Below are 57,338 nucleotides of genomic sequence, written 5' to 3' on the forward strand. Positions count from 1 at the left end.
CTTCAACAACTTCAACCACTTGCGCTTCCGATCTCTCGTCAGCGGGAGGCGAATTCTACAGCGTTACACGCTGCTGTCAACACCTCTTTTTCAACTTCCTTTCGGGCTTCGATGAACTGAAGCCGCCTACTGCCGAAACTTACTTAACTCGTTGAATCTCAAGGAGTTTTCCGTTTCGACTGCGCCGGAAGTGGGGCGAATTATAGACATCTGAAATTCGCCGTCAACCTCTATTTTCATAAATCTGTCATATCAGTCAAAAAAACCCACAAACACAGAAGGCCGACCTCAACGAGGTCGGCCTTCTGTGTCACCGCCTCGCTACTTACAAGCTAGGGAAAGCGAATTGCGAAGCTTCATGGCTGGCACGCTGCGGCCAGCGCTGGGTGATTGCCTTGCGTCGCGTGTAGAAGCGCACGCCATCCGGACCGTAAGCGTGCAGGTCGCCAAACAGCGAACGCTTCCAGCCGCCGAAGCTGTGATAAGCCACCGGCACCGGCAGCGGCACGTTAACGCCAACCATGCCGACTTCGATCTCGTCGCAGAACAGACGCGCCGCTTCGCCATCACGGGTGAAGATACACGTGCCGTTGCCGTATTCGTGATCGTTGATCAGTTGCATGGCCTCTTCCAGGCTGTTCACCCGAACCACGCAAAGTACCGGCCCGAATATCTCTTCTTTATAGATGCGCATCTCCGGGGTTACGTTGTCGAACAGGCAGCCACCGAGGAAGAAGCCCTCTTCGTGACCGGCCACGCTCAGACCCCGACCATCGACGACCAACGTCGCGCCCGCCGCAACGCCATCATCTACATAACCGCTGACCTTGTCTCGCGCCTGACCAGTCACCAGAGGCCCCATGTCCAGACCACAGGAAGTGCCGGCACCGATTTTCAGCGCCTTGATCTGTGGCACCAGTTTGGCCACCAGCGCATCCGCCACTTGATCACCGACACACACGGCAACGGAGATCGCCATGCAGCGCTCACCGCAAGAACCGTACGCTGCGCCCATCAATGCGCTGACCGCGTTATCCAGATCGGCATCCGGCATCAGCACCGCGTGGTTCTTCGCGCCGCCGAGCGCCTGGACACGTTTGCCGCGCTTGGTGCCTTCGGCGTAGATGTACTCAGCAATCGGCGTCGAGCCGACAAAACTCAGCGCCTTGATTTCCGGCGCTTCGATCAACGCGTCCACCGCAGTCTTGTCACCGTGAACCACGCTCATCACGCCTTTCGGCAAACCGGCTTCCAGCAGTAGCTGAGCGATCAGCAGCGTCGAACTCGGATCGCGCTCCGACGGTTTGAGGATAAAGCAGTTGCCGCAGACGATCGCCAGTGGGTACATCCACAGCGGCACCATCGCCGGGAAGTTGAACGGAGTGATCCCGGCCACGATGCCCAGAGGCTGAAAGTCCGACCAGGCGTCGATGTTCGGGCCGACGTTGCGGCTGTACTCACCCTTGAGGATTTCCGGGGCGGCGCAGGCGAACTCAACGTTCTCGATGCCGCGCTTCAGTTCACCGGCGGCGTCTTCCAGGGTCTTGCCGTGTTCTTCGCTGATCAATTGCGAGATGCGCGCTTCGTTCTGCTCCAGCAGTTGCTTGAAGCGGAACATCACCTGCGCACGTTTGGCCGGTGGCGTGTTGCGCCACGCCGGGAACGCAGCCTTGGCGGCATCGATGGCTTTCTGGATGGTGGCCTGGCTGGCCAGTGGCAGTTTGTGAATGGCTTGACCGGTAGACGGGTTGAACACATCCACTGCACGACCGTTTTCGGTCACCAATTCGCCATTGATCAAATGCGGAATAACACTCATCGAAAACTCCTGAATTCTGGTGCGCAGACGCCCACAAGGAGCGCCTGCCATTAGTGCATCTATATAGAAGGAAAAATCAGTCGAGCTTGTTCAGCACTTCGCCGACCGCGTCGAACAGACGATCAAGGTCCTGCGGCTTGCTGTTGAAGGTTGGGCCGAACTGCAAGGTGTCGCCACCGAAGCGCACATAGAACCCGGCCTTCCACAGCGCCATGCCTGCTTCGAATGGACGCACGATGGCGTCACCGTCGCGGCCGGCAATCTGAATCGCGCCGGCCAGACCGTAGTTACGAATGTCGATGACGTTCTTCGCCCCTTTCAAACCGTGCAGCGCATTTTCGAAATGCGGTGCGACTTCGGCGACGCTCTGCACCAGGTTTTCCTTTTGCAGCAGATCGAGTGCGGCCAGGCCAGCGGCACACGCCACCGGGTGCGCCGAGTAGGTGTAGCCATGGGGGAATTCCACGGCGTATTCCGGGGTCGGCTGGTTCATGAAGGTCTGGTAGATCTCGGAGCTGGCAATCACTGCGCCCATCGGAATCGCGCCGTTGGTGACTTGCTTGGCGATGCACATCAGGTCCGGGGTCACGCCGAAGCTGTCGGCGCCGAACATCGAACCGGTGCGACCGAAGCCGGTGATCACTTCATCGAACACGAGCAGGATGTTGTGCTGATCGCAGATCTCGCGCAGGCGCTTGAGGTAACCCTGCGGCGGCACCAGTACGCCGGCGGAACCGGCCATCGGCTCGACGAAGACCGCAGCGATGTTTGACGCATCGTGCAACTCGATCAGCTTCAGCAGCTCGTCAGCCAAAGCGATCCCGCCCTGCTCCGGCATGCCACGGGAGAAGGCATTGCTCGCTAGCAAGGTGTGCGGCAGGTGATCGACATCCATCATCGACTGACCAAACAGCTTGCGGTTGCCGTTAACGCCGCCGAGGCTGGTGCCGGCGATGTTTACGCCGTGATAACCACGAGCACGGCCGATCATTTTGGTCTTGGTCGACTGGCCTTTCAGACGCCAGTAGGCGCGGACCATTTTCACCGCGGTGTCGGCGCACTCGGAACCGGAGTCGGTGAAGAACACATGGTTGAGGTTGCCCGGGGTCAGCTCGGTGATTTTCTCCGCCAGTTGAAACGACAGCGGATGGCCGTACTGAAAGCCCGGCGAGTAATCAAGGGTGCCCAGCTGTTTGGCCACTGCTTCCTGAATTTCCTTGCGGGTGTGCCCGGCGCCGCAGGTCCACAGACCGGACAGCGAGTCATAGATCTTGCGGCCCTTGTCATCGAACAGCCAACTGCCTTCGGCACCGACGATCAACCGCGGGTCGCGCTGAAAGTTGCGGTTGGCGGTGTACGGCATCCAGTGCGCGTCCAGCTTCAGCTGGCTGGCCAGTGGCGACGGCGCGTTTTCAGGCATGTTCATCGGGCAAAACCTCGCAGGGCATAAGCGGCAGGGAGATAAAAAGCGTTATTGCAGCTAAGTTGCCACGGCGATAAAGTCGGTGAAATCCAACTTTTCTAACCTTCAGTTAGAACACTGCTAAACAAAGAGCCCAATAAATGAGCAGCCGCCGCCCCGATCCGCTGGCCCAGGTCAGTGATTTTGATATTCGCTTGCTGCGGATTTTCCGCAGCGTGGTGGAGTGCGGCGGCTTCTCTGCAGCGGAAACCGTGCTGGGCATCGGCCGCTCGGCGATCAGCCAGCAAATGAGCGATCTGGAACAACGCCTCGGGTTGCGCCTGTGCCAACGCGGTCGCGCCGGATTTTCACTGACCGAAGAAGGCCGCGAGGTCTATCAATCGGCGCTGCAACTGCTGAGTGCGCTGGAAAGTTTTCGTACCGAGGTCAACGGCCTGCATCAACACTTGCGTGGCGAGTTGATCATCGGCCTGACCGACAACCTCGTCACCCTGCCCCACATGCGCATCACCCACGCTCTTGCGCAGCTGAAGGAACGTGGGCCGGACGTGCAGATCCAGATCCGCATGATCGCGCCCAATGAAGTCGAGCAAGGCGTCCTTGATGGCCGTCTGCACGTCGGCGTGGTGCCGCAGGCCAGCGCGCTGTCGGGGCTGGAATACCAGCCGCTGTACAGCGAGCGATCGCTGCTTTATTGCGCGGTCGGCCACCCGTTGTTTTATGTCGATGACAAACAACTCGATGACCAGCGCCTGAACAGTCAGGACGCCATCGCGCCGACGTTCCGTTTACCGGCGGACATCCAGGCGCATTATCAGGCGCTCAATTGCACTGCCAGCGCTTCGGACCGTGAGGGCATGGCGTTCCTGATCCTGACCGGGCGCTACATCGGTTACCTGCCGGATCATTACGCCAGCCTCTGGGTTCAACAGGGTCGTCTGCGTGCGCTGAAATCAACAACACGTTTTTATGACCTGAGCCTCGCATCGGTCACGCGCAAGGGCCGTCGCCCTCATTTGGTGCTGGAAAGTTTTCTCGAAAGCCTGGCGGCGACGCGCTGAAAATCCCCGCAAGTCCCGGCAGCGCTGGGCCCTACAGACTAAAAGACAGAATAACCTGAGCAAGTGGACAGCTTTTTGCAGAGCAGGATCAACCCGATCCCTGAACAAGAAGCCCAGCGCCATGCAGCCAGATTCCGAATCGTCCAGTGAACTGATCTACGGCCTCGACGACCGTCCAAAACCTCTCGCCGCGATCCTTGCCGCACTGCAACACGTGCTCGCCAGTTTCGTCGGCATCATCACCCCGCCGCTGGTGATCGGCTCGGCGCTCGGCCTGACCACGCACTTGCCATATCTCATCAGCATGGCGCTGATGGTCTCCGGCGTAGGTACCTTTATTCAGGCGCGGCGGCCGTTCGGCATTGGTGCCGGGATGATTTGCCTGCAGGGCACCAGTTTCGCCTTTCTCGGCGCGGTGCTGTCGGCCGGGTTTCTGGTCAAGCAGCGTGGCGGCAGTCCGGAAGACATTCTGGCGATGATTTTCGGCGTGTGTTTTTTCGGTGCGCTGGTGCAGATCGTGCTCAGCCGGTTCATCGGCCAGTTGCGCCGAGTCGTCACGCCGCTGGTGACCGGCATTGTCATCACCCTGATCGGTATCAGCCTGATCAAGGTCGGCATCACCGACCTGGGCGGTGGCTTCAATGCGCCGGACTTTGGTGCGCCGGGCAATCTGGCACTGGGCGTGTTTGTACTGCTGACGATCATTCTGCTCAACCGCTCAAACACGCCGTGGGTGCGCCTGTCGGCGATCATTATCGGCTTGCTGCTGGGTAGTCTGGCGGCGTGGTTCAGCGGGAAGTTGGTGCCGCAGCCGTTGCCTGAATTGCCGCTGGTGAGTTTTCCCACGCCGTTCAAGTTCGGTTTCAGCTTCGACTGGACAGCTTTCCTGCCGGTCGCGCTGATTTATCTGATCAGCACCATCGAAACCGTCGGCGACCTCACCGCCAATTGCATGCTCGCCCGCCAGCCGATCCGCGGTCCTTCTTATATAAGCCGTTTGCGCGGTGGCGTACTGGGCGACGGCGTGAGTTGCATGATCGCCGCGACGTTCAGCGCATTCCCCAACACCACCTTCGCGCAGAATAACGGCGTGATCCAGTTGACCGGTGTCGCCAGCCGTTATGTCGGCCTGTACATCGGCGCGATTCTGTTCTGCCTCGGCCTTTTCCCGATGATCGGCGCGGTGCTGCAGCAGATTCCGAAACCGGTGCTGGGTGGCGCGACGCTGGTGATGTTCGGCGCCGTTGCGGCGGCCGGGGTGCGCATACTTGCCCAGTCGCCGCTGGACCGGCGCAGCATGTTGATCATTGCGACTTCGTTCGGTGTCGGCCTGGGCATCGCTGCGCAACCGAACCTGCTGCACCTGATGCCGAAGCTGGTGCAAAACCTGTTCGACTCGGCGATTACCAGCGGCGGTTTGACCGCCATCGTCCTGTGCCTGCTGCTGCCGGAAAGCCAAACCGCGGCCACTGAAGTGCCGGCCACGCTGAACAAGATCGAACAGGCGTAACGGTTTTATCGCGCAAGGACTTGTCGGATGCCTGTGGGTGCGCTATCAACGCAATTGGTTGCACCCACAGACAAACCCGGAAGTGCCTATGACCTTTGAAGTCCCCGCTCACGGCGGCAAACCCGCCAGCCGCATTCGTCAGAAGAACGAAGAGACCATTCTCAAAGCCGCCGAAGACGAGTTCGCCCGTCACGGGTTCAAAGGCACCAGCATGAACACCATCGCGCAGAATGCCGGGTTGCCGAAAGCCAACCTGCATTACTACTTCACCAACAAACTCGGTTTGTACGTGGCGGTGCTGAGCAACATCATCGAGTTGTGGGACAGCACCTTCAACACCCTCACCGCCGAGGACGATCCGGCGGAGGCGCTGACCCGTTACATTCGCGCCAAGATGGAGTTCTCCCGGCGCCAGCCACAGGCTTCGCGAATCTTCGCGATGGAAGTGATCAGCGGCGGCGAATGCCTGACCGAATATTTCAATCAGGACTATCGCGCCTGGTTCCAGGGACGCGCGGCCGTGTTCCAGGCCTGGATCGACGCGGGCAAAATGGACCCGGTCGATCCGGTGCACCTGATCTTCCTGCTGTGGGGCAGCACCCAGCATTACGCCGACTTCGCCACGCAGATCTGCCGGGTCAGCGGGCGCAGCAAGTTGACCAAACAGGACATGGAAGACGCCGGCAATAACCTGATCCGCATTATCCTCAAGGGCTGCGGCCTCACTCCTTCTGTATAAGACGTTTTATGCCTTTTACCCTCAGCGGTTTTTGCGAATACCGCGAAGAGATTCGCAAAAGCCGCTTCATCACCCTGGCCGCGCCGATCGACAGCCCAAGCGATGCGCAGGTGTTTTTCGAGCAGCACAGCGATCTGAATGCCACGCACAATTGCTGGGCGTGGAAACTCGGTGCGCAATACCGCAGCAGCGATGACGGCGAGCCCGGCGGCACCGCCGGGCGGCCGATTCTGGCGGCCATCGAGGCGCAGGATTGCGATCAGGTCGCAGTGCTGGTGATCCGTTGGTACGGCGGTATTCAACTCGGCACTGGTGGATTGGCGCGGGCGTACGGCGGCGGCGCGAACAAATGCCTGCAAGCGGCGGACAAGATCGAACTGATCAGTCGCGTGCCGCTGAGTTGCGCCTGTGGATTTTCCGAACTCGCGCTGGTCAAGCTGCGCGTCGCCGATCTCGGTGGACTGGTGCTGGAAGAACATTTCACTGCCAACGGCGTCGAGTTGCGTCTGGCACTGGGGGCGGCCCACATCGATTTGCTGCAGAGCCAATTGGCCGATCTGAGCCGCGGACGGATTTTGCTGCAGCGCTAGAAAGCTGCGAGCTTTTAGGGCGCAGCCGTTTCCCCTTATTCCGCCAAGTTGCCCACATGCGCTGTGCACTCGACTGTGGATAACCTGAGTACATTCGCCTGCAACCCTTCTGTCACGCGGCTTTGCGCGGTTTGTTCACTTTTCGTTCAATTTCTCCGACGAAACGGAAATTCCAAGCCCAAACAATCAGTTAGCGATGTTTAGCACCATTAGAACAAAGCACCGCAGTGCTTATGCCGAGCTTTTTGGCTTGCGCACAATAACTGTGGAACAACCTGTGGATAACCCGTTCATGACCGGCGCAGTCGCAGGTTCTGCCTGCTTCGCAACGGTTTGCTCGTTTTTTGATCAGTTACCCATGAACAAAACTGGAGCCCGACCAATACCTTTGCGCTGAAATGGTGCTGCGATTCCGCCATTTTCAGTTCCCGAAGCTCTACATCAGGCGGCGCCGTACACGGCCCGCACGCGTTCCTGACTCAATGGCCAGGAAATTGCTTTATCCACAGGCACAACTCCAAGCAGTCGAGCCTGTCATGCCAATCGCTCCGCCCGTTCCGCGCCTGCAACTGCGCCATATCAGCAAACGCTACCCCGGTTGTCTGGCCAACGATGCCATCGATCTGAGCATCGCGCCCGGTGAAATCCACGCCCTGCTCGGGGAAAACGGTGCCGGCAAAAGCACCTTGATGAAGATCATTTACGGTGTCACCCAGGCCGATGCGGGCGAGGTGCTCTGGCAAGGTCAGCCGGTAAAAATCCGCAACCCGGCGCAGGCGCGGCAGTTGGGTATCGGCATGGTGTTCCAGCATTTCTCGCTGTTCGAAACGCTTAGCGTGGCGCAAAACATTGCCTTGGCAATGGGCGCGGCGGCTGGCACCCCGCAACAACTGGCACCGAAGATTGCTGAAGTGTCGCGGCGTTATGGCATGGCGCTGGAGCCAGAACGACTTGTCCACAGCCTGTCGATCGGCGAGCGCCAGCGCGTCGAGATAGTGCGCTGCCTGATGCAGGACATCCGGCTGTTGATCCTCGATGAACCCACGTCGGTGCTGACGCCGCAGGAGGCCGACGAACTGTTCGTCACGCTTCGCCGCCTCGCCGCCGAGGGTTGCAGCATTCTGTTTATCAGCCACAAGCTCGGTGAGGTTCGCGCCCTGTGCCATAGCGCCACGGTCTTGCGCGGCGGGCGAGTGGCCGGACATTGCCGGCCGGCCGAGTGCTCGGATCAGCAATTGGCGCAATTGATGGTTGGCGAAGCGGCGACGTTGATCGGCGACTATTCCAAGGTCAGCGGCGGCGCGGCGTTCTTGCAGGTGAACGGGCTGAGCTGGCACAACCCGGACCCATTCGGCTGCTCGTTGCGCGATATCGACTTGCAGGTACGCAGCGGAGAAATCGTCGGCATCGCCGGGGTGGCCGGCAATGGTCAGGATGAATTGCTGGCGCTGCTCAGTGGCGAACAGCGCTTGCCTCGAACAGACGCCGCCACCATTCGATTCGGCGCGCAAAACGTTGCCGATCTGCGCCCGGATGCGCGGCGCAAACTCGGTCTGGCGTTTGTCCCGGCCGAACGTCTGGGCCACGGCGCAGTGCCGGAGCTGAGCCTGGCCGATAACGCCCTGCTCACCGCTTTTCTGCAGGGACTGGTCAGCCGCGGCATGATCCAGCGCAGCAAACTCGAAACCTTCGCTGGGCAAATCATCCAGCGCTTCGGCGTAAAAACCCCGGACACGCAGACCGCCGCGCGCAGCCTGTCTGGCGGCAATCTGCAGAAATTCATCCTCGGCCGGGAAATTCTTCAGCAACCGAAACTGTTGATCGCCGCGCACCCGACCTGGGGCGTTGACGTTGGCGCTGCCGCGACCATCCACCGCGCATTGATTGCGCTGCGCGATGCCGGCGCGGCGATTCTGGTGATCTCCGAAGACCTCGACGAGCTGTTCCAGATCAGCGACCGCCTCGGCGCATTGTGCGGCGGGCGTCTGTCGCCGCTGCACGACACGGGCGAAACGCAGCTCAGCGACGTCGGCGGCTGGATGGCCGGGCAGTTCACGCACTCACCTTCATCGGCCACGGTTTAACGGAGTTTTCCTGACATGCTGCTTTCCCTCGAACCGCGCGGCCAGCAATCGCGCCTGATGCTCTGGTGTTCGCCGTTGTTGGCCGCCGTGCTGACCCTGGCGTGCGGCTCGCTGCTGTTCATCGCCCTCGGCCACGACCCGCTGCAAACCTTGCACACCCTGCTGATCGTGCCGGTCAGCGATCTGTACGGCGTCTCTGAATTGCTGGTCAAGGCGCTGCCGATTCTGCTCTGCGCACTCGGCCTGGCGGTGGCCTATCAGGCACGGATCTGGAACATCGGCGCCGAAGGTCAATTGCTCCTCGGCGCCCTCGCTGGCAGCGCCGTGGCGGTGCACATCATCGACTGGCAAAGCCGTTGGGCGCTGGCGCTGATTCTGCTCACCGGCATGCTCGCCGGCGCCGCCTGGGCCGGGCTGACGGCGTGGTTGCGCACGCGCTTCAACGCCAATGAAATTCTCACCAGCATCATGCTCAACTACATCGCACTGAACCTGCTGCTGTTCTGCGTGCACGGGCCACTGAAGGACCCGGCCGGGTTCAACTTTCCCGAGTCGGCGATGTTCGGCGACGCCAGCCGGTTGCCGCTGTTGCTCGAAGATGGTCGCGTGCATGCCGGGGTGTATTTCGCCCTGCTCGCGTTGGTCGCGGTGTGGGTGCTGCTGCAGAAAAGTTTTATCGGTTTCCAGATCAAAGTGCTCGGTCTGGACAAGCGTGCGGCGGGCTTCGTCGGCTTTCGCGAGAAGCGTTTGATCTGGCTCGCGCTGCTGATCAGCGGAGGACTGGCTGGGCTTGCCGGAGTCAGCGAAGTCACCGGGCCGATTGGCCAATTGGTCCCGCAGGTCTCGCCGGGATATGGCTACGCAGCAATTACCGTGGCGTTTCTCGGCCGGCTCAATCCGCTCGGCATTGTGTTTTCCAGTCTGTTGATGGCGCTGCTGTACCTCGGCGGCGAGAGCGCACAGATGACCCTTAATTTGCCGCAGGCGATCACCCAGCTGTTTCAAGGAATGATGCTGTTTTTCCTGCTCGCCTGTGACGTGCTGATCCTCTATCGGCCGCGCCTGAATCGGCGCTGGACCCGGCGCACGTCGACCACCACCGTAACCGCCGGAGCGCTGTGATGGATATCGATCTGTTGAGCAATATTTTCTACGCCATGGTGCGCTGCGGCACGCCGTTGTTGCTGGTGGCGCTGGGTGAGCTGATCTGCGAAAAGAGCGGCGTCCTTAACCTCGGCCAGGAAGGGATGATGCTGTTTGGCGCGGTGATCGGTTTTATCGTCGCGCTCAGCAGCGGCAACCTGTGGCTGGGCGTGCTGCTGGCGATGCTCGCGGGGATGCTGCTGTCGTCGCTGTTTGCTCTAGTCGCCTTGGTGTTCAACGCCAATCAGGTGGCGACCGGGCTGGCGCTGACGATTTTCGGCGTAGGACTGTCGACCTTTGTCGGCGCGGCCTGGGTGGGGAAACCGCTGGCCGGGTTTGAGCCGTTGGCGATTCCGTACCTGAGCGACATTCCGCTGCTCGGACGCATGCTGTTTGCCCAGGACCTGCTGGTGTACCTGTCGTTCGCGCTGTTTGCGCTGGTGGCGTGGGTGATCATCAAGAGTCGTGTCGGGCTGATCATTCAAGCGGTCGGCGAAAACCCCGATGCGGCCAGCGCGATGGGTTTGCCGGTGCTGACCGTGCGTACCCTGGCGGTGCTGTTTGGCGGGGCGATGGCCGGACTGGCCGGGGCCTATCTGTCGCTGGCGTACACGCCGATGTGGGCGGAAAACATGACCGCCGGGCGCGGCTGGATTGCCCTGGCGCTGGTGGTGTTTGCCAGTTGGCGGGTGTGGCGGTTGTTGCTCGGCGCGTATCTGTTCGGCCTCGCCAGCATCCTGCATCTGGTGGCGCAGGGCTTGGGGCTGGCGATTCCGTCGAGTCTGTTGGCGATGCTGCCGTATGTGGCGACGATTGTGGTGTTGGTGCTGTTGTCGCGAGATGCGGTGCGTACGCGGTTGTATGCGCCAGTGTCGTTGGGGCAGCCTTGGCAACCGGGGCATTGATGCGGTGAATTCAATGGCCCCATCGCGAGCAGGCTCACTCCCACAGGGTATTGAGTGAACCCGCTCAAATGTGGGAGCGAGCCTGCTCGCGAAAGCGTCCGCACAGGCAACACCTGAACCACATCAAACAATCCAGAGAACTTCAGGAAGCATGCGCGGCAAAGGCTGGGGTATGCTCGGGTCGCTGCCGCTTTTGCGCCGAACGCTCCAACTTCGGCACGGGCAGGCCTGTCCATTGAATCCTGAACGTTGACTCTCAAGGAACCCATCATGTCTCAGGCAAAAAACGCACTGATCATCGGTGCCTCTCGGGGCTTGGGCCTCGGGCTGGTGAAAACCCTGCTGGCCGACGGCTGGCAAGTCACCGCCACCGTGCGCAATCCGCAAAATGCCGAGGCGCTGCAAGCGCTGGGCAGCGTGCGGATCGAGAAGCTCGACATGGATGATCAGCAGGCGGTGATCGCCCTCAGCCAGCAACTGAAGGGCGAAACGTTCGACCTGCTGTTTGTCAATGCCGGGGTCAAGGGCCCGGATGTACAGACCCCGGGCGGCGCGACGCTGGCCGAAGTCGGCAAGCTGTTTTTCACCAACGCAGTGGCGCCGATCAATCTGGCCCAGCGCTTTGTCGGGCAGATACGCGATGGCAGCGGCGTGCTGGCGTTCATGAGCTCGGGGCTGGGCAGCGTGACGGTGCCGGACGCGCCGGAGCTGGCGCTGTACAAGGCGAGCAAGGCGGCGTTGAACTCGATGACCAACACCTTCGTCACGCAACTGGGCGAGCAGAAACTGACCGTGCTGTCGCTGCATCCGGGCTGGGTGAAAACCGACATGGGCGGTGATGGCGCTGACCTTGACGTGGAAACCAGTACTCGCGGGCTGATCGATCAGGTCAACGCGTTCAGCGGCAAGGGCGGGCATCACTTCGTCAATTACAAGGGTGAAACGATTCCCTGGTAAGCCCTGATAATCCCTTGTAGGAGCGAGCCTGCTCGCGAATGCGGTGTGTCAGATAATGGATGTTTCGACTGATACGGCGCCTTCGCGAGCAGGCTCGCTCCTACAGGGATAGTGCGGTGAATGGTCGGGGCGGGCTTGCCCGGCGCGGCGATTTGTTTGAAACTGCGCGCCTCGCCCGTCGCGGCGAACCTGGATCAGCAGACAGGGCAACACTGAGCTGGCAACCCTGAACCCAACTTTCAGAGGAGCCGGCGACCATGCCTGCGACCCGTATCTGGTTAAAAAATCCCCTCGCCATTTTCACGGCCAACGCGCTCGACGCGCGTGGTGGTCTGGTCCTGCAAGACGGTGTGATCGTCGAAGTGCTCGCCGCCGGCCAGCAGCCGTCGGTGCCGTGCAGCGAAGTGTTCGATGCCCGCGAGCATGTGATCCTGCCAGGACTGATCAACACCCATCACCATTTCTACCAAACCCTGACCCGCGCCTGGGCGCCGGTGGTCAATCAGCCGTTGTTCCCGTGGCTAAAAACGCTGTACCCGGTATGGGCACGTTTGACTCCGGAAAAACTCGCCCTCGCCACCAAAGTGGCATTGGCCGAGCTGTTGCTGTCGGGCTGCACCACCGCCGCTGACCATCACTACCTGTTCCCGGACGGTCTGGAAAACGCCATCGACGTGCAGGTCGAAACCGTGCGCGAACTGGGCATGCGCGCCATGCTCACCCGCGGTTCGATGAGCCTCGGCGAGAAGGACGGCGGCCTGCCACCGCAGCAGACCGTGCAGGAAGGCCAGGTGATTCTCGACGACAGTCAGCGCCTGATTCACGAGTACCACGAACGCGGCGACGGCGCGCAGATCCAGATCGCCCTCGCGCCGTGCTCGCCGTTCTCGGTGACCCCGGAAATCATGTCGGCCAGCGCTGAACTGGCGAACAAGCTCGACGTGCGCCTGCACACGCACCTGGCCGAAACGCTCGACGAAGAAGATTTTTGCCTGCAGCGTTTCGGCCTGCGCACCGTCGATTATCTGGACAGCGTCGGCTGGCTCGGCCCGCGCACCTGGCTGGCTCACGGCATTCATTTCAACCCGGACGAAATCGCCCGCCTCGGCCAGGCCGGCACCGGCATTTGCCATTGCCCGAGTTCGAACATGCGTCTGGCGTCGGGCATCTGCCCGAGTATCGACCTGACCGACGCCGGCGCGCTGTTTGGGCTGGGCGTTGACGGTTCGGCGTCCAATGACGCCTCGAACATGATCCTCGAAGCGCGTCAGGCGCTGTACATCCAACGCCTGCGTTATGGCGCCGAAAAGATCACCCCAGAACGCGTGCTGGGCTGGGCCACCAAGGGCTCGGCGAGTTTGCTGGGCCGCAGCGATATCGGTGAACTGGCGGTCGGCAAACAGGCGGACCTGGCGTTTTTCAAGCTCGACGAACTGCGCTTTTCCGGCAGCCACGACCCGATTTCGGCGCTGCTGCTGTGCGGCGCAGACCGTGCGGATCGGGTGATGATTGCTGGCAAGTGGCGGGTGGTGGATGGCCAGGTTGAAGGCTTGGATCTGAAAGGCCTGATCGCCGATCACAGCCAGGCCGCGCGCCAGCTGATCGCCGGGACCTGAGTCACCGCCGTTCAAAACTGTGGGAGCGAGCCTGCTCGCGAAGAGGGAGTGTCAGACAACATGTTTGGTGGATGACACACCGCTTTCGCGAGCAGGCTCGCTCCCACATTGGTTTCTGTCAGCCTCAGAGGCCCAGCAGGGACAGCATGATGAACGTTGCAAACAGCACAAAGTGAGTCATGCCTTCGATGGCGTTGGTCTCGCCGTCGTTGAGGTTGATCGCGCTGACGATCAGGGTGATGAAGATCATCACTGTCTGCACCGGGGTCATCGCCATCTGGAACGGCTGGCCGGTGTATAGCGCCATGGCTTCCATCACCGGCACGGTCAGGATCACCGTCGACAATGACGCGCCCATCGCAATGTTCACTACCGACTGCATGCGGTTGGCCAGTGCCGCGCGCAATGCCGTGAGAATTTCCGGCGCCGCCGAAATGGCCGCCACCAGAATCGCCGTGATCACCGGCGGCGCTCCCGTGCCTTTCAGGCCCAGCTCAAGCGTCTTGGACATCACCTCGGCGAGTGCACCAATCACCACCACCCCGCCGACCAGAATACCGATCGACAGGCCCAGGCTGAGCGGTTTCGGCTCTTGCTCGATGGGTTCTTTCTTGCGCCGTTTGTCCGGGTAGCTGTAGCTGAAGAAGTAGCTGTGTGGCCCGACCTGCATGCGCAGGAACAAGGTGTAAAGCACCACCATCGCGCCAATGGTGAATGCTGAATAGAGCTTCCAGTCGGCTGCGGGAATGAACTCCGGCACCACCATCGATACGCCCATGGCGGTGAGGATCATCACGCTGTAACTGCGCGCCGAATCGTCGTTATAGGACTGCTCGCCGTGCTTGATCCCACCCATCAGCGCGGCGAGGCCGAGGATGCCGTTGATGTCGAGCATTACCGCCGAATAGATCGTGTCGCGCACCAGCGTCGGCGAGGCTTCGTTGCTCATCATGATTGCCAGAATCACCACCTCCACCAGCACGGCGGCGAGGGTCAGGATCATCGTGCCGTAAGGGTCGCCGACTTTTTCCGCGAGCAGTTCGGCGTGATGGGCGACGCGCATCGACGCGGCGACGATGAAGCCGATCAACACCAGCCCACCGACCAGCGCGACGATCTGGCCGCTGTGCAGCAGCCAGTGTTCCAGCGGATAAGCGATGCACGCGGCAATGATTGCCAGCAGCAGAAAGCTTTCTTGTTTGAGGATCGAGAACATGGCGGGCCTTTTGCCGAAAGGAGCTGATGAAGCTACTGACTGCCGGGCGGCGCTAACGTTTCGTTACATCTTGACGCACCAAGCCATGGCAACCGTTTTGGCAGTTGCCCTTTTATTGCCCTTGCCGGCCTTTTCGCGAGCAGGCTCGCTCCCACCCTGAAATGCGATTGCCTGCTCGCGAAGGCCGCACCGCGGTTTCGAAAAAGTTTGTTGTCCTGTTGGTCAGCAATTTGCATTGGCCCTGGGCACACACAACAAAACGGAGCTCCACTTCATGCAAATACGTCCGCTGCACAAACTGCTGTGCGCCGCCATCGGCCTGGGCATCAGCCTGAGCGCCAGCGCTGCCGATCCACTGAAGGTCGGTTTCGTTTACATCGGCCCGATCGGTGACCACGGCTGGACGTATCAGCATGAACAGGGGCGCAAGGCGCTGGCGGAAAAGTTCGGCAGCCAGATCACCACCAACTATGTGGAAAACGTCGCCGAAGGCGCCGATGCCGAGCGGGTGATCCGCAACATGGCCAAGGACAAGTACGACCTGATCTTCACCACTTCCTTCGGCTACATGAACCCCACCGTTAAAGTCGCCAAACAGTTTCCCAAGGTGACCTTCGAACATGCCACTGGCTACAAGCAGGACAAGAACCTCGGCACCTATCTGGCGCGCACTTACGAGGGGCGTTACGTCGGCGGCTTCCTCGCGGCGAAGATGACCAAGAGCAAAAAGATCGGCTACGTCGCCTCGTTCCCGATTCCGGAAGTGATCCGCGACATCAACGCCATCCAGTTGGCCCTGAACAAATACAACCCCGGCACCGAGATCAAAGTGGTCTGGGTCAACTCCTGGTTCGATCCGGGCAAGGAAGCCGATGCAGCCAACGCGCTGATCGATCAAGGCGTCGACGTGGTGTTCCAGCACACCGACAGCCCAGCGCCGATTCAGGCCGCGGAACGCCGTGGCGTGTACGCAGTGGGCTACGCCTCGGACATGGCGCACTTCGGGCCGAAAGCGGTGCTGACGTCTATCGTCAACGACTGGGCGCCGCACTACATCCAGGCGACGCAGGGCGTGATCGATCACACCTGGAAACCGCAGGATTACTGGGGCGGACTGAAGGAAGGCACGGTTGAGTTGCCGATCAGCGATCTGGTGCCGGCGCCGGTGAAAGCCGAAGCCGAGCAGATCATTGCCGACATCAAGAGCGGTGCGCTGCAGCCGTTCACCGGGCCGATCAAGGATCAGGCCGGCGTCGAGAAAATCCCGGCGGGCGTGAGTGCGACCAATGCCGAACTGGCGTCGATGAATTACTACGTGGAAGGCATGAAGGCCGAAATGCCGAAGTAATCCACTTACCTCGATCGTTCCCACGCTCTGCGTGGGAATGCCGCCCGGGACGCTCCGCGTTCCTGCCGAAAGCGGACGCGGAGCGTCCATTGAGGCATTCCCACGCAGAGCGTGGGAACGATCACCACCTGTGAGAACGCAACATGGATCAGCTTCCGATCATCGACATCAGCCCGCTCTACGCCAACAACGAATCCGCCTGGCCCGCCGTCGCCGCTCAAATCGATCAGGCCTGCCGCGAATGGGGCTTCTTCTACATCAAGGGCCACCCGATATCAGCGCAACGCATCAGTGCCCTGCTCGATCACGCGCAACGTTTTTTCGCCCTGCCCGCTGCGCAAAAACTGCAGATCGACATCACCCAGACCCGCCATCATCGCGGCTACGGTGCTATCGCGACCGAGCAGCTTGACCCGGACAAACCCAGCGATCTGAAAGAAACCTTCGACATGGGTCTGCACCTGCCCGCTGACCATCCCGAGGTACTCGCCGAAAAACCGTTGCGCGGGCCCAACCGTCATCCGGCGCAGGCAGGCTGGGTTGAATTGATGGAGCAGCATTACCTCGACATGCAGGCGCTGGCGCAGACGCTGTTGCGGGCGATGACCGTGGCGCTGGGGATCGAACGCGATTTCTTCGACAGCCGTTTCGTCGACCCGGTCAGCGTGCTGCGCATGATCCACTATCCGCCGCGCCACACCGCCAGTTCTGCCGAGCAGCAAGGTGCCGGCGCGCACACCGATTACGGCTGCATCACCCTGCTCTATCAGGACAGCGCCGGCGGCTTGCAGGTCAAGAATGTCCAGGGCCAATGGATCGACGCGCCGCCGATTGACGGCACCTTCGTGGTCAACCTCGGCGACATGATGGCGCGCTGGAGCAACGACCGCTATCGCTCGACCCCGCACCGGGTGATCAGCCCGCTGGGCGTCGACCGCTATTCAATGCCGTTCTTCGCCGAGCCGCACCCGGACACCCGTATTGAATGCCTGCCCGGTTGCCAGGACGCACAGCACCCGGCGAAATATCCGACCACCACCTGCGCCGAATTCCTGCTGTCACGCTTCGCTGATACTTACGCTTACCGGCGCGAGCAAGCGGCGGTGTGATGGATCGCTTGGTCAGGTTTTGCCAATTGTTTCGGCGAGCATCTGTAGAATGCCGTCATTGCACCTGATGAGAAAAGACTATGTACGACTGGCTCAACGCCTTGCCGAAGGCTGAACTGCACCTGCATCTGGAAGGCTCGCTGGAGCCCGAGCTGCTGTTCGCCCTGGCCGAGCGCAACAAGATCGCCCTGCCGTGGAACGACGTGGAAACCCTGCGCAAGGCCTACGCCTTCAACAACCTGCAGGAATTTCTCGACCTGTATTACCAGGGCGCCGACGTACTGCGCACCTCGCAGGATTTCTACGACCTGACCTGGGCCTATCTGCTGCGCTGCAAAGAACAGAACGTGATTCACACCGAACCGTTCTTCGATCCGCAGACCCACACCGACCGTGGCATTCCCTTCGAAGTGGTGCTCAACGGCATCGCAGCGGCATTGAAGGATGGCGAGACGCAACTGGGCATCAGCAGCGGTTTGATCCTGAGTTTCCTGCGTCATCTGAGCGAAGAAGAGGCCGAGAAAACCCTCGATCAGGCGCTGCCGTTCCGCGATGCGTTCGTTGCGGTCGGTCTGGACAGTTCCGAAATGGGCCATCCGCCGAGCAAGTTCCAGCGCGTGTTCGATCGTGCCCGCCACGAAGGTTTTCTGACCGTCGCCCATGCTGGCGAAGAAGGCCCACCGGAATACATCTGGGAAGCCATCGACCTGCTGAAAATCCAGCGCATCGACCACGGCGTGCGCGCCATCGAAGACGAGCGCCTGATGCAGCGGATCATCGACGAGCAAATCCCGCTGACCGTCTGCCCGCTGTCCAACACCAAGCTCTGCGTGTTCGATCACATGTCGCAGCACAACATCCTCGACATGCTCGAACGCGGTGTGAAGGTCACGGTGAATTCCGATGACCCGGCGTACTTCGGTGGCTATGTGACCGAGAACTTCTACGCGCTGCATGAACATTTGGGCATGACCCAGGATCAGGCCAAGCGTCTGGCGCAGAACAGCCTGGATGCACGTCTGGTAAAACCCTGAACCACAACGAAGTACCCATGTGGGAGCGAGCCTGCTCGCGAAGAGGGAGTGTCAGTTAACATTTTCGTTTAATGACCCTCCGCTTTCGCGAGCAGGCTCGCTCCCACAGTGGGTTATGTGTTCAGTCTGGGATTTGGGTTTCAGTCAGCTCCTCAAGAGTCTTGCCCCGCGTCTCCATTCCGAACAGCCACACCACTCCCGCCGCGACTGCAAAGCACGCCGCGCCGAGCGCAAACACCCCGCCCTGCCCGGTAATCGGGAACACCAGCCCGGTGACCAAAGGCCCGAGCAGCGAGCCGACCCGGCCAATCGCCGAGGCAAAGCCCGAACCGGTGGCACGTGCCGACGTCGGATATAGCTCCGGCGTGTAGGTGTAGAGCACCGCCCACATGCCGAACAGAAAGAACTGCATCAGCAATCCGGTACCGATCAGCAGCGCGACGTTGCCACCGAACACCGCGCTCTGCCCGTACAGGAATGCCATCACGCCCCCGCCAAGCAGCGTCACGATGCACACCGGTTTGCGTCCCCAGCGCTCGACCAGCCAGGCGGCCATGAGAAAACCGGGAATCCCGCCGAGGGAAATCAGCACCGTGTAATACACCGACTGCGTCACGGCAAACCCCGACTGCTGCAACAACGCACTGAGCCACGAGGTCAGCCCGTAAAAGCCGAGCAAGGCAAAAAACCACAGGCTCCAGATCATCGTCGTGCGCTGGCGATACTGCGGTGACCAGATCTGTTTGAGCGCGGCGAAGAAGTTACCCGGCGGTGTGACCGTGCGCGGCAAGCGCAGCGGTTCGGGCAGCGCCGCACCGCCAAGCGAAGCACGCACCCGCGCTTCAATACCGTTCAACACCTTGTCCGCATCGGCGTCGCGCCCGGCCTGCTCGAGCCAGCGCGGTGACTCTGGGATGAAAAAGCGGATCGCCAGCACGAACACCGCTGGTACCGCCAGCACCAGAAAGATATCGCGCCAGCCAATCACCGGCAGCAGGAAGTAGGACAACACACCGGCCGCGACGAAACCGAGCGGCCAGAAACCATCCATCAAGGCGATGTAGCGCCCGCGGCGTTGCGCCGGAATCAGCTCCGACAGCATCGACTGGGCAATCGGAAATTCCATGCCCATGCCGATCCCCAACAGGATGCGGAACAGGGTCAGAGTCTCGACTGTCTGCGCCGTCGAACACAGATAACTGGCCACGCCCCAGAGCACGATGCTCCACTGAAAGACCGGCTTGCGTCCGAAGCGATCGGCGAGCATCCCGGACAGAGAGGCACCCAGCACCATGCCGAAGAAACTCGAGCTGGCGAGCAGTCCGGCTTGTGCGCTGCTCAGGCCGAACTCGGCTTTGATCGAGCCGAGCAGGAACGTCATCATCGCCAGGTCCATGGAGTCGAAGAAAAACGCCAGGGCGATGATAATGAAAATGATCCGGTGATAGCCGCTGATCGGCAGTCGTTCCAGGCGTTCCGCCGCGCTGTAGCGCTGTGTTTGCATGCTGCTTCCCCCATCCGAAATATCCCCGGATCGAGTGTGCGCGATAGCGATCTGGCGTTGCTGCTGGATGCGACCTGCTCGCAACCGTCAACGACGCCAGAAGCGCTGACGCATTTCGGGCAGGCTCTGTGCAACGCTCTATTACGCCATTTCCAGCTCGGTCTCTTTGGCGAAACGGTGCAATTCGCGGTGCCCGGTGGCTGTCAGTTGCAACGCTCGGGAGTCGTTGGGCAGCGTCAGCCAACCGGACTGCATGAACAACTGCAGCAGCGCCGCGCCGAGTGAGCCGCCCATGTGCGGACGACGCTCGCTCCAGTCCGGGCAGGCACACGCCACTTGCACGTTGCGATGGGCCAGCGCCTGAATGAACACGCCACGGTCGGCCAGCAACTTCGCGCCCTTTTGGGTCACCGCGACGCGATGCTCCAGCTGTTCGATCCAGCCGGCATCAAGCAGGCGCTGGTACAGATCGGCGGCAAGCGTCCCGCCCAGGTGATCGTCGCAAAAACGTGCGCGCAACAGTGACGACGGCGCGGTCTGCGGTTTGGCCAGCGGTGTGCTGCGCTTGAATACTTCGGGAACCTCGCGCGGCGCGCTGGCGATGGTGGCGCTGGCAAGGGCTTCTATCGCCGCACCGACCTCCGGCGCCGCGAGACGGAAAAAACGCTTGCGACCTCGGACTTCGACCTTCAACAGACCACCCGTGGCCAGCCGCGTCAGGTGCGCGCTGGCCGAGGACGGCGACAGCCCCGCCAGTAGCGCAAGCTCCTCGGTCTGCCGCGCCGCGCCATCCATCAACGCCCACATCATCGCGCTGCGCTTGGGGTCGGCCAGCAACGTGGCGATCTGGCTGATGCAAGGTGCATGTTCCATGTGTTCACTCCCTGTTGAATCGTATCGTCTACTGCTCGGAGACATCTTGGCCGCTAATCAGTCGTCGGCCAAGACGCGAAAATCGCCATGAACCGGGGCGAGGCAAGCTACTGACGCAGCCTGCCCCGGCACAGCACCCGCAGCAGATGCGCGACCGTCACGCCAATCGGGCGACGGGGTGCGAAAGTCTCCGGGCCGGGGTGTCGGTGCTGGCATGAGGCGGGCGCTAGTATAAGCCGGTTAGGCGCCGCGTCCCGCGCCGGGGCCTGCGCAGGTGGTGATTGTTCCTGAGTGAAATTTCTCTATTTACCTGCGACTAATGATCAACTTTGGAAAAAACGCGAAATTGACTACTCAATTCAGCGCATCGACTGGCGAGCATCTCGCGCAGAAGGTTCACCGGCTTACTCAATTGTGCGCGATGGGCGCACAACAGATTCAGCGGAGCACGCTCACAGAGCAGTTCCGGCAACAGCACCTTGAGACGGCCGGCGAGGACATCGGTGCCGACGTCGAGCCAGGATTTATAGGCGATCCCGGCACCGGCCAGTGCCCATAAACGCACGACGTCGGCGTCGTCGCTGAAACGGTCGCCGCTGACCGTGAGGCTGACTTCGCGTTTGCCGTCATGGAAACTCCAATGGTCGTGGACGCGGCTGCCAAGCATGTACAGCAGGCAATTGTGCTGAGCCAGTTGCTCAAGCTGGCGCGGCTCGCCGTGCCGCGCCAGATACGCCGGGGAGGCGCAGAGCACACGACGATTGTGCGCGGCGATGGGCAGCGCGACCAGGCTGGAGTCCTCCGGCTCGCCATACCGCAAGGCGATGTCCACCGGCTGGCGGAACAGATCGGCGATGCGGTCGCCGAGCAGCAAACGCACGGTCAGCCGTGGATGCTCGCGCTGGAATTCATCCAGCCACGGCAGCAGCAGATTGCGACCGAAGTCCGACGGTGCGGACAACTGCAGGATCCCGCTGACCTGATCCTGGCCGCTGGCGAGCAGGCGCCGTCCTTCATCAAGGTTGCTCAGCGCGGCGCGCGCGTATTCAAGAAACCCCTCCCCCTCAGCGGTCAGACGCAGACTGCGGGTCGAGCGCGCGAGCAAGCGCGCACCCAATTGCTGCTCGATGCGCTTCAACGCCGCACTCGCCACCGCCGCGGACATGTCCATCACCCGCGCCGCTGCCGACAGGCTGCCCAGATCCGCTGCGCGGACAAACAATTGCAAGTCATCGAAACGCAACATTCTCGGCCTCGATTATCAAAATAAAATTGAAAGAGACTGCTGTTTTAGCCGGTTTTATCGTCAACAGAAATAGCGAATCATCTGTCCATCGAATTTCTCGCTGCGCTATTGGAGCCCGACATGTCCCAGCCCTTCACTGCCATCGCCACCCTCACCGCCAGACCGGGCCAGCAGGACGCCCTCGAACAGGCCCTGCGCGCGCTGGTTGCCCCGAGCCGCGCCGAGGCCGGTTGCGGCCAGTACGACCTGCACCGCGACCTCGCCGACCCACAGGTTTTTTACGTGATAGAGCACTGGGCCAGTGATGAGGTGCTGCAGGCACACAACGCCAGCGCGCACTTCCAGCAGTTTCAGAGCAGTGCCGGCGACACCATCGAACACTTTCAGCTCAAGCGCCTCGGCGCAATTGCCTGATCTCTCCTTCTATTAACCGTACGGAGCCTTTCATGAAAGCCATCGCCTATTACGCATCCCTGCCAATCAGCGACACCAACGCATTGCAAGACATCGAACTGGCGGAACCGGTCGCCGGCCCGCGCGACCTGCTGGTGGAAGTCAAAGCCATTTCGGTCAACCCGGTCGATACCAAAGTGCGGCAGAACGTAGCCCCGGAGAACGGCGCCGCGAAAGTACTGGGCTGGGACGTTGCCGGTGTGGTCAAAGCTGTCGGCAGTGACGTCACGCTGTTCAAGGCCGGCGACAAAGTCTTCTACGCCGGCTCAATCGCCCGTGCCGGCGGCAACAGTGAGTTGCACGTTGTCGATGAGCGCATCGTCGGCCATATGCCGGGAACCCTCGATTTTGCCGAAGCCGCCGCGCTGCCGCTGACCGCGATCACTGCCTGGGAATTGCTCTTCGAGCGTTTGCAAATCAGCGAAGGTAAAACCGACGAGGGCCAGAGCCTGCTGATCGTCGGCGCGGCCGGTGGGGTCGGCTCGATCCTCACACAACTGGCGAAGCAACTGACCGGCCTGAAGGTCATCGGCACCGCGTCGCGCGAACAGACCCGCGACTGGGTCAAAGCGCTGGGTGCTGACGTGGTGATCGATCATAGCCAGCCGTTGAGCGAAGAACTCAAGCGCGCTGGCCTCGACAGCGTGACCCACGTCGCCAGCCTGACCCAGACCGACCAGCATCTGGAGCAACTGGTCGAAGCGTTGGCGCCGCAGGGCAAACTGGCGCTGATCGACGATCCGAAGTCGCTGGACGTGAGCAAACTCAAGCGCAAGAGCCTGTCGCTGCACTGGGAGTTCATGTACACCCGCTCGCTGTTCGAGACGCCGGACATGATCGAGCAGCACAACTTGCTCAACCGCGTCGCGCAACTCATCGATGCCGGCACCTTGAAAACGACCGTAGGCGAACACTTCGGCAGCATCAATGCAGCCAACCTGCGTCGCGCCCATGAACTACTGGAAAGCGGCAAGGCCAAGGGAAAAATTGTTTTAGAAGGTTTCTGAGAAACCGGACCTCGCAGCCTGTGCCAGCGCTAGAGCGGCTGGCCGTGCTGCGAGGTTTTTTGCCGTCAGTCCGATGCCCGGGCGTTGTCACAATTGCGATCGTATTCGGGTCTACAATCGAAGCCTCTGCGATACATCTTTTACGCAAGGGAGGTCAGCAATGAAGATCCTGATAAAAGAAGTGGCAAAGTCTCAATGGCAGGTTCGCCTGGACCAGCATGTCGTGACCTTTCGCAGTGAAGCCGAAGCACTGGCGTTCACTCGCACCCTCGAAGCGCGACTCTGCGCGCCCCATCGCATTCCCGAATACAGCCAGCAGCGCGCTGCCGGCTGAGACTGTTCACACCTCGGCCTGGGCTTGCGCCAATGCCCGGGCGTTCTGCAGGCGGCGGGTAAGCAAAGCGACGCTGACCACCAGCAACCCGCACAAGCTGATGACCATGGCCATCGGCACGGCGCTGCCATCGTGCAGCACGCCCACCAGCGCAGCCGCACCGGCGGCGATGCTGAATTGCAGACAACCGAGCATGGCCGACGCGCTGCCGGCCCGCGCACCCTGGCCGTTCATCGCACAGGCGGATGCGTTAGAGATGATGCAACCGAGGCTGGCAATGCAGATGAACAGCGGAATCAGCAACGGCCACAAGGCTTCTGGCCGCATCGCGCCGACCGCCAGCAAGGTAAGCCCTGCGAGAAAGTACACCCACACCGCACGCACCAGCAGAAACGCCGGGCCGCGCTTGGCCAACAGCCGCGCATTGATTTGCGCCACCAGAATGAAACCCGCCGCGTTGGTGCCGAACAGCCAGCCGAAATGCTCGGCTGGCACGCCGTACAGCTTGATGAACACAAAGGGTGAACCGGCGATGTAGGCGAACATGCCAGCGATGGCGATGCCGCCGGTGAGTGCGTGACCGAGGTAAACCCGGTCTTTGACCAGTCGCGTGTATTGGCGCAATGCACCCGACAGTGGCTGGCGCGGCACGTGCGCCGGCATACTTTCCGGCAGGCCAAGCGCCACCGCCAGCGCCGCGAGGGCGCTGAAACCGGTCAGCACCAGAAAGATCGACTGCCAGCCGCTGGTATTGACCAGCAGACCGCCGAGCATCGGCGCCAGAATCGGCGCCAGGCCCATCACCAGCATCAGTTGCGAGAAAACCTTCGCCGAGCCCACGGCATCGCATTTGTCGGCGACCACCGCGCGGGAAATCACCATGCCCGCACAGCCCCCGAGCGCCTGGACGAAACGCGCGCCGATCAGCCATTCCAGACTTGGCGCATAGGCACAAGCCAGCGACGCGAGGGTGAACAGGCCGACGCCGCTGAGCAGTGGAACCCGTCGGCCGAACCGATCGGAAATCGGCCCGTAAGCCAGCTGGCCCAGCGACAGGCCGAGGAAATACGCGGCCAGCGTCAGCTGCACATGCTGCTCATCCGTGCCGAAGGCCAGCGCCATGGCCGGAAATGCGGGTAAATAAAAGTCGATCGCCAATGGACCGAAAGCGCTCAAGGCGCCAAGTATCAAAATGGTACGAAAGTTCATCAGGCATCCAGGTGGGCAAGTCGCAGCTCGACAGTCTAGCCGCGCCCGGACGCCTTGAACATTCCGATAGCTCGCTAACGATCAATTTCAGACGAGCTTCACCGGATAACCTTCTTCGCTGATCGCTTCGATGATCTGCGCGGCTTCCAGCCTGCTCTCGACGCCGACTTCTTTAGTGGCCAGGTCGACGCGCACGCTGGCTGCCGGATCCCTGGCCTGCAGGGCGTTGGTGATGGCTTTGACGCAATGACCGCAGGACATGCCTTGAACGTTGAATACTTGCATGGGATGACTCCTTTGAGTGAGGTTGTCGGCAGTTTCGAGCTTGCCACGATGGCAAGGTCAAGTTCTGGCAAAAACTGCCGGGCTGGCAATCGGCGCCGCGCTCGGCCAAGCTGCGTACATCAATGACTTCAATTGCAGGAGATGCAGCCATGCGCTGGTCAGCTTTCAGCCTGTTTGGCTTTCTCGGTTTCTTCTCAGCAGTCGCACCCGTGCAGGCTGTCGGGGAGGATTACGCGGTACTGATCATTTCCCGCGAGCGCCTGGAAGTGGCGACCTCGTGCGAAATCGGCGTGTACATTCAGGATCAGCTGTCGGCGCGACTGTTTCAGGAACAGAGCACTTCGTTCAACCTGCCGCCGGGCAATGTTTCGTTGCGCTTGAAGCTATTGCCGGGGCAAGTACCCGGTTGCAATCCAGGCTTGCTCGCCCCCGGCTCGCAGGAAATCAAGCTGCAAGCGGGCGATATACAGAAATACCGCATAGCGATGAATCAGGAAGGCATGTACCTCAAGCGCGCCGATCTCGGTTACTGAGTCGACCGGAACCTGTGGGAGCGAGCCTGCTCGCGAATACGGTACCGATCGTTCCCACGCTCTGCGTGGGAATGCAGCCATGGACGCTCTGCGTCCCAAAGCGTGACGCGGAGCGTCACCGCAGGCATTCCCACGCAGAGTGTGGGAACGATCCATAAAAAAACAGGTGCTTGACCTTGCCCGCATGGCAAGGTTGATCCTTGCAGGCATCTACTGCAGGGAGTACGACCGATGTCCGATTCCACCACTTTCGATCTGCCGATTGCCGGCATGACCTGCGCCAGTTGCGCCGGGCGTGTCGAGCGCGCCTTGAGCAAAGTCAGCGGCGCCCATGCCGTCAGCGTCAACCTCGCCACCGAACAGGCCCGCGTGCAGGCACCGGGCGACAGCCTGCCGGCGTTGCTGGCAGCGGTGGAACGCGCCGGTTACAGCGTTCCCCGGCAAACCCTCGAATTGAGTATCGACGGCATGACCTGCGCGTCCTGCGTCGGCCGCGTCGAGCGCGCCCTGAACAAGGTCGCCGGGGTGAAAAGCGTCAGCGTCAATCTCGCCAATGAACGTGCACACCTGGAATTGCTCGGTCAGGTCGATCAGCAAACGCTGCTCGACGCGGTGAGCAAGGCCGGTTACGCGGCCAGCGTCTGGCAAGCCGAATCGGCGAATACCGATAAACAGGAACAGCGCCTGAAGTACGAGCGCTGGGCACTGATCTGCGCGATCGCCCTCGCCCTGCCGCTGGTGGCGCCGATGTTGCTGCAACCGTTCGGCCTGCACTGGATGTTGCCGGCCTGGGCGCAATTCGCCCTCGCCACCCCGGTGCAATTCATTTTCGGCGCGCGCTTTTATGTCGCCGCGTGGAAAGCCGTACGCGCCGGCGCCGGCAACATGGACTTGCTGGTAGCCCTCGGCACCAGCGCCGGTTACGGCTTGAGTCTCTACGAATGGGCCACCGCCGCCGGACGCATGCCGCATCTGTATTTCGAAGCCTCGGCGGTGGTCATTGCCTTGGTGCTGCTCGGCAAATACCTGGAAAGCCGCGCCAAACGCCAGACCGCCAGCGCCATCCGCGCCCTTGAAGCGTTGCGCCCGGAACGCGCGATTCAGGTGATCGACGGCCGCGAGCAGGACGTCGCCATCAGTGCCCTACGCCTCAATGACGTGGTCCTGGTCAAACCCGGCGAACGCTTCCCGGTCGACGGCGAAGTCATCGAAGGTCAGAGCCACGCCGACGAAGCGCTGATCAGCGGCGAAAGCCTGCCGGTGCCAAAACAACCGGGCGACCCGGTGACCGGTGGCGCGATCAACGGTGAGGGGCGTTTACTGGTGCGTACGCTGGCGCTAGGCGCGGAAAGCGTACTGGCGCGGATCATCCGCCTGGTCGAAGACGCGCAAGCGGCGAAAGCGCCGATCCAGAAACTGGTGGATAAGGTCAGCCAGATTTTCGTGCCGACGGTGTTGCTGATTGCTCTGGCGACGCTGATCGGCTGGTGGCTCTACGGCGCGCCGATCGAAACCGCGCTGATCAACGCCGTCGCGGTGCTGGTCATCGCCTGCCCCTGCGCCCTCGGCCTCGCCACGCCGACCGCGATCATGGCCGGCACCGGTGTGGCGGCGCGCCACGGCATTCTGATCAAGGATGCTGAAGCACTGGAGCGCGCCCATGCCGTCAGCAGTGTGGTATTCGACAAGACCGGCACGCTGACGTCAGGCACGCCGCGTATTGCCCATCTCAGCGCGATTGATGGCGATGAAGACACCTTGCTGAAACTGGCCGGGGCGCTGCAACGCGGCAGCGAACACCCATTGGCCAAAGCGGTGCTCGATGCCGCCGCCGAACGCGGCCTCGATGTGCCGAATGTCAATGACAGCCAGTCGCTGACCGGGCGCGGCATCGCCGGTACGCTGGACGGTCGCCGCCTGGCCCTGGGCAATCGACGGCTGCTCGAAGAAAGCGAATTGAGCGCCGCACAATTGAATGACAGCGCCACGGCCTGGGAAACCGAAGGCCGCACCTTGTCGTGGCTGATCGAGCAGAGCCCGCAGCCGCGCGTGCTCGGATTGTTCGCTTTCGGTGACACGCTGAAACCCGGCGCGCTGCAAGCCGTACAGCAACTTGCTGCGCGAGATATCCACAGTCATCTGCTGACCGGCGACAACCGCGGCAGTGCGCGGGTGGTCGCCGAGGCGCTGGGCATCACCCATGTCCACGCCGAAGTGTTGCCGGCAGACAAAGCCGCAACCGTCACCGAACTGAAAAAGACCGGCGTGGTGGCAATGGTCGGCGACGGCATCAATGATGCGCCAGCCCTGGCCGCCGCCGACATCGGTATCGCCATGGGCGGCGGCACCGATGTCGCCATGCACGCCGCCGGCATCACCCTGATGCGCGGCGACCCGCGACTGGTGCCGGCAGCGCTGGAGATCAGCCGCAAGACCTACGCGAAGATCCGCCAGAACCTGTTCTGGGCCTTCGTCTACAACCTGATCGGCATTCCGCTGGCAGCGTTCGGCTTCCTCAATCCGGTGCTGGCCGGCGCGGCCATGGCGTTGTCGAGCGTCAGCGTGGTGAGCAATGCGCTACTGTTGAAAACCTGGAAACCCGACGAACTGGAGGAACAGCGATGAACATCGGCCAAGCGGCCCGGCAAAGTGGCCTCAGCGCAAAAATGATCCGCTATTACGAGTCGATCGGTTTGCTCAAGGCAGCCCATCGCACCGACGCCGGTTACCGCGTCTACGGTAGCGATGATCTGCACACGCTGGCGTTCATCAAGCGCTCGCGGGACCTGGGTTTCTCGCTGGAAGAAGTCGGCAAGCTGCTGACCCTGTGGCAGGACCGCCAGCGCGCCAGCGCCGATGTAAAGGCCTTGGCGCGCCAGCACATCGACGAGCTGAATCAGAAGATCCGCGAGCTGGGCGAGCTGCGTGACACCCTGCAGGATCTGGTCGAACACTGCAGCGGCGACCAGCGTCCCGACTGCCCGATTCTCAAGGAACTGGCGTCGGGCTGCTGCGCGCAACCCGCGCGCGCCTGAGCGCCAGCGCTTTCAGCACCAGCAGCGTGCCGAGCGGAATGCCGTGGAACAGCATGACCACGGCCCCCGGCGTCCACCACTCGTAGAACGGTGCGGCAATGAGCATGCCGATGCCGAAACCGGTCATTTGCAGCAGGGTCAGGACGCTGAAGATCGGCAGGCGAAGTTGTTCTGGCTCGCGTTGCAGGCGCGACATCAGGCTGACTTCGGACATCCCGTCACCGAGGCCAGCCGGCAAGGCAAACAACAGCAAGGCATATAGGCTGTGCTGCTGAAACATCAGGATGAATCCACAGGACATCACGGCCACGCAGAGGAAATAGCGGCGCTGCAAATCGCTGTTGCCCGTGGCCTTGAAGCGACTGGCGATGCGCGCACCGAGCAGCTTGCCGCAGGCCCACACCGCCAGCATCAGGCCCAGGGTGGTGCTCGCCGACTCGGGCGTGAGCAGTTTCGAAATGATCGGGAAGCCAACGTTGTGTGCGGCGCTGCCGAGGGTATCGGCCATGGTCACCGCGAGCATCGCCGCGACCACCGGCGCACTGCGCAGACCTTTTTTGAGGGCGGTCCATTCGCCGCGTTCGGGTGCTGGGTCGACCGTCGTGGCGGCAAAACGCAGCGGCACAATCAACAGCGCGGCCAATACATAGGTCAGCGCATTCAGGGCGAACACCGTTGCAAAACCAAACCCCGCCACCAGCAAACCGGACACCAGACTGCCGCCGACCATTGCCGCCGATGAGGCTGATGTGATCCAGGCATTGGCCTTGAGCAACTGCGCCGGCTCGATCAAGCGCGGGAGCTGGCTGTTCACGCCAATCGCGAACATCGAGTTGCCCAAACCGAGCACGAAGGCGATCAGCGGCAGCAGCAGCGCTTGTTGGCTGACCGGCACAATCAGCAGCAACGCGAGTGCGCCGGCGCGCAGCAGGTCGAAGGCGATCAACGGCACGCGGCCGCTGCAGCGGCGGTAGAACGCAGTGCCGATCAGACTGGCAAAAATCCCGCCGCCGACGCGGCTGGCGAGGAAGATGCCGACGCTCATGGCGCTGTTGCTCAGCAGGTAGACGTAAGTGGCCAGCGCGACCATGTTGAGGAAGGCGCCGAAATCGGAAATCAGCCGGGCGCTGACAATCAGCTGGAGGTTGCGCGGGGTGGGCACATTCAGTCCTTGAGTGTGGGTGGAGCGGTGGACAGTAGACTTGAATTTGTAGGGATCCGAAAGTGCCCTCACCCTAGCCCTCTCCCAAAGGGAGAGGGGACTGATTGGGGGATGCTGTGAAAATGCGCCGACCTGATAGTGCTTCACCGAATCCAAAATTAACGCGGTAGACCATTCCATAATCGACTCGGTATTTCCGGTCGATGAAGTACGCCAGACACCTCGGTCGGCCCCCTCTCCCTCTGGGAGAGGGCTGGGGTGAGGGGCTTCTGGGCTTTCAAGGCTTCCCGTTCAAACAAAAAACCCGGCCGAAGCCGGGTTTCAGTTCAAGCGTTCACTGCATCCACGGCGGTGGAGGCGGTTCCTCGGACTTGCCTTTGGGCTCGTCGTCCGCCGCACGGATGGCCTGCTTGCGTTCCTCGTCGAGGCGCGCCGCTTCGATCTCGCGCAGCACGCCGCCCACATCGGCGAGGTCTTCCGGGTCATCGAATTCACCGGTCAGCACGCTGTTGGGGTGCAAGGTACCGGCTTCGTAGAGGGCCCACATCTCCTTGGCGTACTTGGTCTTCTTCAGTTCCGGGGCGAAGCGACCGAAGTACGAAGCCATGTTGCCAACATCGCGCTCGAGCATGCTGAACGCGTGGTTGTTGCCGGCGGCGTCGACCGCTTGCGGCAGGTCGATGATCACCGGGCCGGTGGGTGTCAGCAGCACGTTGAACTCCGAGAGGTCACCGTGCACCAGACCGGTACACAACATCAGCACGATCTGCGAAATCAGAAACGCGTGATACTCGCGCGCCTGATCCGGCTCCAGCACCACGTCGTTCAGACGCGGCGCGGCGTCGCCGAACTCGTCGGCCACCAGCTCCATCAACAGCACGCCGTCGAGGAAGTCATAGGGTTTGGGCACGCGTACGCCGGCACCGGCCAGACGGAACAGCGCCGCCACTTCGGCGTTCTGCCAGGCGTCTTCGGTCTCCTTGCGACCGAACTTGGAGCCCTTTGCCATCGCGCGAGCCTGTCGGCTGTTGCGCACCTTGCGGCCTTCCTGATACTCGGCCGCCTGACGGAAACTGCGTTTGTTCGCCTCCTTGTAGACCTTGGCGCAACGTAACTGATTGCCGCAGCGCACCACATAAACAGCTGCCTCTTTGCCACTCATCAGTGGGCGCAGCACTTCGTCGACCAGACCGTCCTCGATCAGGGGTTCAATGCGTTTTGGAGTCTTCATCAGCTTTTATTGTGGGTCCTTTATTACCAAACACGCGAATGTCACTCGTTATACGGCAATCCTCGCATCACGGGGAGGGGGTGCCGACCTGTGAACGTAGAGAATGCACACACTGTGCCGGATTACAGGGCCAACTCTGCGCTCGCGCATCGACCGTGGCGAATGATAGCCGAGCCCAGCGAGTATGTTGGCCACTGCGTGCAAGGGCATTTGCGACAGAATCTGACATTGGCTGCACGACAACCCTTCGGCAGATATTTTTCAGACCGCCTCAATTTCCCCGCTGCGCAGCCGAAGCCCTGAATGACAGAGGGATCTGTTCGACAATCGTTCCACAACAACCTGCGATGCCGCGCCCAGGGAAACGGGTGATCCACAACGTTTTCGGCTGCCAATAAACCACAAGTCATCTGCACTGCGTGGGCCTACAAGAAAATCTGGAGCGCGGATGAACATTAAACAGAAATTGACGTGGGCGTTTGCAATCATCGCCTGCTTGCCAGTGGTGCTGGTCGCCACCCTCGTGGTGATGAACCTGCGCAGCGATGCCCGGGACAATTTTGTCGACAGCAGCGGCCGCGAGATCCGTCAGGTCAGCAACGCCATGCAGTTGTTTTTTGACGGCATCAGCCAGAACGTCGATTACCTGGCGTCGCAACCGCTGATCAAGAACACCGACGACAGCCTCAAGACCTACATGAGCGCCAACGCCGAAACCATCCCGCAGGGCGAGATGGACAAAAAGGTCTTCGCGTTTCTGCAGGATCTGGGCAACGCACACCCCGCTTACGCCTACGCAATTGTCGGTACCGCTGCCGGCGGTTACGTGTCGTGGCCGGACGATCCCAAGCTGAACAATTACGACCCGCGCCAGCGACCATGGTACAAGGCCGCCCAGGCCAAACCGGGCAAACCGTTTCGCACCGCGGCTTATTATTGGGCGCAGGACGATGCCACCTACGTCAGCACCGTGCGCACCATCGACAACAAACTTGGCAGCAACGGCGGCGTGGTCAGCATCGACGTGACGCTCAAGCAACTCACCGAGATCGTCAAACAGATCAAGCTTGGCGACAGCGGTTACCTGATGCTGTTGGAAAACAGCGGCACGGTGCTGGTCGACCCGAAACAGCCGGAACACAACTTCAAGCCGCTCGACAGCCTCGGCGAGGGTTATGCGCAACTGGCCAAGGCTGGCAAAGGGCTGGTGGAAGTCGAGCTCAATGGCGAGCGCTACATGGCCAACGTCTGGCCGTCGGAGCAACTGGGCTGGACCTTCGTCGGCCTGATCAAGCAGAGCGATGTGATGAGCTCTGCTACACAGCTGACCTGGTTGATCGCAATCATCGCTGCGGTGCTTGCCGTGTTGTTCGCCGTGGTCGGCGCCAGTTTCGCCAGCCTCATCGTACGGCCGATCCGCAGCGTTGCCAGTGGCCTGGAAGGCATCGCTCAGGGCGAAGGCGACCTGACCAAAAACCTCGATATCCGTGGCAGCGATGAAACCGCGCAACTGGCCAACTGGTTCAATCAGTTCCTGACGGCGATCCGCAGCCTGATCCAGCACATCGGCGGCGCGGCGGGGAAAATTCTCGCCACCTCGCAGAGCTCGACCCAGGTTTCCAGCGACATGGCCGAAGCAGCCGGGCGTCAGCGCGAAGCAGTCGATATGGTATCGACGGCTTTCCATGAAATGGTCGCCACCGCCAATGAAGTCGCGCGCTCGTGCAGTCAGGCGGCGGACTCCGCCGACAGCGGTCAGCGTCAGGCGCGGCAGGGCCAGCAGCAGATCGATGCAGCAGTGCACAGCGTCGATCAGTTGAGCCAGGAACTCGAGCAATCGGCGCAGTCGATGCAACAACTGGAGCGCGACAGCAACGATATCCAGTCGATCCTCGGCACCATCCGCTCGATCGCTGAGCAGACCAACCTGCTGGCGCTCAACGCCGCCATCGAGGCGGCGCGTGCCGGTGAACAGGGTCGCGGTTTTGCCGTGGTCGCCGACGAGGTTCGCGCGCTGGCCAAACGCACCGCGGATTCGACGGCGGAAATCGACGGCTTGCTCGGCAACCTGGCCAAGCGCACCAGCCAGGTCACCCAACAGATGCATGCCAGCCTGCAGGTCTCGCAGCAATCGGTAACACGCATCGGCGAGGCACGCGAAAGCTTCGGGCAGATCCGCGAATCGGTCGACGTGATCCGCGACATGAACACGCAGATCGCCACAGCGGCGGAAGAACAGCATCAAGTGGCGGAGGACATCAATCGGCACATCAGCCAGATTCATGGGGATGCGCAATTGGTGGCGGAGCTGGCTAATTCGGCGAGGCTGGATTCGCAGAGTCTGGCGGGGTTGTCGAATGAGCTGGATGGGTTGGTTCGTCGGTTTCGCACCTGAGACTGTTGCGATCCCCTTCCCCTCATCGGAACGCCGCCCGCCCAGCCCTCTCCCAAAGGGAGAGGGGGCCGACCGCGGTGTCTGGCGTTTTACATCGACCTGAAATACCGGGTTGATTATGGATTTAAAGATCCGCCGACTCGGTCGGTTCGGACTGTCGGAGTCCGCCGTCTGGGGTCGACTCCGGATTCAACGCTGCTCGTTCAGGTCGGCGAATCTCGCCAATATTCCCCAATCAGTTCCCTCTCCCCCCGGGAGAGGGTTAGGGTGAGGGGCTTTTCTAGCGTTAGCGTTCAATGATGGCAGTCACGCCCTGCCCACCCGCCGCACAAATCGAAATCAACCCACGCCCCTTCCCCGCCGCATCGAGCAACTTCGCCAGGTTCGCCACAATCCGCCCACCCGTTGCAGCAAACGGATGCCCGGCCGCCAGCGAGCTGCCCTTCACATTCAGCCGGCTGCGGTCGATCGAGCCCAACGGTGCGTCGAGGCCCAGGCGGGTCTTGCAGTAGTCGGGGTCTTCCCAGGCCTTGAGCGTGCACAGCACTTGCGCCGCGAACGCTTCATGAATCTCGTAGTAATCGAAGTCCTGCAGGGTCAGACCATTGCGCGCCAGCAAACGCGGCACCGCGTACACCGGGGCCATCAGCAGGCCTTCGGCGCCGTTGACGAAATCCACCGCTGCCGCTTCGCCGTCGCGCAGGTACGCGAGGATCGGCAGACCCCGTTCCTTGGCCCATTCTTCGCTGCCCAGTAGCACCACCGAGGCGCCATCGGTCAGCGGCGTGGAGTTGCCCGCAGTCAGTGTGCCCTTCGCGCTTTTTTCGAAGGCCGGTTTAAGGCTCGCCAGTTTTTCCAGGGTCAGATCCGGGCGCAGATTGTTGTCGCGGGTCAGGCCGAGGAACGGTGTCATCAGGTCGTTGTGCCAGCCTTCGCTGTAGGACGCGGCGAGCTTTTGATGACTTTCGAGCGCCAGTTGATCCTGTTCTTCGCGGGGGATCTGCCAAGTCTGCGCCATCAACTCGCAGTGCTGCCCCATCGACAGACCGGTGCGTGGCTCGCCGTTGCGCGGAAAATCCGGAATCAGATGCTGAGGCCGCAGCTGCAGAAAGGTCTTCAGTTTGTCGCCAGTGCTCTTGGCGCGGTTGGCTTGCAGGAGAATCTTGCGCAGGCCTTCGCTGACGCTGATCGGCGCATCCGAGGTGGTGTCGACGCCGCCAGCGATGCCGCAGTCGATCTGACCGAGGGCGATCTTGTTCGCCACCAGGATCGCCGCTTCCAGACCGGTGCCGCAGGCTTGCTGGATGTCGTAGGCCGGGGTGGCCGGTGACAGGCGCGAGCCGAGCACGCATTCGCGGGTCAGGTTCATATCCCGTGACAATTTCAGCACCGCGCCCGCTACCACCTCGCCGATGCGCTGGCCGTGCAGGTTGTAGCGTTCGATCAGACCTTCCAGGGCGGCGGTGAGCATCGCCTGATTGCTGGCCGTGGCGTACGGTCCGTTAGAGCGGGCGAAGGGGATACGGTTACCGCCGATGATCGCGACGCGGCGCAGCTGGGTCATGAATAACTCCTTTTCAAAATTCACGTGGAGCCCTGTGGGAGCTGGCTTGCCAGCGATGGGGCCGGCACATCCAATATCCTCGGTGGTTGACACTATGCCATCGCTGGCAAGCCAGCTCCCACAGGGTAGGTGGTCTACTCTGCTTTGCAGCGTAGGCCTTATTGCGCGGATCGAACGATTGATTGCCGTCGGCAGTCCACACTTTGAACCCCAACTTCTGGAGAGCGTTCCATGTCTGACCGCTATATCGACTTCGCCAACTCGTCCCTCGGCCATCGTCTGGTCGGGGCGTTGGGCCTGCCGACGCCGGTGCGGCTGGAACGCTGGCAGGCCGGACGCCTGCGACCGGTCGAGGGCGCGCTGCTGATCGGTGGCGGGCCGCTGGCCGAGCGCATCAGCGTATTCGCCAATCGCTTGACCGATGGCATCTACCGCTACGGCGAACAACCGGCGAGCGCCAGCGAATGGATTCCCGGTCATGGGCCGAAACTCAAGGCGGTGGTGTTCGATGCCAGCGCATTGCAGCACACCGACCAGCTCAAACAGCTGCGCGAATTTTTCCAGCCGCTGCTGAAGAACCTCGAACACAGCGCACATCTGGTCATTCTCGGCCGCGCGCCAGAAAACCTCAGCGATCCGTTTGCATCAAGTGCACAGCGCGCGCTGGAAGGCTTTTCCCGTTCACTGGCCAAGGAGCTGCGCAACGGCGGCACGCTGCAACTGATCTATGTCGGCGAAGGCGCCGAAGATCAACTCGAAGGCCCGTTGCGGTTTTTCCTCTCGCCGAAAAGCGCGTTCATCTCCGGCCAGGTGATTCGCCTCAGCCCCTGCGCCACGCCGGTCAGCGACTGGACGCGCCCGCTGGCCGGGCGCAAGGCACTGGTGACCGGCGCGGCGCGGGGTATCGGCGCATCGATTGCCGAAACCCTCGCTCGCGATGGCGCCGAAGTGATTCTGCTCGACGTGCCACCGGCCAAGTCCGATCTGGAAGCCCTCGCCGCTCGCTTGGGCGGGCGCAGCATCACCCTGGATATCTGCGCTGAAGACGCCGCCGCGCAACTGATCGAACAGCTCCCCGACGGCCTCGACATTCTGGTGCACAACGCCGGGATCACCCGCGACAAGACCCTGGCCAACATGACCCCGGAATTCTGGGACGCGGTGCTGGCGGTCAACCTCAATGCCCCGCAAGTGCTGACCAAGGCCCTGCTCGACAGCGGCACCCTGCGTGATAATGCGCGAGTGGTTCTGCTCGCCTCGATCAGCGGCATCGCCGGCAACCGCGGGCAAACCAATTACGCCGCGAGCAAGGCCGGGTTGATCGGCCTCGCGCAGGCCTGGGCGCCGACCCTGCTGCCCCGCGGCATCAGTATCAACGCCGTGGCGCCGGGTTTCATCGAGACGCAAATGACTGCGCACATTCCCTTCGGCCTGCGCGAGGCCGGGCGTCGCATGAGTTCGCTGGGCCAGGGCGGCCTGCCGCAGGATGTCGCCGAAGCAGTGGCGTGGCTGGCGCAACCGGGCAGCGGCGCGTTCACCGGGCAGGCGCTGCGGGTCTGCGGCCAAAGCGTTCTGGGGGCCTAGGCATGAGCATCGAATGGCGCACGCTGGACCGCGAACCGAACCTGCCGGCGCTGTATGCAAGGGCGGCGACGCGGCGCAAGATCACTGGCATGCAATTGCCCGACCGAGGTTTGCGCTGCTGGGTCGACATCGATAGCAAACGTCTGGCGGCGTATCGCAAGGTCTGCGGCTTTGCCGACGACGGTTTGCTGCCACCGACCTATCCACACATCCTTGCCTTCGCCTTGCAGATGCAATTGCTCACGGACAACGAATTTCCGTTTCCGCTGCTGGGGCTCGTTCATCTGAGCAACCGCATTCGCGTGCTGCGACCGCTGGGCGCGCTCAGCCGGGCGCAAGTCAGCGTGCGTGTGCACAACCTGCAAGCGCATGCCAAAGGCGCAACGTTCGATCTGTTGACCACACTGGATGATCAGCTCGGGCCGTTGTGGGAGGCGCAGAGTCAGATGCTCTGTCGTGGGGTGAAACTCGACGGCGAGCCCGGCGAGCAAATCTGGCAACCCGCGCAAGCGCTGTTGGAGGTAGCACACTGGCACGCGCCGGCAGATATCGGCCGGCACTACGCGAAAGTGTCCGGCGACTACAACCCGATCCACCTGAGCGCTGCCAGCGCAAAACTGTTCGGCTTCCCCACCGCCATCGCCCACGGTTTGTGGAACAAGGCGCGCACGCTGGCGGCATTGTCCGGGCATCTGCCCAAAGCCAATCTGGAGATTGCTGTGCATTTTCGCAAACCGGTGCGCCTGCCCAGCGAAGTGACCTTGCTGGCAAGTGCGCCGGGGTCCAGCGGCGAGCTGCGCCTGGTCGGCGCCGGTGATCTGGAGCATATGGTTGGCCAGTGGCAGCCGATTGCCTGAGCGGATCGAGCGGTAAAAGCCGTTAATTGTGTATATATAACTTAAGTTTTTTGTCCGTCACTTTGCACTGCCAAAAATTCCCAGCCTTGATTTTCAAGGCTTTTTTTTGCGCGTCTATTACTGCGGTATTAGTCCTAAGGCAGTGCGCTGCGGCACTTGTATAAAGGCGTTAATACCAACTTGAGAATGGTGCGAAATCACTGATCGACTGAGATTAGAGCCATGGACGAGGCATCGCCGACAACAGATCGGCGGGCCATCGAAGGCAACGTAACGTTGTGACAGGTGCAGGAATCTCGATCATGAAAACTCAAGTGATGCGGTCCAAATCAGCAATCGCTCTGGCATTGATCCTCTCCCTCGGCATCGCCGGCTGCAGTAGCGGCGGTGGCGGCCATCGCAGCAGTTCGGGCAGTTCAGGCGGTTCGACCGCGGACGGCACGGCTGGCACCGGCGGCACTGCTGGCGGTGGTGATACCGCAGGCACTGGTGGGACCGGCGGCACTGGCGGCGGCACCGGTGGAACGGGTGGCGGCACTGGCGGAACCGGCGGCGGCACCGATCCAACCAACCCAACCAACCCGACGGATCCCACCAATCCGACCAACCCGACCACACCCGCACTTGTGACTACCACGCTGGTGCAGGATGTCGGCAAAACCGTCAGCGGTGTCGGCGATGGCGTCGGTCAGATCGGCGATTCCCTGAGCGGCCTCCCTGTGGCCGGCGGCATCGTACAAAGCGTGGCCAACACGACGGGCAACGTAGTCAGCACTCTGGGTGACGGCGTCAGCAACGGTATCGGCAAACTGGCCACTGACCCGAAAGGCCTGACCACCACCGTAGCCTCGGTCGGCGGCGTAGTGTCGGATGTCGGCGATGGCGTATCGGACCTGAGCGGCAAACTGGCCAGCGCCACCAGCAGCGTGCCGGTGGTCGGCGGCGTGGTCACCAAAGTGGCCCCGGTTCTCGATGGCGTCGGTGTGAAGGTCACCATGCTGGGCGACACCCTCAACACCACCCTGAGCAATGGTCCGACCAGCCAGCTGACCAATAAAGTCGGCAGCAGCCTGGTCCCGGTGATCGCCATGGTCGAGAGCACCACTGACAAACTCGGCGCTACCACCGGCCTCGGCGATCCGCTCAAAGGCGCGGTGGCGCAAGTGGGCGGCGCGGTGAACGCCCTTGGCGGTAAGGTCACTGGCGCCGGTAGCGGCAATGCGCTGACCAATACCCTTGGCGGTGCCTTGAGCAACACCGGCACCGCGGTCGGCAAAGCCGGTGGTCTGGTGTCCAACGGCACCGGTTCGGGCACTGGCGGTGGTCTGGGTGGCGGCCTCGGCGGCACCGGCCTGCTGCAGACGGTCGGCGGTGCGGTGGTCAACGTCGGCACAGGCCTGAATGCGGGTAACACCAATGGCGTGGTCAGTGCCGGTGGTGTGACCGCTGGCGGGTTGGGCAATACCATCGCTTCGCTCAACACCGTACTCGGTGGCTCGGGCACTCCGATTACCGCGACGACATCACCACTGGCTACGGTTGGCGCTGCTGTCGGCGCTGGCCTGAACCCGGTCACCAGCGCGGTCACCAGTGTCACCCAGCAAGTCGGCGCTGCCACTGGCCTTGGCTCACCCGTTGCCGGCCTCACCGGCCAGGTTGGTGGCGCGGTCAGCAGCCTCGGCAACACCATCGCCGCGACTAACAACCCGGTCACTACAGCGGTCGGTGGTCTGGTCAACAACGTCGGCGGCACTGTCGCGGCGGTGGGTGGCCTGGTCAACGGCGGCACCACCAGCGGCGGCACGGCAACCGGTGGTCTGGGCGGGGTACTCGGTGGTCTGACCGGCACGCTGGGAGGCAACAAACGCTAAATTGCACCTGGCCGATTCGACGGCCTTACCTACAGCGCCTACGCTTGGTTGAGGGCGGAAGATTCCCACGAGTCTTCCGCCTTTTTTCTCAGGAAAAATCCGCCCAGTGCTGCGATCTGACCATGGAGTGTCCTATGCGCGTAATGGCATCCCTGCTGCTGCTCAGCCTCACCTCCACCGCCCTCGCCGAGACCCTGCCCAGCTTTCTCAACAGCAACGAAACGATCCGCAACCTGCCCCAACCAAACCTGCCAGCCGACGCCTATCGCCCGAGCGCCACGCCGCTGCAAGTGCCGGATCCGGGCGCGACTGCCGCGCAGCCTTTGCTGATGGAGACCAAAGTCAACCTGAAGACCGTGCAGATCGAAGGCGGCACGATCTATCCGCTCAACGAACTGGCCGAAGTCTACAAACCGCTGATCGGCCGACAGACCCGCCTTGCCGACCTGATCGAAGCCACGCGCAACATCACCCGTCGCTATCAACAGGACGGCTACCTGTTGTCCTACGCATTTTTGCCACAACAGAATTTCGACGATGGCGTGGCCCGGGTGGTGCTGGTGGAAGGCTACGTTCGCGATGTCCAGATGCAGGGCGACGTCGGCCGGGTCAAAGGCCTGCTCGACAAACTGGCGGCGAAAATCCAGGCCGAACGGCCGCTGACCCGCAAGACCTTCGAGCGTTACACCACGCTGATGACGCGCATCCCCGGCGTGACGATCCAGGCCCAGGTGCCGCCACCGGGCACCACCGATGGCGCCACCACGCTGATCGCCCAGGCCAGCCGCAAACCGTTCACCAGCACCCTGAGCACCACCGAAGACAACCGCAACGGCCCGCAGGCCCTGCTCGGCGTCAGCAGCAATTCGCAGACGTCGCTGGGCGAACAACTGAGCCTCAGCGGCCTGTTTCCACCGGGCGATGACAAAGAGCATTACTACCGACTCGACTACAGCCAGTTTCTCGACAGCGAAGGCACCCAACTGAACCTCTCGGCCTCACGCTATCGCGCCGACCCCGACACCGAAGTGCTGGTCAACGGCGGCGGACGGCTCAGCACCCATCGTGAAAACGACCGCTACTCGATCGGCTTCAGCACACCCTTGATCGCCTCTGCCAACGAACTGCTGACCGCCGGCTCACGTCTCTACGCCGTCGACGACAAGACCCGCTACGACGGCATCAACTTCCCGTTCAGCACCGAGTTGCGTACCGACGTACGCGCCCTCGCCTTCGAAGGCGACTGGCGCAAAGCCGACGCCCGCCAACTGCGCATCCTTAGCGCCGGCGTCTACCAAGGCTTCGACAGCCTCGGCGCGAACACCAACTACGACGACATCGACCTGGACTTCTTCCGCGTACGCCTGTCCGGCGTGCAAAGCGACAAATTCCTCGACAACTGGCAAGGCGTCCTCTCGGCCGCGCTGTACTGGAGCGACGACACCCTGCCCGACAGCGAACGCGCGGTATTCGGCGGCCAGAACTTCGGCCGCGGCTACCCCGACGACCAGGCCTCCGGCGACAAGGGCTGGGGCGTGGCGTACGAGGTCAACTACAGCTTCAACCGCGACGGCAACTGGCTGCGCATCCTGCAACCGTACATCGTCCTCGACCGCTCGCGCAGCTGGTTCAACCAACTGCCGGTGCAGGCCAACAACCTCTCCTCGACCGCCATCGGCCTGCGGTTTGGCGACGCCAGGTACTACAACATATCGCTGGAAGTGGCCAAGGCCATGTCCGATGAAGCACTGGACACGTTGAATCGCAAACCGCGGTATAGCGTTAGTTTCAGTTATCAGTTGTAGGGGGAGGATGTTCGCGATGGTGGTTCGGCAATTAAGCTTGTTCAGGCTGAATCACCGCATTCGCGAGCAGGCTCGCTCCCACCATTGGACTGGGTGCGTTCTGGAAAATAGTGGTCGGCTGTGAGGACGCTATCGCGAGCAGGCTCACTCCTACCATTGGAGTGTGTGTTTTCAGTTAGAGGTTAGGTGGCTGTGAGAACGCTATCGCTGGCAAGCCAGCTCCCACAGGTTTTGCGCTGATTTCATGATCGGTGCGTGAGCAGTGGGAGTCGGCCTGCTGGCGATGAATGATAATGCGGGGGGAGCTGTCGATCAGGCCTGGTAGCCAAAAGCCGACCCTCACCCTAGCCCTCTCCCGGAGGGAGAGGGGACTGACCGCGGTGTTTGGGCGAGGTACGCCACCTCAGATACCGAGTCGAATGCGAATTTTGAATGGCCCACAAATCGGCTCCCTCTCCAGGGGGAGAGGGCTGGGGTGAGGGGCGAATACACCACAAATCCCAAGCCGAACAACCGCTTCTAACCACTCAACAATGAGCATTAGCTCGCGTGCCCTTGATCTTGCGTCACCAGCGACATCGGAAGGCTGAGTGGAGGGATCGATCCGGGCGTGGGAGCGCAGCGACCGTACGACGAAGTCGTACACAGCGGAAGGAGGTGCAGCGAAGCAAACCGTAGCCGCTGCGCCCGGATCGATCCCGGAGCGAAGGGACCCGAGCCTGCGAGGGCCGTACGTAGGAGCAAGACTTTTGGTTCCTTTTTGGCGTCTGAAAAAGGGACTCGCCGTAAGGGCGAAACCGCCAGCAGCACCACCCGAAGCAACGGATAAACCCCCAAACCCCAAGAACCCGGTCGGCCCAAAGGCCGCCGCGATCACCCCCCCCGAACCTTGGGAAACAAATTATCCAGCGTCTCAAAAAGCCGAACGTGATAAATCGGCTTGCGAAACAGATCCAGCACCTGCAACCGCAACATATCGCTGACATCCTCCATATCCGCATGCCCCGACATCACAATCACCGGCAAATGCTCCCGCGCCGTATGCTCACGCAAGCGCCGGATCAGCGACATCCCCGACTCCTCCGGCATACGCAGATCAGTAATCACCAACGCAATATCCGGATGCCGGGTCAGATGCTGCAACGCCAGCTTCACCGACGTTGCGGTATGACAAACAAAACCCTCCCCCTCCAGCAACTCCGCCAACTCCAGCAACGCGTCCTCTTCATCGTCAACCAGAAGCAACTGTTGCCGGGGCATAGGGACAGAATTCATGGGCAATCCCTGAAAACGGAAAGTAAACCAGAGTGTAGCCCGAGATCAGCCAACGGCGACCAACGCCGCAATCAAGGCGTTGGCCGAGCCACAGCGGTCCCACCCAGAGTGGTCAGCACGTTGTTGAAGATCGCCAGCACCCGGTCGCCCAACGGAGTAACAAACGCCACAACCACCACGGCGACCATCGCCACGACAATCGCATATTCAATCGCCGAAGCGCCCTCCTCGCTCTTGAACAACAAACGGGCCTTGGCCATCAGATATTCCAGATTCATGCCCAACATACGCCTGCTCCTTCGCGCCTCTGGCGCCGACATCACCACCGCGGCAAGGTTCCACCGTGCAACATGAGCATTGTCAACAAACCCCCGCCCCACAACTGTAAGAACGGATTAATCACAAAGCATTAATCCATGCCTGTGCGCGCCATTTCCTGCTGTTAATTGGCCAGGGCCCATACTTTAGTGGGTTATTTGCCTGTCATTAATGGCGCTTTTGTACAGATCAGCTAGCGTGGAAATAGCGAAATAGTTGCATGTTCATAGCTGCAGAATCGGGAATTTCTCTCGTTAACAAGTTCGACGGGTAGTGCAGCAGGAAAGGGAGAGCCGTCATGAACAGTCGCGTCACCATGGCCCTTGCCGCCATCCTCTTGCTGGGCGCGATTTTTGTCGGTTATTGGGGGCTGGTCCTCAGTCGACAGCCGGCCCCCGTCGCGCAAGCACCGATCGCCCCGGCGGTCAGCGTTGAAAATACTGTCGCGATCGCCGAAGACCAGACTCGCCAACCGGTGGTGGTGCTGCTGCACGATGTGCCGCCGTTCGCCGCACTGACGGCGGCCGATGTGACCGTGGAAAAACTGCGCAGCGCGCCGGCCGGCAGTTTGAGCAATGTCGATCAGGCCATCGGTCGCACACCCTGGCGTTCCTTGAGCGCCGGCACCTGGCTCAACGATGAAAGCTTCAACGCCGGCGGAGCATTGGCGCGGATGATCCGCAGCGATGAGCGCGCGCTGACCGTGGCAGTTGACGAAGTGATCGGCGCGGCCGGGCAATTGCTGCCCGGCGATTACGTCGATGTGTTGCTGTACCTGCGTCAGGACGCCAGTAACCCGCAGCAGTCGGCGCAGATCGTTTTGCCGGCGATGCGTGTGCTTGGGGTCGGCGAGCAGTACGGCCTGACAAACGATGGCCAACCGACCACGCCGGCGATGAGCGCCGAAGACAAACTCAAACAGGATCAACGCCGCCTCGCCGCACGCACGGTGGTGCTCGCAGTGCCGCAGCAATTGCTCAGTCGCCTGATGCTCGCCACCCAGGCCGGCACCTTGCGCCTGGCCGTGCGCAGCAGCGAAGAACAACGTCTAGCGAAATACTGGGCCGGTGAGAAACAGTCCCCGGCGCACCTCGATGACGCCAACAGCCAGCTCTTCCAGTTCACCCAACTGGCCATGGGCAGCGCAGCGAAAACACCGTCCAGCAGCGGCTCAAACACAATCGCGCGCCCGGCGGTGGAAATCATCCGCGGCAATCAGCTCAGCCAACAGAATCCATGACAGCGCAAGGATCCAGGTGCATGCAGAGTCGTTGCAGGTCGACAGGGAAACACATGCTCCGTGTCTTGATGGTGATGGGACTGTCGACGGGTGCGGCATCAGCGGCCGTCGGCAGTTGCTCGACCCTCGGCCGTTTGCCGCCGGTGATCGAGATCGGCGAAGGCTTTCAACAGGACGTGCAGTCGCCCGTAGCGATCACCCGTCTGGCAATCGGCGATCCGAAAATCGCCGACGTGCACGCCAACGGCAGTTCATCGTTTTTGCTCACTGGCGTGGCGCCCGGCGCCACCAGCCTGATGGTCTGGACATCCTGCTCAAGCGAGCCGCGCCAGAGCATGGTCTTTGTCCAGGGCGCCGCCACTGCAGCGATGACCGGGACACTGCCTTCAGACGATCCAAGCCTGCCGTCACAGGTACAGACCGATATCCGTTTTGTCGAAGTCAGCCGGACCAAACTCAAGGAAGCCACCGCCTCGCTGATCGGTACGCGCGGCAATTTCCTTTTCGGTTCGCCCGGCACCTTGCCGCCGATTGCCGGGGTGCCACAGCCACGCCTGCCGGTGGATAACTCGCTGTTCAACTTTTCGTGGGTCGGCGGCAAGACCATGGCGATCATCAATGCCCTGGAAACCAGTGGTTTCGCCTACACCCTCGCCCGTCCGAGTCTGGTGGCGCTGAACGGCCAGAGCGCGAGCTTCCTTGCCGGCGGTGAAATCCCGATTCCGGTGCCCAGTTCCGGCAGCGACAGCGTGTCGATCGAGTACAAGGAATTCGGCATCCGCCTGACCCTGACGCCGACCATCATCGGCCGCGATCGCATCGCCCTGAAGGTCGCCCCGGAAGTCAGCGAACTGGACTTCGCCAACGCGGTGAACATCGCCGGCACCACGGTGCCCGCACTGACCATCCGCCGCACCGACACCAGCGTGTCGCTGGGCGATGGCGAAAGCTTCGTGATCAGCGGTTTGATCAGCACCACCAACAGTTCGCAGGTGAACAAGTTTCCCGGCCTGGGCGACATCCCGGTGCTCGGCGCGTTTTTCAAAGGCTCGCAGATCAAGCGCGAAGAACGTGAACTATTGATGATCGTCACGCCGCATCTGGTGCAGCCACTGGCGGCGGACGCGCAATTGCCGTCGCTGCCCGGTGAAAAACTGCGCAACTATGACCCGAATTTCTACCGCATGTTTTTCCTTGAGAACGGCAACTTCGACAAGCGCAGCGGGTTATCGCAATGAGCCAGCACCTCAGCCAGACGTTCCTCGCCATCACCCGCAACAGCACTGATCTTGAGTGGCTGCAAGGTGCGCTGGCGCCGCTCGGCCAAGTGGTCAGCGCCGGTGGCGGCAGCCTCGACGAGTTGCTGGCACTGGTCGACGTCACCTTCGCCAGCCTGGTGTTTGTCGGCCTCGATCGCGAGCACGTGGTCGCGCAGAGTGCCTTGATCGAGGGTGCGCTGGAGGCCAAACCGATGCTGGCAATCGTTGCCCTCGGCGACGGCATGGACAATCAGCTGGTGCTCAATGCCATGCGCGCCGGTGCGCGGGATTTTGTCGCCTATGGCTCACGCTCCAGCGAAGTCGCCGGGCTGGTAAGGCGCTTGAGCAAACGCCTGCCGCCAGTGGCGCCGAACACGCAACTGGGCGGGCTCACGGTGATGTACGGCGTGCAAAGCAGCTCGGACGGCGCACTTGTGGCCAACCACATGGCGCTGGTAGTGCAAAAGAGCGGCCAGCAGACCTTGCTGCTCGACCTCGGTCTGCCGCGCGGCGACAGCCTGGCGTTGCTCGGGCTGGAGAGCTCGTTTCATTTCGGCGATGCCTTGCGCCACTTGCGCCGGCTCGATGCGACCCTGATCGACAGCGCCTTCACCAGCACCGAAGCCGGCCTGCGCATCCTCGCCTATGCCAGCAATGATGAGCCGCTGGAAAACACCAGCGCCGCCGAGCTGTACATGCTGCTCAGTGCCCTGCGTCAGCACTTCCAGCACATCGTCGTGAACCTCACCGGGCAGAGCGACAGCGAAGCCTTGCGCACCTTCGTCAGTCATTGCGACAAGCTGCTCTGGTACACCGACCAGAACGTGCTCAACTGCCGACGCAACCTCGCCGTGCTCAACCTGTGGCGCGAAAAAGGCATGAAGCTCGACCACGGTCGCCTGTTGATTGACCGCTACCTGAGCAGCGTCGCGCCGAGCGCGGAAACCCTCGGCAAGACCTTCAACCTCGAAGTGATCGCCACCCTGGCCCTGACCCCCGAAGTGCGCCTGAACGCGAAAAACCAGGGCGTCAGCCTGTTCGAACTGGCCCCACGGGAAAAACTCACGCAGAGCCTGCGCGCCCTTGGCGAGCGTCTGGCGAAACGCTCCGAGGGGCTGGCGAAACCCAAAGTCACCTGGTTCGACCGCTTGCGAGGCAGTTCATGAGCGCAGAAAAACTGTTCGGCGCCGCCCCGCGCGCCGACAACGGCAACAGCGATCACGAAGGCCTGAAACTGGTCCTGCATCGCTACATCATCGATGCCCTTGAGGAGTCAGGGAAAAATCTTCTGGAAGGCTCGCGGCAGCAGCTCGCGCAATTCGTCACCGACAAGGTTGCCGAGTACATCGCGCGTCTGCACCTGGCGATTTCCCGCTATGAGATGGAGCGGCTGGCGGAAGAAATCGTCGACGAACTGACCGGTTTCGGCCCGCTGGAGGTGCTGCTGCGCGACCCATCGGTGACCGAGATTCTGGTCAACGGCCCGCACCGGGTGTTCATCGAACGCGACGGTGTGCTGCATCAAAGCGATCTGCGCTTTATCGATGCACATCACGTCGAGCGGGTCATGCAGCGGATTCTGGCGCCGCTCGGGCGGCGCCTCGACGAGTCCTCGCCGATGGTCGATGCGCGCCTGCCCGATGGCAGCCGGGTCAATGCGATCATTCCGCCGATCGCCCTCGACGGCCCGTGCCTGTCGATTCGCAAATTTCGCAAGGACATGCTCAAGAGCAGCGATCTGATGGCGATGCAGACCATCGACCTGGCGATCTTCGAGTTTTTTCAGAACGCGGTCGGCAAGCGCTGCAACATCCTCATCAGCGGCGGCACCGGCACCGGCAAGACCACGCTGCTGAACATTCTCAGCCAGTTGATCAATCCCCACGAACGTCTGGTGACCATTGAGGACGTCGCCGAATTGCAGCTCGGTCACCCGCATGTGGTGCGTCTGGAAACCCGCCCGCCAAATGCCGAAGGCCACGGTGAAGTAAAAGCCAGCGACCTGATTCGCAACGCTCTGCGCATGCGCCCGGACCGGATCATTCTCGGCGAGATTCGCGGCGTTGAAGTAGTCGATGTTCTCACCGCGATGAACACCGGCCATGACGGTTCGATGAGCACCGTGCACGCCAACAATGCTCAGGATGCGTTGCTGCGGCTGGAAACCCTGGTCGGTCTGACCGGCCGCTCAATCGCTGAGCGCACCTTGCGCCAGATGATCTGCGCCGCGCTTGACGTGATCATCCAGTTGACGCGCATGCCCGACGGGCGCCGCTGCGTCAGCGAAGTGGTGGAAGTGGTCGGCGTTCGCGAAGACGTCTACGTCACCAACACCCTGTTCCGCCTCGACCGCCGCACAGGTTTTGGCTTTCTGCGCGAAGCGGTCAACCCGGCCGGCGACAAGCTGCGCTTTGACGCGCATTCGGTCTGACGGCGAGGAGCAGCGAACATGTGGGCACCGTTGATTCTGATCCTTGTCTGCCTGGCCCTGCTGGGGCTGTCGATCCACCTGTTCCTGCAAGGCCTGCGCAAGACCGCCACGGAGAAAGTCCTCAACCGGCTGGCCGCCGGGCAACCGCAACTGGCTGCGGAGAAACCCGTCTGGGTCGGGCTGGAGCGGATGTTCCTGCGCGCCGGGCTGGGCCGCCCGACCGAACGGTTCGGCCTGTGGCTGAGTCTGTGGGCGGTGGCCGTGGGCCTGGGTTACATGCTCGCCGACTGGATCGGCGTGCTGCTGATGATCGTCGCGCCGCCTCTGACGCTGCGGCTGTACATCGCCTTTCTGTACCAGCGGCGGATCAAGCGCATGATCGAACAACTGCCGCAACTGCTCGATCACACCGTGCGCAGCCTGAAATCCGGACGCACCCTGAGCGACGCGGTGATGGGCAGCATCGACGCCAGCGAAGATCCGCTGAAAGAGGCCATGGGCCGGGTGCAGCGCAACGTGCAATTGGGCGTGAACCTGCCCGACGCCGTCAGCGATTTTGCCGAGCTGTATGAGCAAGACGAACTGCGCATGTTCGCGCTTGGCCTCAAGGTCAATCACCGCTACGGCGGCAACGCCAGCGAGCTGCTGGAGAACCTGATCAAACTGATCCGCGAACGTGATCAGGGCGCGCGGCAACTGCGCGCGCTCACCGGCGAAACACGCATGACCGCCTGGGTGCTCGGCGCATTGCCGCTGCTGTTGGTGAGTTATTTCATGCTGACCAATCCCGGCTACATGCTGGGCATGTGGAACGACGCGGGCGGGCGGCAGATGCTGATCAGCGCCGCCGTGCTGCAAGTGGTCGGTAGTCTGGCGCTGTGGCGCATGTTGCGGAGCGTCTGAGATGATCTGGCTCGCAGCGCTCATGCTGCTGCTCGGCGCGCTGTTGCTGGTGATCAATCACCTGCTGGTCGAGCGGCGCCGGGTGCGGCAGATCAACCAGCGCCTGCAGGGTCAAACCTTGCGCGAGAACCGCTTCGGAAGCTGGTTGCGCGCAGTCGGCAGCAGCCGCTTCGGCCAGCGCTCGGTGAGCATCGACAGCGAAACCCAGACCCTGCTCAACCGCCTCGGCTGGCGCCGCGCCAGCGAGCGCTCGTTGTACGCCGCCTGCCAGATCGGCACGCCGTTGCTGACCCTGGGCCTGGCGATCTTTCTGCAGCAAGTGTTCTTCCCCCAGGCCGGCAATCGCTGGATCGTGCCGATGCTCGCTGCCGGTGGCGGCTATCTGCTGCCCAAACGCGTGCTCGCCTACGCCGCGGCGCGACGCCAGCGCACCATTGCCGTTGAGATATCCACCTTCATTCCGCTGCTGCGCATCCTCTTCGAATCCGGCATGGCGGTGGAGCAGGCATTGCGCGTGCTCAGCAGCGAAGCGCAAAAACTGCTGCCGGAACTGACCGGTGAACTGCGCCTGATTCTGGCGCGTGTCGACAGCGGCCTGGAACTCGGCCAGGAGCTGCACAAAGCGGCGGTGATGCTTGCCGTCGACGAGTTCAGCGACACCTGCGTGATCCTTGAGCAACTGATTCACCAGGGCGGCGGCGCGATGAAATCGCTGCTGGCGCTCAAGCAACTGCTGGATGACCGACGCCTGACCCGCCTGCAGGAATACATCTCGAAAATGTCGGCAAAGATGTCGGTGGTGATGATGCTGTTTCTGTTTCCGGCCTTGCTGATCGTCCTCGCCGGCCCGGGCTTCACCGCGATTGCCCGGGCCTTCGCAAACTGAACCTGGCTCATGGAGAGCGTTTGATGAAAGTACTGATAGTCATGGCAAGTCTGCTCCTGCTCGGCGGTTGCGCCACCGACGGCCAGGCGCCGTGGACGGCACTGCTGTCACCGAGCAGTTGCAGCAAGATGACCCAGGAGCAGGAACTGGCGCTGAATCTGGCGGATGACCTGGCCAACGACGGCAAACTGCACGCCAGCCTGGCCAACCTGCAAAGCCTGCCGGACAACCTCAGCGAAGTGCGCCTGCGCAAGGCCAAGGTCTACCGCCTGCTCGGCCGCAGCGAGGCGGAACCGTTATATCGCAGCCTGCTCGGCGGCTGCCTGACCGCCCAGGCCGAACATGGCTTAGGCCAGCTCTACGCCGCGCGAGGCGATTACGGCCAGGCCCAGGCCCACCTGCAACGCGCCGCCCGGCTCGCACCCACCGACGAGAAAATCCGCAACGACCTCGGCGTGGTCTACCTCAACCAGTTGCGCCTCAACGACGCCCGATTCGAATTTCTCACCGCCATCGAACTCAAGCAGAACAACGAATTGGCGACACTGAACATGGTCACCCTGCTGCTGTACCAGAACGACTGGCCGCAAGCCGCCGAGATCGTCAGCCGCGCCAAACTGACCCCGGAACAATTCACCCAGGCCCAACAACGCGCCGAACAACTCAAAGCGCCGGCCAAAGCCAGACCCACCACCGGCAACCAGGTCGCCGCCGTGGCCGACCCACTGCCGCCGTCGCTCAAATAAGGAGACAGCCATGCACCCCCTCAAAGGCCTGTGCTACCTGACCCTGCTCACCCTGCCCCTCAGCGCCGTAGCCATCGACGCCGGCCCCGCCTCGGCGCAACAACAGGAAACCGAAGGCTGGCTGCTCCTGCAAAGCCGCAACAAAGTCGCCTCGCCAAAACCGCAAACGGCTACCGCCACCGAACGCGACCTGGCCATGCAGCGCTGGTTGAAAAAGTACAAATACGAAATACCGGATTTTTATGATCCGGATGCGGGCGGGAAGGTTGAGACCAAGAATTAGTGAAGTGGTGAGCTTGCGGACGTTTTCGCGAGCAGGCTCGCTCCCACATTTGAATTGGGTGTGTTCAGTCAAGCATGGCACAGCCGAAAGCCAACCCTCACCCTAGCCCTCTCCCGGAGGGAGAGGGGACTGACCGTGGGGGATGCGAGAGCTACGCCGATTTGAAATACCGAGTCGTACACAAATTTCAAAGCCAACGCAGATCGGCTCCCTCTCCAGGGGGAGAGGGCTGGGGTGAGGGGCAAATCCACCACAAATTTCAAGTCGAACAACCGCTTTTCACCACTCAACAATGAGCGTTAGCTCGCGTGCTCTTGATCTTGCCTAACCGGCGACATCGGAAGGCTGAGTGGAGGGATTGATCCGGGCGTGGGAGCGTAGCGACCGTCTGGCGCAGCCAGACACAGCGGAAGTAGGTGCAGCGAAGCAAACCGTAGCCGCTGCGCCCGGATCGATCCCGCAGCGAAGGGACCCGAGCTTGCGAGGGCCGTACGTAGGAGCAAAGCCTTTTGGTTCCTTTTTGGCGTCTGAAAAAGGGACTCGCCGTAAGGGCGAAACCGCCAGCAGCCACAACAAATAAAACGAATATGCCCCCAAAACAACAAGAACCTGGTCGGCCCAGAGGCCGCCAAGGATCAATGCGCCGTAACCCGCTGCCGCAAAGCCGACCCACTGGGCGCCAAAGCCAACGCCAACTGCGTGCGATTATGCATATGCGTCAACCGCAACACCTGCGACACATACAGCTTCACCGTGTTCTCGGTAATCCCCAACTCACAGGCAATCTGATAATTGGTCTGCCCCTTGCCCACCAATCGCGCCACATCCAGCTGACGTGGCGACAACTGACTGAAAAGCGCCGGCGCCTCCTGCACCTCGACCCCCTCAGACTCCCCGCCCAACATATCGCGAGCCACCGGCACCGGACTGCGCCGCACTTTGTCCAGATCCTGATAAAGATCGTCGATCGACTCCGACAGGAACTGCAATTTCTGATTCAGGTGCCCCAGATGCAGATTTTTCTGACGCTCCTGCAGCGCCACTTCCTGACGCTGCACGCCCTCAAGCAACTCATCCAGATTGATCGGTTTCTGGTAGTAATCGGCAATCCCGGCACGCAACGCCTTGATCACATCCTGCTTGTCCGCGCGCCCGGTGAGCATGATCGCCTCGAACACCCGATGCTTGCCGGCCAGCCGCTGCAACTCCTGAATCAACTCAATGCCATCCATATCCGGCATGTGCAGATCGCTCAGCACCAGGCCGATCTCGGCGTCCTCACTGAAACGCTCGATCGCCTGCAGACTGGATTGGCACGGCACACAGCGGTAACCGCTGCTTTCCAGAAATTCGCACAGTTCCTCGACCACCAATGGCTGATCGTCGACCACAAGGATTTTCACCGCAGACGTAAGCTTGTTCACATGCCACTCCATTGCCTGGGCCAAAGCTGACCATTCCTGTACTGCCAGCGTTCAGCTGTCTCACCGGTTCCATTTGAAAGTAGACCTACTTTCCGACTATGTACATAGGACTAGTGGCGCTTGGCGATCAATGAATCCACGGTAAAACAGACATGGCACCGACCAGCACGAACGGTGCAAATGGCAGCTTTTTTGACTTGTCTGGTGCCAGATATCGCAAGCGTTCTCTAAGCCCTTGACTCATATGGAGCCAGAGTCTTGGCGCCAGCAGAAGCCAGACCACGCTGGCGATGCCAGCACCGATAAACGCGCCAAGAATAAACAGACCGTTTGTCGCAAGGCCCAGAGCTGTCATTAATTTCACATCGGCGGCGCCCATGCGCCCGATGAAAAATCCCGGCAATGTCAGCGCCAAGGCAATCAGAACCGCCCAAACGCCCTGCCCTGCTTCCGCGCCCAGCCAAGTGGTGCCGGTCAGCAATAGATAAACCAGCGCCAGCGCAGCGGCCCCCAACGTGAGCACGTTGGCAATGCGCCGTTGACGCGCATCTTGCGCAGCGCACAGCACCAGCCAAAGCAAAAGGATAAAACTGTGCATCCGCTAAAAGCCGTCCGTTTTTGCTGAATGATTCTATGCTGATACTACGCAGTGACAGTCAGGGTAGACGCACTCATGAAATACGCCTTCCGGAAGTCGCAAACAGGTGCGGTGGCGATCGAGTTCGCCCTGGTGTTCATCATCTTCTTCGCGGTGTTTTATGGCCTGGTCAGCTACAGCCTGCCGCTGGTGATGATGCAATCATTCAATCAGGCCACGGCCGAAGCGGTACGCCGCAGTGTTGCGGTCGACCCGAACACGCCCAACTATCCAACGGTCGTGCTCAACACCGCGAACGCGACGCTGACTCAGCAATTGTCCTGGATTCCGCCGGTCTTCAACCTGGTGGTCGGCGTTGATACCAGCAGCCAATACAGCGCGACAGGCCTGCTGACCGTGCGAGTGGATTATCCGGTCAGCAAGTTGAATCAGGTCATGCCGGTTCTGGTGCTGCCGGGTATCGGCCCGGTCCCCAGTCTGCCCAGTCATCTGACCGCCACCTCGAGCCTGCAATTTTGACCTCGGGCGACAAGCTCTTCGGGCGCTTGCTCAAACGCACGACGATCGCCGTCCACGACTTGCCCGACCGGCTCGGCTCGCCCACCAGTGGTTTGCATCTGTACCTCAACGACGACGGCGGTGTGGTGCAAATAGCCGGGCCGCTGCGGCATCTGCTCGCGCAGCACAAACCCCACGACAAGCCCTTGCCGCTGAGCACCTACGTGCAAGCCCACAGCACGCTGGCAATCGAAGGCCGGCCAAGGGAGTGGCAAGGCCTGTTGCTCGATCTGGATTTTTCTGGCCTTGGCGAGCAGACCTTGCACATGCGCGGCTGGGTGCAACCGCTGGGCGAAGGCTGGCTACTGCAATTGATCGATATAGGCGACTTGTTGCATGAACGCCAGCAAGCGCGTCAGCGCGACGATTGCCAATCGATCGCCGCGCGGATCGGCGAACAGGTGCGGGCGTGTAGCCAGACGCGCTTGCCGGACATTGTCGGTGAACAATTGCAAATGATCGCGCAACGTTGGCACATCCCTTGTGTAGCGCTGGCCTTGCTCGATGATGAGGAACAGGGCTGGCAGGTCTATCGACGGTATCGCGCTCACGATGCGCCGAACCTCTGGGAGGACGACCAGCGTCTCGGCACGCCACTGGATAGCCTGAGCGGCGCGGCGCCGCAGCGGATCGGTGGGCAGCCGGGTTTCGATGAGCACTCGCGGGTGCAAGCGCTGTTCGGCAATGCCGAAGGATTCGCGGTGCCATACAACGATGAGCGTGGTGTGGTCGCCTGGCTGCTCTGCGCTTTTTACCCTGTCGACACCGCCGCGCCGTACCTGAGCGAGCGCGACTGGACGGCGCTGTTCGGCGCACTCGCCGGGCCCTTGCTGGGTCGTCTGCGCGAACATCAGCATCAGCAGCAACTGGAACGCATCGAAGCGCTGCAAAGCTTGTTGGGCAGCGGTTGGTGGGAAATTTACGCCGAGCGCCAGCGCGTGCAACTGGCCCCCACGCTGGCCGCCGCGCTGCAGATGGACACTGGCGAACCAGTCCTTGAAGAGTGGCTGGCGCATATCCATCCCGCCGACCGTGACGAGTTGCGCAGCCGATTGCACGCCTTGCAGCAACACGGCGAAGCCCTGACGTTGTCGGTGCGCCTGGCCGGCAGCGAGCCTGCGCAGCCCGCAACGTGGTACCGGGTGCAAGGCCAGGTCAGCGGCAGCGGCGCGAACCGGCGGCTGGTCGGGTTCATGCTCGATATCAGCGACATCCAGAACCAGCAGCAACGCGCCGCGGCTGCGCATGCGCGGCTGGACAACCTGATCGCCAGTTCGCCTGCGGTGATTTACGTTCAGCAATACCGCGAAGGCGCGCTGATCCCGACGTTTTTCAGTGCCAGCCTGCAACCGCTGCTCGGCTGGAGCCTGACCGATTGCGGCGCTGGTGCGCTGGTTGAAATGATCCACCCTGACGATCGCGACCTGTATTTCGAACGTACGCGTCAGCTGCTGCGCGAAGGTTCGGTGCGTGGGCGTTATCGCCTGCGTGATCGCCAGGGCAGTTATCACTGGCTGCTTGATGAGGCCAGATTGCTGCGCGATGACCTTGGCCTGCCGGTCGAAGCGGTGGGATTGTGGCTGGACGTCACCGAGGCGACGCTGGCCGCCGAGCGGGTGAAAAACAGTGAAGAGCGTTATCGGATTCTGGTTGAGGACTCGCCGGCAATGATCTGCCGCTATCGACCTGACTTGATTCTGACCTTCGGCAACCGCCCGTTGGCGACGTATCTGGAGTGCGCGCCGCAGGCATTGCCGGGGGTTGATCTGGGCAGCTGGATGTCTGACGAGCAGCGCGGCGCGTTCATTCAACGGCTCGCCGCGCTGACCCCGGAGCAACCGCTGAGCACCGCGGAAATCAGCCTGCAACTGCCCGGCCGTGAACATGCCTGGTGGGTGTGGTCCGATCGCGGCGTGTTCGACGAACAGGGGGACTTGATCGAGGTGCAAGCGGTGGGCCGCGACAACACCGAGCTACGCCGCTCGCAGCAGCAACTCACGCAAAGCGCAAAAATGGCCACCCTCGGCGAAATGGCCACCGGTCTGGCCCATGAAATCAATCAGCCGCTGAACGTGATGCGCATGGCCATCGTTAACGTGCTCAAACGACTGGGCAACGGTGACGTGCAGATCGACTACCTGACCGACAAGCTCAAGCGCATCGACGCGCAAGTGCAGCGCGCGGCGAAAGTGGTCGATCACATGCGTGTCTTCGGCCGTCGTTCGGAAATCGAGCAACAACTGTTCAACCCCGCTTACGCCATCGAAGGCACGCTGTCGCTGCTGGCCGAAGGCATGCGCGGCAAAGGCGTGGACCTGCGTATCAGCGAGACCACGTTCGAAGTTCAGGTGCGCGGCTACGTCGATCAACTGGAGCAAGTGCTGATCAACCTGATGGTTAATGCGCGCGATGCACTGCTGAGCAAGCGCGAGAAGGAATCAGCGTTCAACCCATGGATATCAATGTACGTCGAACGCGATGAGCAGCATGTGCGGCTGTGGGTCGAGGACAACGGTGGCGGCATCGATGCGCGTTTGCTCGAGCGTATTTTCGAGCCGTTTTTTACCACCAAACCGATCGGTGTCGGCACCGGGCTGGGGCTGTCGGTGAGCTACGGCATCATCGACAACATGGGCGGCCGCTTGAGCGTGCGCAACTCGGCGGAGGGCGCGCGGTTCTGCATCGAATTGCCGATTGCCAGCGACGCCTAAATCACCAGATAGGCCTTGCCGGTCTGGCCGCAGGTCATGTTGGCGCCGACCTTGACGTCCATCAGGTTGATGCCCAGGCCTTTGAGCAGGTTGTTGAGCAAGGGATCGAGCAAGGGGCTGATGGTGCTGGTCACGACCGGCAGCAAACGGTTGGTGACATCAGTGATCAACGAAGCGACGCCGGTGACGATCGACCCCAGCGGATTGCTGCCCACGGGTTGGTAGACAATCAGATTGATCCCCGCCAGCGTATTCGACAGGCTGCCGACGATGTTGCTGGTCGGCACAGCGGGAAGCACGCTCGGCGGCAGTTTCAGGTTGGCCGGCGCGGCGAACGGCGTGGTACTGGAAAACACCAGGTCTTGGGAATTCTGCGCGACGCTGGTGTCGAGTTTGATGCCGATGCCACCGGCGCCGAACGGAACGTGGGTGGTCGGATTACAAGTGCCGAGCAAGAGGATCTTGTGGCAGGTGACGATGCCCAGATCGATCAATGGCAAGGGCGCGACGGTCGGCTGGGCGGCGGAAGCAAAAGCGCTGATCGGGTCGATCTTGCCGAGCTTGAGGTCGGCCAGCGAAGTGACGGTACGCGCGGTCAGGCTCTTGGTACCGCTGGTGCCGGTCGGGCAGCTGTAATCGGTCACGTAGCTTTTCGCGCCGCCGGCGTCGAGGTTGATGTCGATCCTTGGCGATGGCAGCAATAGTGGATCAAGTTGCTCACAACCGGCGCCCAGCAAACACAGCGCTGAATTGAGCGTGCCGACCAGATTCAGACTCAGTAGCGCGTTGAGTGTCGGGGTCAATCCGCCAACGAGCCCAAGCACCGCATTGGGCAGTCCAGTCACCCCGGACAGCACCGGCAAATTGACCGAAAGCAACGTGCGCACCTGCGCTGTCCGCACATAAATCCGGTCCGCCCCCAGCGGGTCGACCTTGGCCCGCGCCGGATCGCCAATCGCCGAAAACTGCGGCGGCTCGATTACCTTGACCCGCACCGTGACGTTCGCCACCCCCAACACGCTGACCGGCAACGTCGCCGCCACCGCGCTCTTGCTGTTGGCCAGTTGCACCACGCCTTGTACCAGCTGCAGCAATTGCAGATTGGCGTCCAGCCCCGCCGCCGTGGTGCCGGTCTGCAATTGGAGGATGTCGCCGAGTTTGACCGGTGCCGCGTTGATCGCCGCTACCTGCAACTGACCTAATG

At 61.7% G+C, this 57,338-nt stretch carries 48 protein-coding genes and 2 pseudogenes (1 of these 50 running past the window's edge); 34 read left to right on the forward strand and 16 right to left on the reverse strand.

The genetic code is table 11. The features are described from left to right. Positions 1-325 precede the first annotated feature (325 nt). On the reverse strand, positions 326-1,819 hold the full coding sequence (locus ACGSLL_RS08915; RefSeq protein WP_203420642.1) for a CoA-acylating methylmalonate-semialdehyde dehydrogenase: 1,494 nt from the start codon (positions 1,817-1,819) through the stop codon (positions 326-328). Between the two features lie 76 nt (positions 1,820-1,895). Next, positions 1,896-3,245, reverse strand: coding sequence for an omega-aminotransferase AptA (gene aptA / locus ACGSLL_RS08920; protein WP_394505033.1), 1,350 nt, complete (start codon positions 3,243-3,245; stop codon positions 1,896-1,898). A 137-nt stretch (positions 3,246-3,382) separates the two neighbouring features. Between aptA and ACGSLL_RS08925 the strand changes: the two genes are divergently transcribed. The 9 genes from ACGSLL_RS08925 (at position 3,383) to ACGSLL_RS08965 (ending at position 13,847) form a co-directional block, all read left to right on the forward strand. Further along, positions 3,383-4,303, forward strand: a complete 921-nt coding sequence (locus ACGSLL_RS08925) for a LysR family transcriptional regulator (protein ID WP_093104952.1) — start codon at positions 3,383-3,385, stop codon at positions 4,301-4,303. Positions 4,304-4,424: 121 nt separating this feature from the next. Continuing rightward, positions 4,425-5,813, forward strand: a complete 1,389-nt coding sequence (locus tag ACGSLL_RS08930; protein WP_394505035.1) for a uracil-xanthine permease family protein — start codon at positions 4,425-4,427, stop codon at positions 5,811-5,813. 88 nt (positions 5,814-5,901) lie between these two features. Next, positions 5,902-6,552: a TetR/AcrR family transcriptional regulator gene (locus tag ACGSLL_RS08935; RefSeq protein WP_090281215.1), complete on the forward strand. Its 651-nt coding sequence runs from the start codon at positions 5,902-5,904 to the stop codon at positions 6,550-6,552. An 8-nt stretch (positions 6,553-6,560) separates the two neighbouring features. Next, positions 6,561-7,142 (forward strand): IMPACT family protein, encoded by a 582-nt coding sequence (locus ACGSLL_RS08940; protein WP_394505038.1) that lies wholly within the window; start codon positions 6,561-6,563, stop codon positions 7,140-7,142. A 536-nt stretch (positions 7,143-7,678) separates the two neighbouring features. Then, entirely contained in the window at positions 7,679-9,226 is a 1,548-nt protein-coding gene (locus ACGSLL_RS08945) for an ABC transporter ATP-binding protein (protein ID WP_394505040.1), read from the forward strand. A gap of 15 nt (positions 9,227-9,241) precedes the next feature. Beyond that, a complete protein-coding gene (locus tag ACGSLL_RS08950; protein ID WP_394505042.1) occupies positions 9,242-10,348 on the forward strand; it encodes an ABC transporter permease in 1,107 nt (368 codons plus the stop codon). Then, positions 10,348-11,274 (forward strand): ABC transporter permease, encoded by a 927-nt coding sequence (locus tag ACGSLL_RS08955; RefSeq protein ID WP_394505044.1) that lies wholly within the window; start codon positions 10,348-10,350, stop codon positions 11,272-11,274. The genes ACGSLL_RS08950 and ACGSLL_RS08955 overlap by 1 nt, the downstream gene beginning before the upstream one ends. A gap of 270 nt (positions 11,275-11,544) precedes the next feature. Then, positions 11,545-12,231 (forward strand): SDR family oxidoreductase, encoded by a 687-nt coding sequence (locus ACGSLL_RS08960; protein ID WP_203420634.1) that lies wholly within the window; start codon positions 11,545-11,547, stop codon positions 12,229-12,231. Positions 12,232-12,488: 257 nt separating this feature from the next. Then, on the forward strand, positions 12,489-13,847 hold the full coding sequence (locus ACGSLL_RS08965) for an 8-oxoguanine deaminase (protein ID WP_394505047.1): 1,359 nt from the start codon (positions 12,489-12,491) through the stop codon (positions 13,845-13,847). Positions 13,848-13,971: 124 nt separating this feature from the next. Here ACGSLL_RS08965 and ACGSLL_RS08970 read toward each other — a convergent pair whose 3' ends face one another. Then, entirely contained in the window at positions 13,972-15,063 is a 1,092-nt protein-coding gene (locus ACGSLL_RS08970; RefSeq protein ID WP_394505049.1) for a calcium:cation antiporter, read from the reverse strand. A gap of 274 nt (positions 15,064-15,337) precedes the next feature. Here ACGSLL_RS08970 and ACGSLL_RS08975 point away from each other — a divergent pair, with 274 nt between their 5' ends. The 3 genes from ACGSLL_RS08975 to ACGSLL_RS08985 all read left to right on the forward strand — a co-directional run bounded on the left by ACGSLL_RS08975 (position 15,338) and on the right by ACGSLL_RS08985 (position 18,554). Next, positions 15,338-16,411, forward strand: a complete 1,074-nt coding sequence (locus ACGSLL_RS08975; protein WP_394505051.1) for a BMP family ABC transporter substrate-binding protein — start codon at positions 15,338-15,340, stop codon at positions 16,409-16,411. A 143-nt stretch (positions 16,412-16,554) separates the two neighbouring features. Continuing rightward, on the forward strand, positions 16,555-17,520 hold the full coding sequence (locus ACGSLL_RS08980) for a 2-oxoglutarate and iron-dependent oxygenase domain-containing protein (protein ID WP_394505053.1): 966 nt from the start codon (positions 16,555-16,557) through the stop codon (positions 17,518-17,520). A gap of 80 nt (positions 17,521-17,600) precedes the next feature. Continuing rightward, positions 17,601-18,554, forward strand: coding sequence for an adenosine deaminase (locus ACGSLL_RS08985; protein WP_394505055.1), 954 nt, complete (start codon positions 17,601-17,603; stop codon positions 18,552-18,554). 121 nt (positions 18,555-18,675) lie between these two features. Here ACGSLL_RS08985 and ACGSLL_RS08990 read toward each other — a convergent pair whose 3' ends face one another. From ACGSLL_RS08990 to ACGSLL_RS09000, 3 genes are all read right to left on the reverse strand, one after another. After that, complete coding sequence (locus ACGSLL_RS08990; protein ID WP_394505057.1) at positions 18,676-20,058, reverse strand: MFS transporter; 1,383 nt, start codon at positions 20,056-20,058, stop codon at positions 18,676-18,678. A gap of 141 nt (positions 20,059-20,199) precedes the next feature. Beyond that, positions 20,200-20,931, reverse strand: a complete 732-nt coding sequence (locus tag ACGSLL_RS08995) for an ArsR/SmtB family transcription factor (protein WP_394505059.1) — start codon at positions 20,929-20,931, stop codon at positions 20,200-20,202. Positions 20,932-21,247: 316 nt separating this feature from the next. Beyond that, a complete protein-coding gene (locus ACGSLL_RS09000) occupies positions 21,248-22,177 on the reverse strand; it encodes a LysR family transcriptional regulator (RefSeq protein WP_394505061.1) in 930 nt (309 codons plus the stop codon). A 120-nt stretch (positions 22,178-22,297) separates the two neighbouring features. On the opposite strand from ACGSLL_RS09000, the gene ACGSLL_RS09005 reads away from it, so the two are divergent. The 3 genes from ACGSLL_RS09005 (at position 22,298) to ACGSLL_RS09015 (ending at position 23,971) form a co-directional block, all read left to right on the forward strand. After that, positions 22,298-22,591: a putative quinol monooxygenase gene (locus ACGSLL_RS09005; protein WP_394505063.1), complete on the forward strand. Its 294-nt coding sequence runs from the start codon at positions 22,298-22,300 to the stop codon at positions 22,589-22,591. A 32-nt stretch (positions 22,592-22,623) separates the two neighbouring features. Next, positions 22,624-23,637, forward strand: a complete 1,014-nt coding sequence (locus tag ACGSLL_RS09010) for a zinc-binding alcohol dehydrogenase family protein (RefSeq protein ID WP_394505065.1) — start codon at positions 22,624-22,626, stop codon at positions 23,635-23,637. Between the two features lie 160 nt (positions 23,638-23,797). After that, on the forward strand, positions 23,798-23,971 hold the full coding sequence (locus tag ACGSLL_RS09015; protein WP_172833298.1) for a hypothetical protein: 174 nt from the start codon (positions 23,798-23,800) through the stop codon (positions 23,969-23,971). A 6-nt stretch (positions 23,972-23,977) separates the two neighbouring features. On the opposite strand, the gene ACGSLL_RS09020 is transcribed toward ACGSLL_RS09015, so the two are convergent. Together ACGSLL_RS09020 and ACGSLL_RS09025 are read right to left on the reverse strand one after the other, a co-directional pair. Beyond that, positions 23,978-25,180, reverse strand: coding sequence for a multidrug effflux MFS transporter (locus tag ACGSLL_RS09020; RefSeq protein ID WP_394505068.1), 1,203 nt, complete (start codon positions 25,178-25,180; stop codon positions 23,978-23,980). A gap of 87 nt (positions 25,181-25,267) precedes the next feature. Further along, complete coding sequence (locus ACGSLL_RS09025) at positions 25,268-25,465, reverse strand: heavy-metal-associated domain-containing protein (RefSeq protein WP_394505070.1); 198 nt, start codon at positions 25,463-25,465, stop codon at positions 25,268-25,270. Between the two features lie 149 nt (positions 25,466-25,614). On the opposite strand from ACGSLL_RS09025, the gene ACGSLL_RS09030 reads away from it, so the two are divergent. The 3 genes from ACGSLL_RS09030 to cueR all read left to right on the forward strand — a co-directional run bounded on the left by ACGSLL_RS09030 (position 25,615) and on the right by cueR (position 29,033). Then, positions 25,615-25,998 carry a hypothetical protein gene (locus ACGSLL_RS09030; RefSeq protein WP_394505072.1) on the forward strand — a complete coding sequence of 128 codons (384 nt, stop codon included), beginning with the start codon at positions 25,615-25,617 and terminating at the stop codon, positions 25,996-25,998. 231 nt (positions 25,999-26,229) lie between these two features. Continuing rightward, a complete protein-coding gene (locus ACGSLL_RS09035; protein WP_394505074.1) occupies positions 26,230-28,623 on the forward strand; it encodes a heavy metal translocating P-type ATPase in 2,394 nt (797 codons plus the stop codon). Continuing rightward, positions 28,620-29,033, forward strand: coding sequence for a Cu(I)-responsive transcriptional regulator (gene cueR / locus ACGSLL_RS09040; protein ID WP_090281149.1), 414 nt, complete (start codon positions 28,620-28,622; stop codon positions 29,031-29,033). Before ACGSLL_RS09035 ends, cueR begins: the two co-directional genes overlap by 4 nt. On the opposite strand, the gene ACGSLL_RS09045 is transcribed toward cueR, so the two are convergent. Both ACGSLL_RS09045 and ACGSLL_RS09050 read right to left on the reverse strand, forming a co-directional pair. Next, positions 28,987-30,195: an MFS transporter gene (locus ACGSLL_RS09045; RefSeq protein WP_394505077.1), complete on the reverse strand. Its 1,209-nt coding sequence runs from the start codon at positions 30,193-30,195 to the stop codon at positions 28,987-28,989. The two genes, cueR and ACGSLL_RS09045, sit on opposite strands and share 47 nt — an antisense overlap. A 334-nt stretch (positions 30,196-30,529) precedes the next feature. Further along, positions 30,530-31,426 (reverse strand): PA4780 family RIO1-like protein kinase, encoded by an 897-nt coding sequence (locus ACGSLL_RS09050; RefSeq protein ID WP_090281144.1) that lies wholly within the window; start codon positions 31,424-31,426, stop codon positions 30,530-30,532. Positions 31,427-32,030: 604 nt separating this feature from the next. On the opposite strand from ACGSLL_RS09050, the pseudogene ACGSLL_RS09055 reads away from it, so the two are divergent. Beyond that, a pseudogene (locus ACGSLL_RS09055) lies at positions 32,031-32,963 on the forward strand (cache domain-containing protein); the annotation flags it as partial. Between the two features lie 258 nt (positions 32,964-33,221). Continuing rightward, positions 33,222-33,821, forward strand: a pseudogene (locus ACGSLL_RS09060) (methyl-accepting chemotaxis protein); the annotation flags it as partial. Between the two features lie 286 nt (positions 33,822-34,107). On the opposite strand, the gene ACGSLL_RS09065 reads toward ACGSLL_RS09060, so the two are convergent. Beyond that, positions 34,108-35,385, reverse strand: coding sequence for an acetyl-CoA C-acetyltransferase (locus tag ACGSLL_RS09065; protein ID WP_394505080.1), 1,278 nt, complete (start codon positions 35,383-35,385; stop codon positions 34,108-34,110). A gap of 231 nt (positions 35,386-35,616) precedes the next feature. Between ACGSLL_RS09065 and ACGSLL_RS09070 the strand changes: the two genes are divergently transcribed. The 4 genes from ACGSLL_RS09070 to ACGSLL_RS09085 all read left to right on the forward strand — a co-directional run bounded on the left by ACGSLL_RS09070 (position 35,617) and on the right by ACGSLL_RS09085 (position 41,502). After that, positions 35,617-36,969, forward strand: coding sequence for a 3-oxoacyl-ACP reductase (locus ACGSLL_RS09070; RefSeq protein WP_394505082.1), 1,353 nt, complete (start codon positions 35,617-35,619; stop codon positions 36,967-36,969). Between the two features lie 2 nt (positions 36,970-36,971). Continuing rightward, positions 36,972-37,826, forward strand: coding sequence for a MaoC family dehydratase (locus ACGSLL_RS09075; protein ID WP_394505084.1), 855 nt, complete (start codon positions 36,972-36,974; stop codon positions 37,824-37,826). Positions 37,827-38,128: 302 nt separating this feature from the next. Beyond that, a complete protein-coding gene (locus ACGSLL_RS09080) occupies positions 38,129-39,697 on the forward strand; it encodes a collagen-like triple helix repeat-containing protein (RefSeq protein WP_394505086.1) in 1,569 nt (522 codons plus the stop codon). Positions 39,698-39,831: 134 nt separating this feature from the next. Further along, entirely contained in the window at positions 39,832-41,502 is a 1,671-nt protein-coding gene (locus tag ACGSLL_RS09085; protein ID WP_394505088.1) for a ShlB/FhaC/HecB family hemolysin secretion/activation protein, read from the forward strand. Between the two features lie 873 nt (positions 41,503-42,375). Here the strand turns inward: ACGSLL_RS09085 and ACGSLL_RS09090 are convergent. Both ACGSLL_RS09090 and ACGSLL_RS09095 read right to left on the reverse strand, forming a co-directional pair. Continuing rightward, positions 42,376-42,777: a response regulator gene (locus ACGSLL_RS09090; RefSeq protein ID WP_208938858.1), complete on the reverse strand. Its 402-nt coding sequence runs from the start codon at positions 42,775-42,777 to the stop codon at positions 42,376-42,378. A 71-nt stretch (positions 42,778-42,848) separates the two neighbouring features. After that, the gene (locus tag ACGSLL_RS09095; protein ID WP_332765872.1) at positions 42,849-43,055 is read right to left on the reverse strand and encodes a Flp family type IVb pilin; all 207 of its coding nucleotides are present in this window, start codon (positions 43,053-43,055) and stop codon (positions 42,849-42,851) included. Between the two features lie 338 nt (positions 43,056-43,393). On the opposite strand from ACGSLL_RS09095, the gene cpaB reads away from it, so the two are divergent. Genes cpaB through ACGSLL_RS09135 form a run of 8 tightly spaced genes read left to right on the forward strand, consistent with a single transcriptional unit; the run spans position 43,394 to position 50,843 of the window. After that, the gene (gene cpaB / locus ACGSLL_RS09100; protein ID WP_394505091.1) at positions 43,394-44,335 is read left to right on the forward strand and encodes a Flp pilus assembly protein CpaB; all 942 of its coding nucleotides are present in this window, start codon (positions 43,394-43,396) and stop codon (positions 44,333-44,335) included. A gap of 20 nt (positions 44,336-44,355) precedes the next feature. Continuing rightward, positions 44,356-45,573 (forward strand): type II and III secretion system protein family protein, encoded by a 1,218-nt coding sequence (locus ACGSLL_RS09105; RefSeq protein WP_394505093.1) that lies wholly within the window; start codon positions 44,356-44,358, stop codon positions 45,571-45,573. After that, positions 45,570-46,760, forward strand: coding sequence for an AAA family ATPase (locus ACGSLL_RS09110; RefSeq protein WP_394505095.1), 1,191 nt, complete (start codon positions 45,570-45,572; stop codon positions 46,758-46,760). Before ACGSLL_RS09105 ends, ACGSLL_RS09110 begins: the two co-directional genes overlap by 4 nt. Then, positions 46,757-48,025: a CpaF family protein gene (locus ACGSLL_RS09115; RefSeq protein WP_394505097.1), complete on the forward strand. Its 1,269-nt coding sequence runs from the start codon at positions 46,757-46,759 to the stop codon at positions 48,023-48,025. Before ACGSLL_RS09110 ends, ACGSLL_RS09115 begins: the two co-directional genes overlap by 4 nt. 18 nt (positions 48,026-48,043) lie before the next feature. After that, complete coding sequence (locus ACGSLL_RS09120) at positions 48,044-48,928, forward strand: type II secretion system F family protein (protein ID WP_394505099.1); 885 nt, start codon at positions 48,044-48,046, stop codon at positions 48,926-48,928. Between the two features lies 1 nt (position 48,929). Next, entirely contained in the window at positions 48,930-49,814 is an 885-nt protein-coding gene (locus ACGSLL_RS09125) for a type II secretion system F family protein (RefSeq protein WP_394505101.1), read from the forward strand. A 23-nt stretch (positions 49,815-49,837) separates the two neighbouring features. After that, positions 49,838-50,560 (forward strand): tetratricopeptide repeat protein, encoded by a 723-nt coding sequence (locus ACGSLL_RS09130; RefSeq protein WP_394505103.1) that lies wholly within the window; start codon positions 49,838-49,840, stop codon positions 50,558-50,560. A gap of 10 nt (positions 50,561-50,570) precedes the next feature. Then, a complete protein-coding gene (locus tag ACGSLL_RS09135) occupies positions 50,571-50,843 on the forward strand; it encodes a DUF3613 domain-containing protein (RefSeq protein WP_394505105.1) in 273 nt (90 codons plus the stop codon). Between the two features lie 635 nt (positions 50,844-51,478). Here ACGSLL_RS09135 and ACGSLL_RS09140 read toward each other — a convergent pair. Next, positions 51,479-52,267: a response regulator gene (locus ACGSLL_RS09140; protein ID WP_394505107.1), complete on the reverse strand. Its 789-nt coding sequence runs from the start codon at positions 52,265-52,267 to the stop codon at positions 51,479-51,481. A 127-nt stretch (positions 52,268-52,394) separates the two neighbouring features. Continuing rightward, complete coding sequence (locus ACGSLL_RS09145) at positions 52,395-52,865, reverse strand: prepilin peptidase (RefSeq protein WP_394505110.1); 471 nt, start codon at positions 52,863-52,865, stop codon at positions 52,395-52,397. Positions 52,866-52,940: 75 nt separating this feature from the next. On the opposite strand from ACGSLL_RS09145, the gene ACGSLL_RS09150 reads away from it, so the two are divergent. Beyond that, the gene (locus tag ACGSLL_RS09150; RefSeq protein WP_394505112.1) at positions 52,941-53,384 is read left to right on the forward strand and encodes a TadE/TadG family type IV pilus assembly protein; all 444 of its coding nucleotides are present in this window, start codon (positions 52,941-52,943) and stop codon (positions 53,382-53,384) included. Next, positions 53,381-56,134 (forward strand): PAS domain-containing sensor histidine kinase, encoded by a 2,754-nt coding sequence (locus tag ACGSLL_RS09155; RefSeq protein WP_394505114.1) that lies wholly within the window; start codon positions 53,381-53,383, stop codon positions 56,132-56,134. Before ACGSLL_RS09150 ends, ACGSLL_RS09155 begins: the two co-directional genes overlap by 4 nt. Here ACGSLL_RS09155 and ACGSLL_RS09160 read toward each other — a convergent pair. Beyond that, positions 56,131-57,338, reverse strand: the 3' portion of a protein-coding gene (locus ACGSLL_RS09160; RefSeq protein WP_394505116.1) for a pilus assembly protein TadG-related protein. The gene runs 790 nt beyond the window's last position; the window shows 1,208 of its 1,998 coding nt (coding positions 791-1,998); its start codon lies beyond the right edge, outside the window; its stop codon occupies positions 56,131-56,133. The two genes, ACGSLL_RS09155 and ACGSLL_RS09160, sit on opposite strands and share 4 nt — an antisense overlap.

Source organism: Pseudomonas retamae (genome assembly GCF_043496865.1).
GTDB classification, from domain to species: Bacteria; Pseudomonadota; Gammaproteobacteria; order Pseudomonadales; family Pseudomonadaceae; genus Aquipseudomonas; species Aquipseudomonas retamae.

Excerpts from the sequence above, each read along its gene's own strand:
- ACGSLL_RS08915 (WP_203420642.1), bottom strand. The coding sequence starts at position 1,819 with ATGAGTGTTATTCCGCATTTGATCAATGGCGAATTGGTGACCGAAAAC.
- aptA (WP_394505033.1), bottom strand. The coding sequence starts at position 3,245 with ATGAACATGCCTGAAAACGCGCCGTCGCCACTGGCCAGCCAGCTGAAG.
- ACGSLL_RS08925 (WP_093104952.1), top strand. The coding sequence starts at position 3,383 with ATGAGCAGCCGCCGCCCCGATCCGCTGGCCCAGGTCAGTGATTTTGAT.
- ACGSLL_RS08930 (WP_394505035.1), top strand. The coding sequence starts at position 4,425 with ATGCAGCCAGATTCCGAATCGTCCAGTGAACTGATCTACGGCCTCGAC.
- ACGSLL_RS08935 (WP_090281215.1), top strand. The coding sequence starts at position 5,902 with ATGACCTTTGAAGTCCCCGCTCACGGCGGCAAACCCGCCAGCCGCATT.
- ACGSLL_RS08940 (WP_394505038.1), top strand. The coding sequence starts at position 6,561 with ATGCCTTTTACCCTCAGCGGTTTTTGCGAATACCGCGAAGAGATTCGC.
- ACGSLL_RS08945 (WP_394505040.1), top strand. The coding sequence starts at position 7,679 with ATGCCAATCGCTCCGCCCGTTCCGCGCCTGCAACTGCGCCATATCAGC.
- ACGSLL_RS08950 (WP_394505042.1), top strand. The coding sequence starts at position 9,242 with ATGCTGCTTTCCCTCGAACCGCGCGGCCAGCAATCGCGCCTGATGCTC.
- ACGSLL_RS08955 (WP_394505044.1), top strand. The coding sequence starts at position 10,348 with ATGGATATCGATCTGTTGAGCAATATTTTCTACGCCATGGTGCGCTGC.
- ACGSLL_RS08960 (WP_203420634.1), top strand. The coding sequence starts at position 11,545 with ATGTCTCAGGCAAAAAACGCACTGATCATCGGTGCCTCTCGGGGCTTG.
- ACGSLL_RS08965 (WP_394505047.1), top strand. The coding sequence starts at position 12,489 with ATGCCTGCGACCCGTATCTGGTTAAAAAATCCCCTCGCCATTTTCACG.
- ACGSLL_RS08970 (WP_394505049.1), bottom strand. The coding sequence starts at position 15,063 with ATGTTCTCGATCCTCAAACAAGAAAGCTTTCTGCTGCTGGCAATCATT.
- ACGSLL_RS08975 (WP_394505051.1), top strand. The coding sequence starts at position 15,338 with ATGCAAATACGTCCGCTGCACAAACTGCTGTGCGCCGCCATCGGCCTG.
- ACGSLL_RS08980 (WP_394505053.1), top strand. The coding sequence starts at position 16,555 with ATGGATCAGCTTCCGATCATCGACATCAGCCCGCTCTACGCCAACAAC.
- ACGSLL_RS08985 (WP_394505055.1), top strand. The coding sequence starts at position 17,601 with ATGTACGACTGGCTCAACGCCTTGCCGAAGGCTGAACTGCACCTGCAT.
- ACGSLL_RS08990 (WP_394505057.1), bottom strand. The coding sequence starts at position 20,058 with ATGCAAACACAGCGCTACAGCGCGGCGGAACGCCTGGAACGACTGCCG.
- ACGSLL_RS08995 (WP_394505059.1), bottom strand. The coding sequence starts at position 20,931 with ATGGAACATGCACCTTGCATCAGCCAGATCGCCACGTTGCTGGCCGAC.
- ACGSLL_RS09000 (WP_394505061.1), bottom strand. The coding sequence starts at position 22,177 with ATGTTGCGTTTCGATGACTTGCAATTGTTTGTCCGCGCAGCGGATCTG.
- ACGSLL_RS09005 (WP_394505063.1), top strand. The coding sequence starts at position 22,298 with ATGTCCCAGCCCTTCACTGCCATCGCCACCCTCACCGCCAGACCGGGC.
- ACGSLL_RS09010 (WP_394505065.1), top strand. The coding sequence starts at position 22,624 with ATGAAAGCCATCGCCTATTACGCATCCCTGCCAATCAGCGACACCAAC.
- ACGSLL_RS09015 (WP_172833298.1), top strand. The coding sequence starts at position 23,798 with ATGAAGATCCTGATAAAAGAAGTGGCAAAGTCTCAATGGCAGGTTCGC.
- ACGSLL_RS09020 (WP_394505068.1), bottom strand. The coding sequence starts at position 25,180 with ATGAACTTTCGTACCATTTTGATACTTGGCGCCTTGAGCGCTTTCGGT.
- ACGSLL_RS09025 (WP_394505070.1), bottom strand. The coding sequence starts at position 25,465 with ATGCAAGTATTCAACGTTCAAGGCATGTCCTGCGGTCATTGCGTCAAA.
- ACGSLL_RS09030 (WP_394505072.1), top strand. The coding sequence starts at position 25,615 with ATGCGCTGGTCAGCTTTCAGCCTGTTTGGCTTTCTCGGTTTCTTCTCA.
- ACGSLL_RS09035 (WP_394505074.1), top strand. The coding sequence starts at position 26,230 with ATGTCCGATTCCACCACTTTCGATCTGCCGATTGCCGGCATGACCTGC.
- cueR (WP_090281149.1), top strand. The coding sequence starts at position 28,620 with ATGAACATCGGCCAAGCGGCCCGGCAAAGTGGCCTCAGCGCAAAAATG.
- ACGSLL_RS09050 (WP_090281144.1), bottom strand. The coding sequence starts at position 31,426 with ATGAAGACTCCAAAACGCATTGAACCCCTGATCGAGGACGGTCTGGTC.
- ACGSLL_RS09065 (WP_394505080.1), bottom strand. The coding sequence starts at position 35,385 with ATGACCCAGCTGCGCCGCGTCGCGATCATCGGCGGTAACCGTATCCCC.
- ACGSLL_RS09070 (WP_394505082.1), top strand. The coding sequence starts at position 35,617 with ATGTCTGACCGCTATATCGACTTCGCCAACTCGTCCCTCGGCCATCGT.
- ACGSLL_RS09075 (WP_394505084.1), top strand. The coding sequence starts at position 36,972 with ATGAGCATCGAATGGCGCACGCTGGACCGCGAACCGAACCTGCCGGCG.
- ACGSLL_RS09080 (WP_394505086.1), top strand. The coding sequence starts at position 38,129 with ATGAAAACTCAAGTGATGCGGTCCAAATCAGCAATCGCTCTGGCATTG.
- ACGSLL_RS09085 (WP_394505088.1), top strand. The coding sequence starts at position 39,832 with ATGCGCGTAATGGCATCCCTGCTGCTGCTCAGCCTCACCTCCACCGCC.
- ACGSLL_RS09090 (WP_208938858.1), bottom strand. The coding sequence starts at position 42,777 with ATGAATTCTGTCCCTATGCCCCGGCAACAGTTGCTTCTGGTTGACGAT.
- ACGSLL_RS09095 (WP_332765872.1), bottom strand. The coding sequence starts at position 43,055 with ATGAATCTGGAATATCTGATGGCCAAGGCCCGTTTGTTGTTCAAGAGC.
- cpaB (WP_394505091.1), top strand. The coding sequence starts at position 43,394 with ATGAACAGTCGCGTCACCATGGCCCTTGCCGCCATCCTCTTGCTGGGC.
- ACGSLL_RS09105 (WP_394505093.1), top strand. The coding sequence starts at position 44,356 with ATGCAGAGTCGTTGCAGGTCGACAGGGAAACACATGCTCCGTGTCTTG.
- ACGSLL_RS09110 (WP_394505095.1), top strand. The coding sequence starts at position 45,570 with ATGAGCCAGCACCTCAGCCAGACGTTCCTCGCCATCACCCGCAACAGC.
- ACGSLL_RS09115 (WP_394505097.1), top strand. The coding sequence starts at position 46,757 with ATGAGCGCAGAAAAACTGTTCGGCGCCGCCCCGCGCGCCGACAACGGC.
- ACGSLL_RS09120 (WP_394505099.1), top strand. The coding sequence starts at position 48,044 with ATGTGGGCACCGTTGATTCTGATCCTTGTCTGCCTGGCCCTGCTGGGG.
- ACGSLL_RS09125 (WP_394505101.1), top strand. The coding sequence starts at position 48,930 with ATGATCTGGCTCGCAGCGCTCATGCTGCTGCTCGGCGCGCTGTTGCTG.
- ACGSLL_RS09130 (WP_394505103.1), top strand. The coding sequence starts at position 49,838 with ATGAAAGTACTGATAGTCATGGCAAGTCTGCTCCTGCTCGGCGGTTGC.
- ACGSLL_RS09135 (WP_394505105.1), top strand. The coding sequence starts at position 50,571 with ATGCACCCCCTCAAAGGCCTGTGCTACCTGACCCTGCTCACCCTGCCC.
- ACGSLL_RS09145 (WP_394505110.1), bottom strand. The coding sequence starts at position 52,865 with ATGCACAGTTTTATCCTTTTGCTTTGGCTGGTGCTGTGCGCTGCGCAA.
- ACGSLL_RS09150 (WP_394505112.1), top strand. The coding sequence starts at position 52,941 with ATGAAATACGCCTTCCGGAAGTCGCAAACAGGTGCGGTGGCGATCGAG.